General features: G+C 73.7%; 55 protein-coding genes (2 of these 55 cut by a window edge). 40 read left to right on the forward strand and 15 right to left on the reverse strand.

Annotation, left to right across the window (positions count from 1 at the left end; translation table 11 throughout):
* From ABD080_RS09110 to ABD080_RS09195, 18 genes are all read left to right on the forward strand, one after another.
* A protein-coding gene (locus ABD080_RS09110; RefSeq protein ID WP_103384804.1) for a type Z 30S ribosomal protein S14 crosses the window boundary here: on the forward strand, window positions 1-135 show its 3' portion. 51 nt of this gene lie to the left of the window's left edge; only the last 135 of its 186 coding nucleotides appear in the window; its start codon lies off the left edge, out of view; the stop codon is at window positions 133-135.
* 67 nt (window positions 136-202) lie between these two features.
* Complete coding sequence (rpsH, locus tag ABD080_RS09115; RefSeq protein WP_137770132.1) at window positions 203-601, forward strand: 30S ribosomal protein S8; 399 nt, start codon at window positions 203-205, stop codon at window positions 599-601.
* A gap of 19 nt (window positions 602-620) precedes the next feature.
* Window positions 621-1163, forward strand: a complete 543-nt coding sequence (gene rplF, locus ABD080_RS09120) for a 50S ribosomal protein L6 (RefSeq protein ID WP_137770133.1) — start codon at window positions 621-623, stop codon at window positions 1161-1163.
* Between the two features lie 2 nt (window positions 1164-1165).
* A complete protein-coding gene (rplR, locus tag ABD080_RS09125; protein ID WP_137770134.1) occupies window positions 1166-1552 on the forward strand; it encodes a 50S ribosomal protein L18 in 387 nt (128 codons plus the stop codon).
* 37 nt (window positions 1553-1589) lie between these two features.
* Window positions 1590-2273 (forward strand): 30S ribosomal protein S5, encoded by a 684-nt coding sequence (rpsE, locus tag ABD080_RS09130; protein ID WP_137770135.1) that lies wholly within the window; start codon window positions 1590-1592, stop codon window positions 2271-2273.
* Window positions 2270-2452, forward strand: a complete 183-nt coding sequence (gene rpmD / locus ABD080_RS09135; protein WP_343904444.1) for a 50S ribosomal protein L30 — start codon at window positions 2270-2272, stop codon at window positions 2450-2452. The genes rpsE and rpmD overlap by 4 nt, the downstream gene beginning before the upstream one ends.
* A 3-nt stretch (window positions 2453-2455) precedes the next feature.
* On the forward strand, window positions 2456-2914 hold the full coding sequence (gene rplO / locus ABD080_RS09140) for a 50S ribosomal protein L15 (protein WP_137770136.1): 459 nt from the start codon (window positions 2456-2458) through the stop codon (window positions 2912-2914).
* A gap of 166 nt (window positions 2915-3080) precedes the next feature.
* Entirely contained in the window at window positions 3081-4385 is a 1305-nt protein-coding gene (secY, locus tag ABD080_RS09145) for a preprotein translocase subunit SecY (RefSeq protein WP_259362342.1), read from the forward strand.
* Window positions 4382-4996: an adenylate kinase gene (locus ABD080_RS09150; RefSeq protein ID WP_137770138.1), complete on the forward strand. Its 615-nt coding sequence runs from the start codon at window positions 4382-4384 to the stop codon at window positions 4994-4996. Before secY ends, ABD080_RS09150 begins: the two co-directional genes overlap by 4 nt.
* 11 nt (window positions 4997-5007) lie before the next feature.
* Window positions 5008-5844, forward strand: coding sequence for a type I methionyl aminopeptidase (gene map / locus ABD080_RS09155; protein ID WP_343904445.1), 837 nt, complete (start codon window positions 5008-5010; stop codon window positions 5842-5844).
* 351 nt (window positions 5845-6195) lie between these two features.
* Window positions 6196-6417: a translation initiation factor IF-1 gene (gene infA / locus ABD080_RS09160; protein ID WP_010532507.1), complete on the forward strand. Its 222-nt coding sequence runs from the start codon at window positions 6196-6198 to the stop codon at window positions 6415-6417.
* Between the two features lie 21 nt (window positions 6418-6438).
* Window positions 6439-6552 carry a 50S ribosomal protein L36 gene (rpmJ, locus tag ABD080_RS09165; protein ID WP_010532506.1) on the forward strand — a complete coding sequence of 38 codons (114 nt, stop codon included), beginning with the start codon at window positions 6439-6441 and terminating at the stop codon, window positions 6550-6552.
* A 190-nt stretch (window positions 6553-6742) separates the two neighbouring features.
* Window positions 6743-7117, forward strand: a complete 375-nt coding sequence (rpsM, locus tag ABD080_RS09170; RefSeq protein ID WP_137770140.1) for a 30S ribosomal protein S13 — start codon at window positions 6743-6745, stop codon at window positions 7115-7117.
* Between the two features lie 113 nt (window positions 7118-7230).
* Window positions 7231-7635 (forward strand): 30S ribosomal protein S11, encoded by a 405-nt coding sequence (rpsK, locus tag ABD080_RS09175; RefSeq protein WP_137770141.1) that lies wholly within the window; start codon window positions 7231-7233, stop codon window positions 7633-7635.
* A 182-nt stretch (window positions 7636-7817) separates the two neighbouring features.
* Window positions 7818-8813, forward strand: coding sequence for a DNA-directed RNA polymerase subunit alpha (locus ABD080_RS09180; RefSeq protein WP_137770142.1), 996 nt, complete (start codon window positions 7818-7820; stop codon window positions 8811-8813).
* A gap of 29 nt (window positions 8814-8842) precedes the next feature.
* Window positions 8843-9316, forward strand: coding sequence for a 50S ribosomal protein L17 (gene rplQ, locus ABD080_RS09185; RefSeq protein WP_264451238.1), 474 nt, complete (start codon window positions 8843-8845; stop codon window positions 9314-9316).
* Between the two features lie 258 nt (window positions 9317-9574).
* Complete coding sequence (locus tag ABD080_RS09190; protein WP_343904446.1) at window positions 9575-11692, forward strand: S-layer homology domain-containing protein; 2118 nt, start codon at window positions 9575-9577, stop codon at window positions 11690-11692.
* Window positions 11693-11726: 34 nt separating this feature from the next.
* Window positions 11727-14090, forward strand: coding sequence for a polysaccharide pyruvyl transferase family protein (locus ABD080_RS09195; protein ID WP_343904447.1), 2364 nt, complete (start codon window positions 11727-11729; stop codon window positions 14088-14090).
* Window positions 14091-14156: 66 nt separating this feature from the next.
* Here the strand turns inward: ABD080_RS09195 and purL are convergent, their stop codons facing one another.
* From purL to ABD080_RS09210, 3 genes are all read right to left on the reverse strand, one after another.
* Window positions 14157-16484: a phosphoribosylformylglycinamidine synthase subunit PurL gene (purL, locus tag ABD080_RS09200; protein ID WP_343904448.1), complete on the reverse strand. Its 2328-nt coding sequence runs from the start codon at window positions 16482-16484 to the stop codon at window positions 14157-14159.
* A 100-nt stretch (window positions 16485-16584) separates the two neighbouring features.
* On the reverse strand, window positions 16585-18750 hold the full coding sequence (locus tag ABD080_RS09205) for an acyl-CoA dehydrogenase family protein (protein WP_343904449.1): 2166 nt from the start codon (window positions 18748-18750) through the stop codon (window positions 16585-16587).
* Window positions 18747-19373 carry a TetR/AcrR family transcriptional regulator gene (locus ABD080_RS09210; RefSeq protein WP_137770148.1) on the reverse strand — a complete coding sequence of 209 codons (627 nt, stop codon included), beginning with the start codon at window positions 19371-19373 and terminating at the stop codon, window positions 18747-18749. Before ABD080_RS09210 ends, ABD080_RS09205 begins: the two co-directional genes overlap by 4 nt.
* A gap of 170 nt (window positions 19374-19543) precedes the next feature.
* On the opposite strand from ABD080_RS09210, the gene ABD080_RS09215 reads away from it, so the two are divergent.
* From ABD080_RS09215 to ABD080_RS09225, 3 genes are read left to right on the forward strand one after another with little or no spacing between them, the layout of a single operon-like run.
* Window positions 19544-20857, forward strand: a complete 1314-nt coding sequence (locus tag ABD080_RS09215) for an acetyl-CoA C-acetyltransferase (protein WP_137770149.1) — start codon at window positions 19544-19546, stop codon at window positions 20855-20857.
* A 29-nt stretch (window positions 20858-20886) separates the two neighbouring features.
* Window positions 20887-22227 (forward strand): 3-oxoacyl-ACP reductase, encoded by a 1341-nt coding sequence (locus tag ABD080_RS09220; RefSeq protein WP_343904450.1) that lies wholly within the window; start codon window positions 20887-20889, stop codon window positions 22225-22227.
* The gene (locus tag ABD080_RS09225; RefSeq protein WP_343904451.1) at window positions 22224-23138 is read left to right on the forward strand and encodes a MaoC/PaaZ C-terminal domain-containing protein; all 915 of its coding nucleotides are present in this window, start codon (window positions 22224-22226) and stop codon (window positions 23136-23138) included. Before ABD080_RS09220 ends, ABD080_RS09225 begins: the two co-directional genes overlap by 4 nt.
* Before the next feature lie 22 nt (window positions 23139-23160).
* On the opposite strand, the gene ABD080_RS09230 is transcribed toward ABD080_RS09225, so the two are convergent.
* Window positions 23161-24126 (reverse strand): nucleoside hydrolase, encoded by a 966-nt coding sequence (locus ABD080_RS09230; RefSeq protein WP_137770152.1) that lies wholly within the window; start codon window positions 24124-24126, stop codon window positions 23161-23163.
* A gap of 105 nt (window positions 24127-24231) precedes the next feature.
* Window positions 24232-25368: a serine hydrolase domain-containing protein gene (locus ABD080_RS09235; protein ID WP_137770153.1), complete on the reverse strand. Its 1137-nt coding sequence runs from the start codon at window positions 25366-25368 to the stop codon at window positions 24232-24234.
* Window positions 25369-25407: 39 nt separating this feature from the next.
* Between ABD080_RS09235 and ABD080_RS09240 the strand changes: the two genes are divergently transcribed.
* Together ABD080_RS09240 and ABD080_RS09245 are read left to right on the forward strand one after the other, a co-directional pair.
* Window positions 25408-26460, forward strand: coding sequence for a pirin family protein (locus ABD080_RS09240; protein WP_137770154.1), 1053 nt, complete (start codon window positions 25408-25410; stop codon window positions 26458-26460).
* Window positions 26457-27716, forward strand: coding sequence for a class I SAM-dependent methyltransferase (locus ABD080_RS09245; RefSeq protein WP_137770155.1), 1260 nt, complete (start codon window positions 26457-26459; stop codon window positions 27714-27716). The genes ABD080_RS09240 and ABD080_RS09245 overlap by 4 nt, the downstream gene beginning before the upstream one ends.
* A 102-nt stretch (window positions 27717-27818) precedes the next feature.
* Here ABD080_RS09245 and purQ read toward each other — a convergent pair whose 3' ends face one another.
* Both purQ and purS read right to left on the reverse strand, forming a co-directional pair.
* Window positions 27819-28544, reverse strand: a complete 726-nt coding sequence (gene purQ, locus ABD080_RS09250) for a phosphoribosylformylglycinamidine synthase subunit PurQ (protein ID WP_137770156.1) — start codon at window positions 28542-28544, stop codon at window positions 27819-27821.
* Window positions 28544-28795 carry a phosphoribosylformylglycinamidine synthase subunit PurS gene (gene purS, locus ABD080_RS09255; protein WP_137770157.1) on the reverse strand — a complete coding sequence of 84 codons (252 nt, stop codon included), beginning with the start codon at window positions 28793-28795 and terminating at the stop codon, window positions 28544-28546. Before purS ends, purQ begins: the two co-directional genes overlap by 1 nt.
* A 212-nt stretch (window positions 28796-29007) precedes the next feature.
* Between purS and ABD080_RS09260 the strand changes: the two genes are divergently transcribed.
* Complete coding sequence (locus tag ABD080_RS09260; RefSeq protein WP_137770158.1) at window positions 29008-29736, forward strand: MBL fold metallo-hydrolase; 729 nt, start codon at window positions 29008-29010, stop codon at window positions 29734-29736.
* Between the two features lie 28 nt (window positions 29737-29764).
* On the opposite strand, the gene ABD080_RS09265 is transcribed toward ABD080_RS09260, so the two are convergent.
* On the reverse strand, window positions 29765-30670 hold the full coding sequence (locus tag ABD080_RS09265; protein WP_137770159.1) for a phosphoribosylaminoimidazolesuccinocarboxamide synthase: 906 nt from the start codon (window positions 30668-30670) through the stop codon (window positions 29765-29767).
* Window positions 30667-31959, reverse strand: coding sequence for a phosphoribosylamine--glycine ligase (gene purD, locus ABD080_RS09270; protein WP_137770160.1), 1293 nt, complete (start codon window positions 31957-31959; stop codon window positions 30667-30669). Before purD ends, ABD080_RS09265 begins: the two co-directional genes overlap by 4 nt.
* A 114-nt stretch (window positions 31960-32073) precedes the next feature.
* Here purD and truA point away from each other — a divergent pair, with 114 nt between their 5' ends.
* The 4 genes from truA to cynS all read left to right on the forward strand — a co-directional run bounded on the left by truA (window position 32074) and on the right by cynS (window position 34977).
* Window positions 32074-32949, forward strand: coding sequence for a tRNA pseudouridine(38-40) synthase TruA (gene truA, locus ABD080_RS09275; RefSeq protein ID WP_137770161.1), 876 nt, complete (start codon window positions 32074-32076; stop codon window positions 32947-32949).
* Window positions 32950-33262: 313 nt separating this feature from the next.
* Window positions 33263-33706 (forward strand): 50S ribosomal protein L13, encoded by a 444-nt coding sequence (gene rplM, locus ABD080_RS09280; RefSeq protein ID WP_137770162.1) that lies wholly within the window; start codon window positions 33263-33265, stop codon window positions 33704-33706.
* A gap of 49 nt (window positions 33707-33755) precedes the next feature.
* Window positions 33756-34256 carry a 30S ribosomal protein S9 gene (gene rpsI, locus ABD080_RS09285; protein WP_137770163.1) on the forward strand — a complete coding sequence of 167 codons (501 nt, stop codon included), beginning with the start codon at window positions 33756-33758 and terminating at the stop codon, window positions 34254-34256.
* A 226-nt stretch (window positions 34257-34482) separates the two neighbouring features.
* Window positions 34483-34977, forward strand: coding sequence for a cyanase (cynS, locus tag ABD080_RS09290; RefSeq protein ID WP_137770164.1), 495 nt, complete (start codon window positions 34483-34485; stop codon window positions 34975-34977).
* Window positions 34978-34993: 16 nt separating this feature from the next.
* Here the strand turns inward: cynS and ABD080_RS09295 are convergent, their stop codons facing one another.
* Window positions 34994-38347, reverse strand: coding sequence for a DEAD/DEAH box helicase (locus ABD080_RS09295; RefSeq protein WP_343904452.1), 3354 nt, complete (start codon window positions 38345-38347; stop codon window positions 34994-34996).
* Between the two features lie 192 nt (window positions 38348-38539).
* Between ABD080_RS09295 and glmM the strand changes: the two genes are divergently transcribed.
* On the forward strand, window positions 38540-39892 hold the full coding sequence (gene glmM / locus ABD080_RS09300; RefSeq protein ID WP_343904453.1) for a phosphoglucosamine mutase: 1353 nt from the start codon (window positions 38540-38542) through the stop codon (window positions 39890-39892).
* A 41-nt stretch (window positions 39893-39933) separates the two neighbouring features.
* Window positions 39934-40737 (forward strand): hypothetical protein, encoded by an 804-nt coding sequence (locus ABD080_RS09305; RefSeq protein ID WP_343904454.1) that lies wholly within the window; start codon window positions 39934-39936, stop codon window positions 40735-40737.
* Between the two features lie 238 nt (window positions 40738-40975).
* Here ABD080_RS09305 and coaA read toward each other — a convergent pair whose 3' ends face one another.
* The gene (gene coaA / locus ABD080_RS09310) at window positions 40976-41932 is read right to left on the reverse strand and encodes a type I pantothenate kinase (RefSeq protein WP_137770167.1); all 957 of its coding nucleotides are present in this window, start codon (window positions 41930-41932) and stop codon (window positions 40976-40978) included.
* Window positions 41933-42134: 202 nt separating this feature from the next.
* Between coaA and glmS the strand changes: the two genes are divergently transcribed.
* The 7 genes from glmS to ABD080_RS09345 all read left to right on the forward strand — a co-directional run bounded on the left by glmS (window position 42135) and on the right by ABD080_RS09345 (window position 49216).
* A complete protein-coding gene (gene glmS, locus ABD080_RS09315; protein ID WP_137770168.1) occupies window positions 42135-44003 on the forward strand; it encodes a glutamine--fructose-6-phosphate transaminase (isomerizing) in 1869 nt (622 codons plus the stop codon).
* A 162-nt stretch (window positions 44004-44165) separates the two neighbouring features.
* On the forward strand, window positions 44166-44663 hold the full coding sequence (locus tag ABD080_RS09320) for a holo-ACP synthase (protein ID WP_343904455.1): 498 nt from the start codon (window positions 44166-44168) through the stop codon (window positions 44661-44663).
* Window positions 44660-46207 carry an NAD(P)H-hydrate dehydratase gene (locus tag ABD080_RS09325; RefSeq protein ID WP_343904456.1) on the forward strand — a complete coding sequence of 516 codons (1548 nt, stop codon included), beginning with the start codon at window positions 44660-44662 and terminating at the stop codon, window positions 46205-46207. The genes ABD080_RS09320 and ABD080_RS09325 overlap by 4 nt, the downstream gene beginning before the upstream one ends.
* Window positions 46208-46220: 13 nt before the next feature.
* The gene (gene alr, locus ABD080_RS09330; RefSeq protein ID WP_137770171.1) at window positions 46221-47369 is read left to right on the forward strand and encodes an alanine racemase; all 1149 of its coding nucleotides are present in this window, start codon (window positions 46221-46223) and stop codon (window positions 47367-47369) included.
* The gene (gene tsaE, locus ABD080_RS09335) at window positions 47366-47944 is read left to right on the forward strand and encodes a tRNA (adenosine(37)-N6)-threonylcarbamoyltransferase complex ATPase subunit type 1 TsaE (RefSeq protein ID WP_343904457.1); all 579 of its coding nucleotides are present in this window, start codon (window positions 47366-47368) and stop codon (window positions 47942-47944) included. Before alr ends, tsaE begins: the two co-directional genes overlap by 4 nt.
* A complete protein-coding gene (gene tsaB / locus ABD080_RS09340) occupies window positions 47944-48687 on the forward strand; it encodes a tRNA (adenosine(37)-N6)-threonylcarbamoyltransferase complex dimerization subunit type 1 TsaB (protein ID WP_343904458.1) in 744 nt (247 codons plus the stop codon). The genes tsaE and tsaB overlap by 1 nt, the downstream gene beginning before the upstream one ends.
* Window positions 48688-48703: 16 nt before the next feature.
* Window positions 48704-49216: a GNAT family N-acetyltransferase gene (locus ABD080_RS09345; RefSeq protein WP_343904459.1), complete on the forward strand. Its 513-nt coding sequence runs from the start codon at window positions 48704-48706 to the stop codon at window positions 49214-49216.
* A 30-nt stretch (window positions 49217-49246) separates the two neighbouring features.
* Here the strand turns inward: ABD080_RS09345 and ABD080_RS09350 are convergent, their stop codons facing one another.
* Together ABD080_RS09350 and ABD080_RS09355 are read right to left on the reverse strand one after the other, a co-directional pair.
* A complete protein-coding gene (locus ABD080_RS09350) occupies window positions 49247-50959 on the reverse strand; it encodes a hypothetical protein (protein WP_343904460.1) in 1713 nt (570 codons plus the stop codon).
* On the reverse strand, window positions 50944-51792 hold the full coding sequence (locus tag ABD080_RS09355; protein ID WP_343904461.1) for an ABC transporter ATP-binding protein: 849 nt from the start codon (window positions 51790-51792) through the stop codon (window positions 50944-50946). Before ABD080_RS09355 ends, ABD080_RS09350 begins: the two co-directional genes overlap by 16 nt.
* Before the next feature lie 198 nt (window positions 51793-51990).
* Between ABD080_RS09355 and ABD080_RS09360 the strand changes: the two genes are divergently transcribed.
* Window positions 51991-53319 (forward strand): AI-2E family transporter, encoded by a 1329-nt coding sequence (locus ABD080_RS09360; RefSeq protein WP_343904462.1) that lies wholly within the window; start codon window positions 51991-51993, stop codon window positions 53317-53319.
* A 121-nt stretch (window positions 53320-53440) separates the two neighbouring features.
* On the opposite strand, the gene greA is transcribed toward ABD080_RS09360, so the two are convergent.
* Both greA and ABD080_RS09370 read right to left on the reverse strand, forming a co-directional pair.
* Window positions 53441-53929: a transcription elongation factor GreA gene (greA, locus tag ABD080_RS09365; protein ID WP_137770176.1), complete on the reverse strand. Its 489-nt coding sequence runs from the start codon at window positions 53927-53929 to the stop codon at window positions 53441-53443.
* A 243-nt stretch (window positions 53930-54172) separates the two neighbouring features.
* Window positions 54173-54565, reverse strand: a complete 393-nt coding sequence (locus ABD080_RS09370; protein ID WP_137770177.1) for a DUF4307 domain-containing protein — start codon at window positions 54563-54565, stop codon at window positions 54173-54175.
* Window positions 54566-54754: 189 nt separating this feature from the next.
* Here ABD080_RS09370 and mca point away from each other — a divergent pair, with 189 nt between their 5' ends.
* Together mca and ABD080_RS09380 are read left to right on the forward strand one after the other, a co-directional pair.
* Window positions 54755-55660, forward strand: coding sequence for a mycothiol conjugate amidase Mca (gene mca / locus ABD080_RS09375; protein ID WP_137770178.1), 906 nt, complete (start codon window positions 54755-54757; stop codon window positions 55658-55660).
* Window positions 55657-55976, forward strand: the 5' portion of a protein-coding gene (locus tag ABD080_RS09380; protein ID WP_343904463.1) for a hypothetical protein. It continues 40 nt past the right edge of the window; the window shows 320 of its 360 coding nt (coding positions 1-320); it begins with the start codon at window positions 55657-55659; its stop codon lies off the right edge, out of view. Before mca ends, ABD080_RS09380 begins: the two co-directional genes overlap by 4 nt.

The raw sequence follows: 55976 nt of genomic DNA on the forward strand, positions 1-55976 counted from the left end.
GTGCGCGGCTACACCCGGTGCCAGCGCTGCGGCCGCCCCCACTCCGTGTACCGGAAGTTCGGGCTGTGCCGTGTGTGCCTGCGCGAGATGGCTCACCGCGGTGAGCTGCCCGGCGTCACCAAGAGCAGCTGGTAAGGACTATCGCCACAGGTCCCCGTCCCGCGAGGGGTGAGGGAAACCAGGTGAGGAAGAAGCTACAGACATGACCATGACCGACCCGATCGCGGACATGCTCACGCGCATCCGTAACGCCTCCGGCGCTTACCACGAGACCGTGACCATGCCGTCCTCGAAGCTCAAGGTCCGCATCGCGGACATCCTCAAGGCCGAGGGCTACGTCCTCGGCTGGACCGAGGAAGAGGCCGAGGTGGGCAAGACCCTCTCCCTCGAGCTCAAGTACTCCGACAGCCGTGAGCGCGCCATCTCCGGTGTGCGCCGCATCTCGAAGCCCGGCCTTCGTGTGTACGCCAAGTCCACCAACCTGCCCAAGGTCCTCGGCGGACTGGGCGTGGCGATCCTGTCCACGTCCTCCGGCCTCCTGACCGACAAGCAGGCTGCCAAGAAGGGTGTGGGTGGGGAAGTCCTCGCCTACATCTGGTGAGCGGGAGAGGAGCCTTCATATGTCCCGCATCGGACGCCTGCCGGTCACTGTGCCGGCCGCAGTCAGCAACGTTTCCATCGAGGGCGGCACCGTCACGGTGACCGGCCCCAAGGGCGAGCTCACCCACGAGGTGCCCGCCCCCATCACCGTCGCGCGCGCTGAGGACGGCTCGATCGTCGTCAGCCGCCCCGACGACGAGCGCGAGAACCGGGCCCTGCACGGCCTGACCCGCACGCTCATCAACAACATGGTCCTCGGCGTGACCGAGGGCTTCACGAAGAAGCTGGAGATCGTGGGCACGGGTTACCGCGTGACCGCGAAGGGCACGGACCTCGAGTTCGCCCTCGGCTTCTCCCACCCCGTCGTGGTGAAGGCCCCCGAGGGGATCTCCTTCGCCGTGGAGTCGCCGACCAAGTTCGCGGTCAACGGCATCCGCAAGCAGCAGGTGGGCGAGGTCGCCGCGAACATCCGCAAGCTGCGCAAGCCCGAGCCCTACAAGGGCAAGGGTGTGCGCTACGCGGACGAGACCGTGCTCCGCAAGGCCGGAAAGGCTGGTAAGTGATCATGGGGTACGCACTCAAGCACACCAAGGGCAAGGCCGGCTCGAAGCTGCGCTCCCGCGGCCGTCGTCACCTCCGCGTCCGTCGTCGCGTCATCGGCACCGCCCAGCGCCCGCGCCTGGTGGTCACCCGGTCGTCGCGCCACGTGTTCGTCCAGGTCGTCGACGACTCCCTGGGTCGCACCCTGGCCTCGGCCTCGACGATGGAGGCCGACGTCCGCGCCGCCTCCGCCACCAAGTCGGACAAGGCCAAGACCGTCGGCACCCTGGTCGCCGAGCGCGCCAAGGCCGCCGGCATCGAGGCTGTCGTGTTCGATCGCGGCGGCAACAAGTACCACGGTCGTGTGGCCGCCGTCGCTGACGGCGCTCGCGAGGCCGGCCTGGCGCTGTGACCGCCCCCCGGACACAGGACGAGAAGAGGATCTGAACATGGCTGCACAGCAGCGGAACAATGGTCCCGCGGCCACCGGCCGGCGGGGCGAGAACTCCACCAACGACAGCGGCCGCGGCGGCAACGATCGCGGCGGGCGTCGCGGCGAGGGCCGTGGGCGCAACAACCAGGAGGCCGAGAAGTCGGCATTCCTCGAGCGCGTGGTCAGCATCAACCGCGTGTCGAAGGTCGTCAAGGGCGGCCGTCGTTTCTCCTTCACGGCCCTCGTGGTCGTGGGTGACGGCGACGGCACCGTCGGCGTCGGCTACGGCAAGGCCAAGGAGGTGCCCTCGGCGATCTCCAAGGGTGTCGAGGAGGCGAAGAAGAACTTCTTCCGCGTCCCCCGCATCCAGGGCACCGTCGTGCACCCGGTCCAGGGCCACGACGCCGCGGGCACCGTCCTGCTGCGTCCGGCTGCCCCCGGCACCGGTGTGATCGCGGGCGGTCCCGTCCGCGCCGTGCTCGAGTGCGCGGGCGTCCACGACGTCCTCTCGAAGTCGCTCGGCTCGACCAACGCGATCAACATCGTCCGTGCGACGGTGGACGCCCTCCAGCGTCTCGAGGAGCCGGAGGCCGTCGCGGCCCGTCGCGGTCTCCCCGTCGAGGACGTCGCTCCTGCGGCCCTGCTGCGTGCGCAGGCCGAGGGTCGCGCCGCCGCCCGCGCCGAGAAGGTGGGTGCGTGATGCAGCTCAAGGTGACCCAGGTGCGCTCCAACATCGGCGGCACTCAGTCCCAGCGTGCGACCCTGCGCGGCCTCGGCCTCAAGCGCATCGGCCACACGGTGGTGAAGGAGGACCGCCCCGAGATCCGCGGCATGATCCGCGCCGTCACCCACCTGGTGACGGTCGAAGAGGTGGACTGATCCATGATCGACGACAACCAGAACCCCCTGAAGCTCCACGACCTTCGCCCCGCGCCGGGCTCCAAGACCGCGCGCACCCGCGTCGGCCGTGGTGAGGCGAGCAAGGGCAAGACCGCGGGCCGCGGCACCAAGGGCACGAAGGCCCGCTACCAGGTGCCCGTCGGCTTCGAGGGCGGGCAGATGCCGATGCATATGCGCCTCCCGAAGCTCCGCGGCTTCACCAACCCCTTCCGCGTCGAGTTCCAGGTCGTGAACCTGGCGACCCTGCAGGAGCTCTTCCCCGAGGGCGGCTCCGTCACGGTCGAGGACCTCGTCGCCAAGGGCGCCGTGCGCAAGAACCAGCCCGTCAAGGTGCTGGGCACGGGCGAGGTGAGCGTCAAGCTCGACGTGACCGCGCAGAAGTTCTCCGCCTCGGCGGAGCAGAAGATCACCGCGGCGGGTGGGACCGTCACCACCGCGTGACCTCTTTTGACGGGGCACCGCGGCGCAGAATACTCTGTGCCGCGGTGCCCCGTCGTCGTGCATCAGCACCTACGGGACCGGTCCGACGACCGTGCCGCCATGGCGGCCACGGGCTCCGCCGGCAGGACCGGCGGTCTCCGTCCCCGGACCTCCAGGAGGAATTTTCGTGAACGCGATCGTGCGTGTGCTGCGCACACCGGAGCTGAGGGCGAAGATCCTCTTCACCCTGGGCCTGCTCGCCGTCTACCGGCTCGGCGTCTTCATCCCCACCCCGGGCTTCGACTACACCAACGTCATGGTGTGCTCCGACCAGGCCTCCGCCGCCCAGGGCGGCAGCGTCCTCGGGATGGTCAGCCTGTTCTCCGGCGGGGCCCTCCTGCAGCTGTCGATCTTCTCCCTCGGCGTGATGCCCTACATCACCGCGTCGATCATCATCCAGCTGCTGCGCGTGGTCATCCCGCGCTTCGAGGCCCTCCACAAGGAGGGCCAGTCCGGCACCGCCAAGCTCACCCAGTACACGCGCTATCTGACGATCGGCCTCGCCGTCCTCCAGGCGACCACGATCATCACCCTCGTGCGCTCGGGCAACTTCTTCACCGGCTGCAACCTCACCCTGATCCCGGACGAGTCGATCGTGACCCTCGTGCTCATGGTCCTCACCATGACCGTCGGCACCGTCCTCATCATGTGGATGGGCGAGATGATCACCGAGCGCGGCATCGGCAACGGCATGTCCCTGCTGATCTTCACCTCGATCGCGGCCTCCTTCCCGGCGGCGCTCGGCCAGATCTGGCAGCTCCAGGGCTGGATGACCTTCGCCCTCGTCATCGTCATCGCCCTCGTGGTCATGCTCGGCGTGGTGTTCGTGGAGCAGTCCCAGCGGCGGATCCCCGTGCAGTACGCGAAGCGGATGGTGGGCCGGCGGATGTACGGCGGCACCTCCACGTACATCCCGATCAAGGTCAACCAGGCCGGCGTGATCCCCGTGATCTTCGCGAGCTCGATCCTGGCCCTGCCGCAGATGGCCGCCTCGTTCGGCGACCCGAGCGCCGGGTGGGTGCAGTGGATCAACACGCACCTCGTCATGGGCTTCACGTTCTCGTGGATCTACGCCGCGGTGTACGTCGCACTGATCGTCTTCTTCGCCTTCTTCTACGTCTCCATCACGTTCAACGCGGAGGAGATCGCGGACAACATGAAGAAGTACGGCGGCTTCGTGCCCAACGTGCGCGCGGGCCGACCCACGGAGAAGTACCTGACCTACGTCATCAACCGCATCCAGACGCCCGGCGCGATCTACCTCGCGGTGATCTCCCTGATCCCGCTGTTCGCGCTCGTGTACCTGGGCGCCTCGCAGAACTTCCCGCTGGGCGGGGCGTCGCTGCTCATCATCATCGGCGTCGGTCTCGACACCGTGAAGCAGATCAGCGCCAAGCTCCAGCAGCACCACTACGAAGGGATCCTCCGGTGACCGACACCTCCACGAGCACCTCCGCGAGCGACACCGCGCCGACCGCCCGCCGCCTGCTGATCGTCGGCCCTCCCGGCGCCGGCAAGGGCACCCAGGCCGCGCGCCTGGCCGAGGGGCTCGGGATCCCCGCGATCTCGACCGGCGACATCTTCCGGGCGAACGTCTCGCAGTCCACGGAGCTCGGCGTCCTCGCGAAGTCCTACATGGACAAGGGCGAGTACGTACCGGACTCGGTCACCAACGACATGGTCCGCGACCGCCTCGCGCAGGACGACGCCCGCGAGGGCTTCCTGCTCGACGGCTACCCGCGCACCCTCGCGCAGGTCGAGGCGCTCGACGGCATGCTCGCCGAGCTCGGCACCGCGCTGGATCGCGTGCTGCTGCTCGAGGCGGACGACGACACCGTCGTCGAGCGCCTCATCGCTCGTGGCCAGGAGTCCGGCCGCAGCGACGACACCGAGGAGACCATCCGCCACCGCCTCCACGTGTACGCCGAGCAGACCACTCCGCTGGTCGAGGTGTACGAGGGCCGAGGCGTGCTGCGCCGCGTCGACGGCATGGCCTCGATCGACGAGGTCTCCGCGGCGCTGACCGCCGCGCTGCAGGGCTGAGCGGGCGCGCCGTGGGGATCGTCCGGGAGAAGGTCGAGCTCAAGACCGCCGAGCAGATCGCGATCATGCGCCGCAGCGGACTGCTGCTCTCGCGCGTGCACGACATGCTCGCCCGCGAGCTGCGCCCCGGGATCACCACCGCACAGCTGGACGCCCTCGCCGAGGAGATGATCCGCGACGAAGGCGCCCTGCCGAACTTCAAGGGGTACCAGGGCTTCCCCGCCTCCCTCTGCATCAGCGTCAACGAGGTCGTCGTGCACGGCATCCCCGGTGAGCTCGTGATCGAGGAGGGGGACGTCGTCTCCATCGACGGCGGCTGCATCGTCGAGGGCTGGCACTCCGACGCGGCGCGCACCCACATCGTCGGCGCCCCGCGGCGTGCGGCGGACGAGGAGCTCGTGCGCATCACCGACGCCGCGCTGTGGGAGGGCATCGCCGCCCTCGCCTCGGCCCGCCGCGTCGGTGAGGTCGGCGCCGCGATCGAGGACCTCGTGGCGATGGAGGCGGGGGAGACCCTCTCCCACCTCGAGGGCTTCGGCGGCCACGGCATCGGCACCGCGATGCACCAGCCGCCGGACGTCATGAACTACCGCACCCGCTCGCGGGGCGCGAAGGTCGTCCCCGGTCTGTGCCTCGCGATCGAGCCGATGCTCATCCAGGGCTCGGGGGAGTGGGAGATGGACGAGGACGACTGGACGGTGCGCGCCACCGGCGGCGGCCGGGCCGCCCATGCCGAGCACTCCGTCGCCGTCACCGAGCAGGGACTGATCGTCCTCACCGAGGCCGACGGCGGCGCCGCCCGCCTCGCCGCCGCGGGCATCACGGCCGCACCGGATCCCGCGGCCTGACGCCTCGCCCCGGCGCGTCGCACGACGTCCCGGGAGCCCTCCGGGCGCCGGCCCGTCCGGTCACGTGACGGGGGTCATCGGCACATTCCCTCGCGGGTCCCGCGGATGCCGTGTACGCTGGTCGATCGGGTGTGCTCCGCGCGTGAGCGCCGTGCCCTGCCCCGATCCGGATGCGATTCCCGGTCGGAGCCGAGCCGGTCCGCGGGCCCGTCAGCCGCCGTCCCAGGACGGTCGGCCCGGGTGCTGAGCAGCCTGCGTCGTCCACCGTACCGCCGTCAGGCGGCAGGGGACGGCGGACACCGAATGCGGAACTCAGCCACCGGGCGACCGGGGGTGAGAGATTGGGGAGGCATGGCCAAGAAGGACGGCGTGATCGAGGTCGAGGGCACGGTCACGGAGGCGCTCGCGAACGCGCGCTTCCGCGTCGAGCTCGACAACGGGCACAAGGTGCTCGCGCACATCTCCGGGAAGATGCGCCAGCACTACATCCGCATCCTTCCCGAGGACCGCGTGGTCGTCGAGCTGAGCCCCTACGACCTCGACCGGGGCCGCATCGTCTACCGCTACAAGTGATCGTCCTGGGAGAAGGAAGACATGAAGGTCAAGCCGAGCGTCAAGCCGATCTGTGACAACTGCAAGGTGATTCGTCGCCACTCGCGCGTCATGGTGATCTGCTCGAACCCGCGTCACAAGCAGCGCCAGGGCTGATCCCGGGGCCTCCGGGCCCCGCAGCCACGGTCCTGCCGTGACCCCGCCGCCATCGAGCGGCACACACAAATGAAGAGTCGACATCACCGGCCTCGGCCGGTCACCCGCAGTCGGAGGCTGCGGCGCCACGGGAGCAGCCCGTCGGCGAGATGTCGGATCAGGCCTCCGGAGGAACAAGGAGAAACTGCACATGGCACGTCTGGTGGGAGTCGACCTTCCGCGCGAGAAGCGCCTCGAGGTCGCCCTGACGTACATCTTCGGCGTGGGGCGCACCCGTGCGCTCGAGACCCTCGCCGCCACCGGGGTCTCCGGTGACACGCGAGTGCGCGATCTGAGCGACGACGAGCTCGTCAAGCTGCGCGACCACATCGAGGCGAACTACCGGGTCGAGGGTGACCTCCGCCGCGAGGTCGCCGCCGACATCCGCCGCAAGGTGGAGATCGGGAGCTACGAGGGCCTGCGTCACCGCCGCGGCCTTCCGGTGCGCGGTCAGCGCACCAAGACCAACGCCCGTACCCGCAAGGGCCCCAAGCGCACCGTCGCGGGCAAGAAGAAGGCCCGCTGACCCACGGCACCGCCGTGGTGATGCCGGTGCCCGCGCTCCGGCGCAGCCCCGCACACACTTCGCGCCGCTGAGGGATCCGGCGCACCCGATACCCACCAGAGGAGTTCCGCCGCATGGCAACCAAGACCCGCCAGGCCGCCGCGCGCAAGCCGCGCCGCAAGGACAAGAAGAACGTCGTCAACGGCCAGGCCCACATCAAGAGCACCTTCAACAACACCATCGTGTCGATCACCGACCCGACCGGTGCTGTGATCTCCTGGGCCTCCGCCGGCCAGGTCGGCTTCAAGGGCTCGCGCAAGTCCACCCCCTACGCCGCGCAGATGGCCGCCGAGGCCGCCGCGCGCCGCGCCCAGGAGCACGGCCTGAAGAAGGTCGACGTCTTCGTGAAGGGCCCGGGCTCCGGCCGCGAGACCGCGATCCGCTCGCTCACCGCGACCGGCCTCGAGGTCGGCTCGATCCAGGACGTCACCCCGCAGGCGCACAACGGCACCCGTCCGGCGAAGCGTCGCCGCGTCTGAGCCTCGTCGGCCGTGAGCCGTGATCCCGCGGAGCATCCGTGCTCCCGGTTCGCGGCCTGCGGCCGGCACCGGTGCGTCCGGGCGTCCGCCCACCTCCGCCGCACCTGTTGGACCACCACCCTTCTCAGACCATCGCCCCCTTCTGAGCGTCATATGGCGGACGCTCACGGAAAGGACCCACAGTGCTCATTGCACAGCGCCCCACGCTGACCGAAGAGGTCGTGTCGGAGTACCGCTCCCGGTTCGTCATCGAGCCGCTCGAGCCGGGCTTCGGCTATACGCTCGGCAACTCGCTGCGCCGCACCCTGCTCTCCTCGATCCCCGGTGCCGCGGTCACCTCGATCCGCATCGACGGCGTGCTGCACGAGTTCAGCACCATCGCCGGTGTGCGCGAGGACGTCACCGAGATCATCCTCAACATCAAGAACCTCGTCGTCTCCTCGGAGAACGACGAGCCCGTCGTGATGTACCTCCGCAAGGAGGAGGAGGGCCCGGTGACCGCGGCCGACATCACCCCGCCCGCCGGCGTGGAGATCCACAACCCCGACCTCCACATCGCGACCCTCAGCCAGAAGGGCCGTCTCGAGGTCGAGCTGATCGTCGAGCGCGGCCGTGGCTACGTCTCCGCCGCTCAGAACAAGTCCCTCGACGGGGAGATCGGCCGTGTGCCGGTCGACTCGATCTACTCGCCCGTCCTGAAGGTGACCTACAAGGTCGAGGCCACCCGTGTCGAGCAGCGCACCGACTTCGACAAGCTCATCGTCGACGTCGAGACGAAGCCCGCCATCTCCCCGCGCGACGCCGTCGCCTCCGCCGGCAAGACCCTGGTCGAGCTGTTCGGTCTGGCGCACGAGCTGAACCAGGAGGCCGAGGGCATCGACATCGGCCCGTCCCCGACGGACCAGGCCCTGGCCGCCGATCTGGCGCTGCCGATCAACGACCTCAACCTCACCGTGCGGTCGTACAACTGCCTCATGCGCGAGGGTGTGCACACCGTCGGCGAGCTCACCGCTCGCAGCGAGGCGGACCTGCTCGACATCCGCAACTTCGGGCAGAAGTCCATCGACGAGGTCAAGGCGAAGCTCGCCGACCTCGGTCTGTCGCTGAAGGATTCCCCGGCCGGGTTCGACCCGTCCGCCCTGGACTCCTACTCCGACGACTTCGGCGACCAGTACTGACCTTCATCTGAACCTCTAGGAGAACGACCATGCCTGCTCCCACCAAGGGCGCGCGCCTCGGAGGGTCCCCCGCGCACGAGCGGATGATCCTCGCCAACCTCGCCACCGAGCTGTTCCGGCACAAGGCGATCACGACGACCGAGTCCCGTGCGAAGCGCCTGCGCCCGTACGCCGAGCGTCTCGTCACCCACGCCAAGAAGGGCGATCTCGCCTCCCGTCGTCGAGTGATGCGCACCATCCGCGACAAGGGCGTCGTCTACTCGCTCTTCGAGGAGATCGCCCCGACGTTCACCGAGCGTCCCGGCGGCTACACCCGCATCACCAAGATCGGTCCGCGCAAGGGCGACAACGCCCCCATGGCGGTCATCGAGCTGGTGCAGGAGGAGTACTCCCCGAAGCAGGCCGTGGTGAAGGAGGCCGAGGGCGCCGCGAAGGCGAACGCCACCGAGGCCCCCGCCGCCGCGACCGAGGAGACCACCCCGGAGGCGACCGAGGAGGCCTGAGCCCCCTCGCGCCACGCGCAGAGGCCCCGTCGAGCATCGCTCGGCGGGGCCTCTCGCCGTCCGGAGACCTGGGGACGGTCGGGCGCCGGGAGCTGATCGGGCGCCGCGAGTGATCCTGGGAGGCAGGTCGCGGTCGGGCAACGATCCGCTCCCGATGGCACGTGTCCAGCGATTCGGCGACGGGACCGGCCTACGGTGTGGGGGAGGGCCTCGGCCGGCTCTCCGTGTCCCGTCCCCCCTCCTGCATCGGAGCAGCGCATGCTCGAGCCGACCCGCCACCACGACGCCCCCGCCCCGCACGATCCGCCCCGTGACCGGCGGACGGGACCGAGTCGGCGCCGCCTGCTCGCCCTCACCGCCCTCGGGCTCCCCGCGACCGGCGCCGCCCTCGCCGTGGGGACCACCGCCCCTCCCGCCCATGCGGACCCGGCCGTGACCGGCGGCGAGACCCGGATCGTCGATGTGCCCCTCGCGGGCACCGACCCGGTCGACGTGGGCGGTGCGAGCGCCGGGGCGTCGGACGCGGGAGGCGCCGACGCCGCGGGGGTGCCCGCCCGTGACCTGCCCGAGCACACCGCGACGATGGTCGGTGTGCGCTGGGAGGAGGGACGAGAGGCGCCGGCCGTGACGGTGCGCGGCCGTCTCGCGGGCGGCGGCTGGACGGACTGGCACGCGCTGGACCCCGCGACCGATCCGAGCACCGGCGACGAGGTCCCCGCCACCGAGGCCGGCTGGCTCGGGCCCGTGACCGGCGTGCAGATCTGCGCCGAGCGGGACGGCGAGGACGTCGCGGACGAGCTCACCGCCCACCTGCTGACCACCTCCCCGCTCGAGGCGGACGCCGAGGTCGGCAGCGACAGCGGCCCCTCGGCGAGCCTGGGCCTCGAGGACCGGCCCATGCTGCGCGCCGCGGCGGTGACGAACCCGGCGACGCCGCCGATGCCCGGGGCGCCGGCGTTCGTCTCCCGCGCCGCCTGGGGAGCGGACGAGTCTCTCGTGCGCTCCACGAGCGCCGCCGATCGTCTGAAGGCCGTCGTCGTCCACCACACGGCCGGGTCCAACGCCTATTCCGCCCAGGACTCCCCCCAGCTGATCCGGGGGATCCTGAGCTATCACACGCGCACCCTGGGCTGGGCGGACCTCGGCTACAACATGCTCGTGGACAAGTACGGGCAGGTGTTCGAGGGGCGGGGCGGCGGCCTGCACCGCAACATCGTCGGCGCGCACGCCCGCGGCTACAACACGGGCTCCTTCGGCATCTCGCTGCTCGGCGACTACGACGTCGCCTCCGTCCCCTCCGCGGCGCAGGACGCGATCACCCGCCTCGTCGGCTGGAAGCTGCTGAGCACCTTCACCACCTCGACCCATGCGACCGGGACCTGGGACGTCACCACTCCGGACACGAACTACCCGATCGGCACCCACGAGCTGAAGGTCGTCATGGGGCACCGGGACGTCAACGCCACCGAGTGCCCCGGCAGGAACCTCTACGGGAAGCTCGAGAGCATCCGCGACGCGGCGCAGCGGAGGATCGACGGCGGCTGGCGCAAGCATCTCGGCGCCTTCTCCCGGGCCGGCGGTGGGGAGGCGCTCGGCACCGTCGTCCGGAGCGCCCACATCGCCGGGGACCTCGAGGCGACCGTCCTCACCTCCGGGCTCGTGCTCAGCGGTCGCGGAGCGGCGACCGCGACGGGCTGGCGCAGCGAGGTCTCCCGCCAGTGGAGCGCTTCCTGGGGACGACCGCTCGGGAACCCCCGCCGCGAGGGAGGCCGGACCCTGCAGGGCTTCGCGGCGGGACAGGCCGTGGGCAGCGGCGAGGAGGCCGTGTTCCTGAAGAACCGGTTCCGCGACGTCACCGGGCAGCACATGTACTTCCCGGAGATCGACGCCCTCGCCGCACGCGGCATCACCACCGGCTGGCCCGACGGCACCTACCGCCCGCTCGCGGACATCCACCGCGACGCGATGGTCGTCTTCGTGCACCGGGCGCTCGGCGCGCCCGCCTCGACCCCGCCCGCGCGGTCGCCCTTCCGGGACATGAGCTCCTCCACGATGTACTACGAGGAGATCTGCTGGGCTCATGCGCAGGGCATCGTCGAGGGCTGGCCGGACGGCACCTTCCGGCCCACGGCATCCGTGCAGCGGGGAGCCGTCGCCGCCTTCCTGTACCGTGCTTCGGGGAGTCCCTCCACGGGGACGACCAGCGGGTTCCGCGACGTGCCGGCGAACCACCAGTTCGCCCGGGAGATCACGTGGCTCGCCTCGACGAAGATCACCACCGGCTGGAGCGACGGGACCTTCCGTCCCACGCTGCCCATCGCCCGCGACGCGATGGCGGCGTTCATGATCCGCTGGATGGACCATCGCGGGCTGTGACCACCAGGCACGCCCGCCGGAAGGAGCACCCCGCGTGAAGGTCGCCCTGCTGTGCGATGTGGACCAGACCGTCTACCACGTGGGGGACGAGGCGATCGCGAGCGCATCGGCCCGGCGCCTACGCGAGCGGGGGCACGAGGTGCTGCGCATCAGCCGCCTCGAGAAGTTCGGCCCGGCGGGGGAGCGGCCCGACCCGTCGTTCCCCGCGCTCGTCTTCCCCTGGGAGCTCGAGCGCCGCGCCGCCTACCTGGGGGAGATCCGGCGGGTCCTCGACGGTGACGTGGGCGCCCTGCCGCGCGGCGACAAGCTCCACGCCTTCGTGGACCGCCTGCGGGAGGCGGACGCCCTCGTGATCGGCGGCGGCGGTGCGCTCACCTCCCGCTACGGCTGGCTGCTCGATGAGCGCCTCGCGACCGCCCTGGTGGCCCGCTCGCTCGGCCTGCCGGTCGTGCTGAGCGGCCAGAGCCTAGGCCCCGAGCTCACCCCGCAGGACCGTGACCGCATCCGGGAGCTGCTGGACCTGTGCACGCTCGTGGGGCTGCGGGACGCGCACAGCGTGCGCCTCGCACGGCAGATCGCCCCGGAGCACCCGGCGATCCTCCACACCCTCGACGACGCGATCGGGCTCGTCCCCGTCAACGGCTCCGATCCCGACGGCCCCGCCGGTCCCGCCGGCTCCGTCGGCCCCGCGGGCACGGAGGGCTCCGCCCCCGGTGACGGGACCGGCGCCCTCTCCGTGACGCTCGGGGCCGACGGCGATCCCTTCCCGCGGGAGGACTACGTGCGGGTGCTCGCCGCCGTGGTCGACGGCCTCGCCGCGCGCACCTGCGCCGACGTCGAGCTGCTGCCCCACATGGCCGATCCCGACACCGGCGGCGCCGACCTCGCGATCCACGAGGAGCTCGCCGCCCTGCTCACCGTCCCCGCCCGCGTGCTGCCGATCGAGACGGACACGGCGGCCGTCGCCCGCACGCAGCGGGCCGCCTGGGTGGTCTCCACGCGCTTCCACCCCGTGGTGCTCGGCGCCCTCGGGGGAGCGGGGGTCCTCGCCCTGCCGCTGAACCGCTACGGCGCCTCCCGCATGGACGGGGCGCTCGCGAACATGGGCGTGGGCGGCGGGACGGTGCCGCTCGCGGCGCTCTGGGACCCTGCCGCGCGCGCCCCCTCCGCCCTGGTCGAGCCGGTGCTCGACGCCCTCGTGGCCGGCCGCGAGGCCGAGCGTGAGCGGCTCGAGGCGGCCCGCGGGCCCGTCCTCGCCGCCGCCGAGGAGTGGTGGGACCGGATCGACGCCGTGCTGCGCGGTGCCGACGACGCCGCCGGGCTCCCGGACCCGCGCGGCGCGGGCCTGCCGCGGGAGGCCCGCTGGCCCGCGGAGCTCGAGGCCTCCCTCGCCCCGTTCGTGCCCCCGCTGCACCGGGGTCGTCCCCGAGCCGTGCCGCCCGAGGTCTCGATCGTCATGCGCACGCAGCGGCGCCCGCTGATGCTCGACCGCGCCGTGCAGGACGTGCTCGGCCAGAGCCGGCAGGACTGGGAGCTGCTGGTCGTGGACGACGCCGGCGACGCCGCCGCGGTGGATGCCGTCCTCGACCGCCACCGCGAGGAGGCCGCCGGTCGCCTCGCCGTCGTGCACCGCACCGCCTCCGAGGGCATGGAGGCCGCGAGCAACGCCGGGCTCACCGCGACCTCCGCCCCGCTGATCGCCGTCCACGACGACGACGACACCTGGCACCCGACCTTCCTCCAGGAGGCCGCCGCGCACCTCGCGGAGCACCCCGCGCGGGACGCGGTGGTGGTGCGCACGCTCGTCGTCCACGAGCACGAGACGGAGGACGGTTTCGTGGAGGACGGCGTGCACGTCTCCTGGCCGGAGGTGACCGGGGTGCGCCTCGTGGACTACCTCGAGATCAACCGCCACACGCCGATCGCCATGCTGCACCGCCGCGCGATCCACGAGGCCGTGGGGCTCTTCGACGAGTCGCTGCCCGTGGTGGGGGACTACGCCTTCCACCTCGCGCTGCTCGAGCGCGCGGAGGTCGGCTTCCTCGAGCGGCCGCTCGCGCACTGGCGGCAGCGGCCCCGGGCCACGGGGTCGGGCGGCAACTCGATCACGACCCGCCGGGACGAGCACGTCGCCTTCGACGCGGTGCTGCGCGAGCGGCACCTGCGCTCGTGGACGCGGGACCACGGCCTGGGCCTGCCGCTCTACCTCACGCACAGCACGGGCACGATGCTGCAGCGCAGCGAGGACCGCCTCGTCGAGGAGCTGCACTCGCTGCACGAGGAGCTCCGGGCCACGCGTGAGGAGCTCGCCGAGGTGCGCGAGAAGGTCGCGCGGCTGGACGCCCTGAGCCTCGGGGCGCGCGCGGTGCGACGGCTGCGGGGGCGGCGCGAGCGCTGAGCAGCGCGTCGGGCCCCGCCCGGGAGGGCTCCTCCCGGGCAGGGCCCGTCGTCGTGGGCGGGGCGCTCAGCCGAAGTGGCGGGGCAGCGTGCCCTCGCGCAGCTCCCGCAGCTCGGCCGCCTCGAAGGAGCCGACGCCCTCGAGCTCGAGGGCGGTGCCGCCGGTGGTGCCGAGGCGCAGCACGGGCACACCGTGCTCCGCGGCGAGGCCGGTCAGCTCCTGCTCGCGCGCCGCGGGGACGGCGACGATCGCACGGGCCTGCGACTCGGAGAACAGTGCGGAGAACAGGTCCACGCCGTCCCGCTCGAGCAGCGCGGCGGGATCGACCTGCACGCCCGTGCCGAAGCGCGTCACGGACTCCACGAGCGCCTGCGCGAGGCCGCCCTCGGAGAGGTCGTGCGCCGCGGTGGCGAGCGAGGCGTCCCGCGCGGCGATGAGCACGCGGCCCAGCGCGCGCTCCGCCTCGAGGTCCACCTGCGGGGGCAGACCGCCGAGGTGGTCGTGGGCGACCTGCGCCCAGGCCGAGCCGGAGAGCTCCTCGCGGGTGGTGCCGAGCAGCAGCAAGGCGAGGCCGTCCTCGTGCCAGCCCGAGGGGGTGCGGCGGGTGACGTCGTCGAGCACGCCGAGCACGCCGACGACCGGGGTCGGGTGGATCGCGGAGTCGAGTCGCCCGGGCTCTCCGGTGGAGTTGTAGAGGGAGACGTTGCCGCCGGTGACGGGGACGCCGAGCGTCTCGCAGGCCTCGGCGAGCCCGCCGATCGCCTCGACGAGCTGCCACATGGGGCCCGGGTCCTCCGGGGAGCCGAAGTTCAGGCAGTCGGTGACGGCGAGCGGGCGCGCGCCCACGGTGGCCACGTTCCGGTAGGCCTCCGCGAGGGCGAGCTGGGCGCCGGTGCGGGGGTCGAGCTTCGTGTAGCGGCCGTTCGCGTCGGTCGCGATGGCGACGCCGCGGTGCGTGGTCTCGTCCACGCGGAGCACGCCGGCGTCGTCCGGCATGGCGAGTGCGGTCTGGCCGCCCACGTAGCGGTCGTACTGATCGGTGACCCAGGCGGCGGAGGCGAGATTCGGGGAGGCCACGAGCTCGCGCAGGGTCGCGGCGAGCTGCTCGGCGCCCTCGGGACGGGGGAGGTCCTCGGCCCGGTCGGCCTGGAGGGCGTCCTGCCAGTCGGGGCGCGCGTAGGGGCGGTCGTAGGTGGGGCCGCCGTGGGCGACCGTCACCGGGTCCACGTCGACGATGCGCCGGCCGTGGTGGTCGATCGTGAGGCGGCCGTCGCCGGTCACCTCGCCGATCACGGCGGTCTCGACGTCCCACTTCGCGGTGATCGCGAGGAAGCGCTCGAGGTTCTCCGGCGTCACCACCGCCATCATGCGCTCCTGCGACTCGCTCATGAGGATCTCGCCCGCGGTGAGGGTCGGGTCGCGCAGCAGCACGGTCTCGAGGTCCACGTGCATGCCGGAGCCGCCGTTGGAGGCGAGCTCGCTCGTGGCGCAGGAGATGCCCGCGGCGCCGAGGTCCTGGATGCCCTCGACCACGCCGCCGTGGAAGAGCTCGAGGCAGCACTCGATGAGCACCTTCTCCATGAAGGGGTCGCCCACCTGGACGCTCGGGCGCTTGACGGGGCCTCCCTCGTCGAAGGTCTCCGAGGCGAGGATCGAGGCGCCGCCGATGCCGTCGCCGCCGGTGCGCGCCCCGAAGAGCACGACCTTGTTCCCGGTGCCGGTCGCGGAGGCGAGGTGGATGTCCTCGTGGCGCATGACGCCCACTGCGAGCGCGTTGACGAGCGGGTTGGTCTGGTAGGCCGCGTCGAAGACGGTCTCGCCGCCGATGTTCGGCAGGCCCAGGGAGTTGCCGTAGCCGCCCACGCCGGAGACGACGCCGTGCACCACGCGTGCGGTGTCCGGGTGGTCGATCGCGCCGAAGCGCAGCTGGTCCATGACGGCGACGGGGCGCGCGCCCATGGCGATGATGTCGCGGACGATGCCGCCCACGCCGGTCGCGGCGCCCTGATGGGGCTCGACGTAGGAGGGGTGGTTGTGGGACTCGACCTTGAAGGTCACCGCCCAGCCGTCGCCGATGTCGACGACGCCGGCGTTCTCGCCGATGCCCACCAGGAGGTGCTCGCGCATCTCCTCCGTGATGTGGTCGCCGAAGGTCTTGAGGTGGATCTTGGAGGACTTGTAGGAGCAGTGCTCGGACCACATGACGGAGTACATGGCGAGCTCGGCGTTGGTGGGGCGGCGGCCCAGGATCTCGCGGATCGAGGCGTACTCGTCCTCCTTGAGGCCGAGCTCGGCGAAGGGCTGGGCCTGCTCCGGGGTGCCCGCGGCGTCCTCGACGGTGTCGATCTCGGTGCCGGGCTGCGGGGCCGACGGGGTGGGGGCGGAGGCGGTCATGCGCGGTCGGATCCGTTTCGTGGCGGCGACAGAGGGGGCGGGCCGGTCGTGACCGGCCCGCCCCATCCTACGTCGGCGCCCGCTCCCGGGGCCGGGTCGCTCAGCGCCGGGCGCCGCGGGCGGATGCGCCCGCCCCGCGGGCCGCCTTCTGGCGGCGACGCTCCTGGTCACGCAGGACCTTCTCGCTCACGGGGGCGTCCGCGCTGGCCCGCTGTGCACGGAAGTACGCGGCGGCCTCGTCCTGCCGCTCCTTCTCCCCGCCGAGGGCGATCGGGGCCCGGACGTGGCCGGGGCGCACGTCGAAGGCGGCGACCAGGTCGAGCACGTGCGGGCGCAGTCGCCACAGCAGCCGGCGCTGGTCCGCGGCGATCTGCCGGCCGCGCTGGGTGGAGATGAGGCCGTTGAGCAGGAACCAGGCGAGATCGTCCCCGATGACGGTGAGCCCGAAGAGGTCGCGGACCTCGGTGAGCACGGCGCGGGAGCCCTCGCTGTCGATCGCCTCGATCCCGTCGGTGAAGGCGCGCCAGCGTACGAGGTCCGCATGGGCACGGGCCGCGTCGAGCATCTCGACCTGGTGCTTGTTGACGTGCGCGGCGGCGTCCTCGGGGGACATCCTGCCCGCGGGCCGCAGCGCGAGCGCGACCTCCTCGACCTTGATCCGGGCGCGGCCGGCGAGCATCTCCTCCTGGAAGTCCGCCTGGCGCATCGAGTCGAAGGCGCGGCGCGGGTTGCCGCGGTCGCCGATGCCCTGGGCGAGCTCGGTCCAGGGGGTGTGGCGGCGGGCGAGGGTCTCCGCGCGCTGGGCGATGAAGCGGCCGATCCCCGCGCGGTCCACGCTCTTGAGCTCGGAGGTGTAGTCCGCGAGCAGGCGCTTGGCGACGAGCTGCAGGAGGATCGTGTTGTCTCCCTCGAAGGTCGCGTAGACGTCGAGGTCCTGGTGCAGGCCCACGAGCTGGTTCTCGCCCATGAAACCGGCGCCGCCGCAGGCCTCGCGGCACTCCTGGAGGGTGTCCAGGGCGAGCCGGGTCGAGGTCGGCTTGAGCGCGGCGGCGAGGGTCTCGAGGTCCTCGCGGGCCTCGGGGGTGTCGCCGCGGCCGGAGAAGACGTCGTCGAAGGCCTGCAGCAGCTGCTCGTGCGCGAAGGCGCCCGCGTAGGTCGCGGCGAGCTTGGGCAGCAGGCGGTGCAGGTGCGCCTGGTAGTCCAGCAGGACCGTCTCGCGGGACGGGTCCGCGGCGGAGAACTGCCGGCGCTGGGAGGCGTAGGTGAGCGCGATCGTGAGGGCGAGCTGGCTCGCGCGGTTGGAGGCGCCGTCGAGGGAGACGCGGCCCTGCACGAGGGTGCCGATCATCGTGAAGAAGCGGCGCCCGGGGGAGTCGATGGGGGAGGAGTAGACGCCGTCCGCGTCGACGTCGCCGTAGCGGTTCAGCAGGTTCGTGCGCGGCACGCGGACGTGGTCGAAGGCGAGACGGCCGTTGTCGATGCCGTTCAGGCCGCCCTTCTCGCCGTCGTCCTCGCTCGAGACACCCGGCAGGAGGTTCCCCTCGGCGTCGCGCACGGGCACGTAGAAGCAGTGGACGCCGTGGTCGACGCCGCGCGTGACGAGACGCGCGAAGACGGTCGCGGCGCGCGCGTGGACGGCGGCGTTGCCGAGATAGTCCTTCCAGGCGGCGCGGAACGGCGTGTGGATGACCCACTCGTCGGTCTCGGGGTCGTAGGTCGCGGTGGTCGCGAGGGACTGGACGTCGGAGCCGTGGCCGATCTCGGTCATGGCGAAGGCGCCGGGGGTCTCGAGGCTCATCGCGCCGGGGATCCAGGCGCGGTGGTGCTCCTCGGTGCCGAGCTGGAGGATCGCGGAGGTGAACAGGCCCCACTGCACGCCGGACTTGATCTGGAGGGACGGGTCCGCGACGACGAGCTCCTCGAAGGCGGCGACGTTGGCGCCGTTGTCGTTGGGGCCGCCGAGGGACTCGGGGAGCATCGGGCGGGCGACGCCCTCGTCGGCGAGGGTCTGCAGCTGGGCGAAGACCCGCTCGCGGTGCTCGGCGACGGTCGCGTCGACGGGGCGGTGCAGCTCGGGTCGGGCGGCGCGCTCGCGGGCCTCCCGGCGGACCTCCGCCCAGCGCCCCAGGAGCGCCGCGGAGACGGCCTCGACGTCGAGGCGGGGGCCGCCGGCGGGCGGGACGGGCAGCGGACCGGTGGGGGTCGCGGTGCGCGCGTGCGCGGTGGATGAGGTGACGGTCTCGGGGGTCGTGTCGGTGGTGTTCACGGGTGCAGTCCCTTCATGAGCCAGCTGGTGAGGTGGGTGACGACGTCGTCGGCGTCGAGCGGTGGGGGTGTGGTCGGGTCGGAGGCGTGGGTCTCCTGCTGCGTCATCCAGGCGTCGACCGCTCCCTCGACGAAGCCCACCGCCCCGTGGGCCCACATCTGCGGGGCGGGCACGGAGTCGGGGAGGAACGTGGCGATGAGGCGGGAGACGCTGTCCAGGAAGTGGTTCAGTCCGTCGCTGGGCCGGATGATGAAGCGGTACACGCCGGGGGAGCGCTCGGCGGTCTCGACGTAGGCGCGGATCATGGCGTGGATCCGCTCCGGTGCGCCGGGGGTCGCGCCGTCCGCCTCGAGGTCCTGCAGCTCCTGGAGGAGGCGGCGGTGCATCGTGGCGAGGATGGAGCGGCCGAGCTCCTGCTGGAGCTGCGCCTTGTCCGAGAAGTACCGGTAGACGATCGACTTGGAGGTCCCGGAGGCCGCGGCGATGTCCTCCATCGTCACGTCGGGGCCGCGGTCGTGGATGAGGTGGCGGGCCACGTCGAGCAGCTCGGCCCGCCGCTGCTCGCGGTGCTGGGCCCAGCGGGCCGAGCGGCCGTCGAGGGGGGCTTGCGTCGTCGCATTCACGGTACGTAGGGTATCAAGTACCGTCGGTTCTATGTAAAGGGTCACGGGCGATCGATCGCCACGGATCCTCTGCCGACACCGGCGCCGCCCACGACCGCCGGACTCCCGCCACCCGCGGGAGCCCGGCGACGACGGACCGACCCCGACCCGCGACCACAACGAGGTGCACCGTGAACTCCAGCCCCCGCGACGCCCTGATCCTCGGCGGCAACCGCCTCCCCTTCGCCCGCGCGAACGGCCCCTACGCCGGGATCTCGAACCAGGACCTGCTCACCGCCGCGCTCGACGGCCTCATCGCCCGCTACGGCCTCCAGGGCGCGCGCCTCGGCGAGGTCGCCGGCGGCGCCGTGCTCAAGCTCGCCGGGGACCTCAACCTCACCCGCGAGAGCGCGCTGGGCACCCCGCTGGACCCCCGCACCCCTGCGATCGATCTCTCCAAGGCCTGCGCGACCGGCCTCGAGGCCGTCGTCCACGTCTCCAACCGGATCCGCCTGGGCCAGATCGACTCCGCGATCGCCGCGGGCGTCGACTCCACCTCCGACGCCCCGATCGAGGTCTCCGCCCGCCTGCGCCGCATCCTCCACCGCGCGAGCGCCGCCCGCAGCACCGCCGACCGCCTCAAGGCCCTCGCCGCGATCCGCCCCGCGGACCTCGCCCCCGTGCCCCCGCGCAACGGCGAGCCCCGCACCGGGCTCTCGATGGGCGAGCACATGGCCCTCACCGCCGCGCAGTGGGGCATCACCCGCGAGGCGCAGGACGAGCTCGCGCTCGCCTCGCACCAGCACCTCGCCGCCTCCTACGACGCCGGCTTCCACGACGACCTCGTCACCGGCTACCGCGGCCTCTCCCGCGACCAGAACCTGCGCGCGGACTCGACCCTCGAGAAGCTCGCCGGCCTCAAGCCCGTCTTCGGCGTGAAGAGCCCCCAGGTCGCCGAGCCCACGATGACCGCCGGCAACTCGACCCCGCTCACCGACGGCGCCTCCGCGGTGCTGCTGGGCAGCGCCGAGTTCGCCGCCGAGCGCGGCCTCACCCCGCTCGCCCGCGTGATCGACGCCCGCTCCGCCGCGGTCGACTTCGTGCACGGCGACGAGGGTCTCCTCATGGCCCCCGCCTACGCCGTCCCCGAGCTGCTCGACGCGAACGGCCTGACCCTCCAGGACCTCGACGTCTACGAGATCCACGAGGCCTTCGCGGCGACCGTGCTCGCGACCCTCAAGGCCTGGGAGTCCGAGGAGTTCTGCCGCGAGCGCCTGGGCCGCGACGGCGCGCTCGGCGCGATCGACCGCACGAAGCTCAACCCGCTGGGCTCCTCGCTCGCCGCCGGGCACCCCTTCGCGGCGACCGGCGGCCGCATCATCGCGAGCCTCGCCAAGCACCTCCACGCCCGCCACGTCGAGACCGGGACCGTGCAGCGCGGCCTCGTGTCGATCTGCGCGGCCGCCGGCCAGGGCACCGTGGCCCTCATCGAGTCCGTCGCCTGAGCGCGACGGGAAGGAGAACCGAGGTCACCATGACCGACGCCTACACCCGCTTCGTCCGCTCCGCGCCGGGAAGGACCATCGCCAAGCAGCTGGGGCTCCCGCGCCCCTCCCGCCTGCTGCGCCGCGAGGACCGCCCCGAGCCCGTGCTCGGCCCCGTCGTCGTGCTCGGCCGCTCGGCCGGGGCCGACGCCATCACCTCCCTGCTGCTCGCCGAGGGCGTCGACGTCCGCCGCCGCTTCGACGAGCTGCGCACCGTCGGCTCCGTGGTCGCCGTCCTCGACGAGGTCGCCGCCCCCGCGGAGCTGGGCGAGATCCTGCTCCCGCTCGCCGGGGCCATGCGCTCCCTCGCACCCGGCGCGCGCGTCGTCTCCCTCTCCCGTCCCGCGACGGGGGAGGACCCCGCCCGGGACGCCGCCCGCGGCGGCGTCGAGGGCTGGCTGCGCTCCCTCGCCCACGAGATGCGCGGCGGCGGCACGGCGAACGGCGTGCAGGTCGCCGACGGCGTGCCCCTGGACGCCCCGAGCGTGCTGGGCGCCCTGCGTTTCCTGCTCTCCGCCCGCAGCGCCTACGTCGACGGCCAGATCCTCACCGTGGACGGCGCCGAGGGCTCCGCCCCGGCGGACCGCTCGCGCCCCTTCGCCGAGCGCACCGTGCTCGTCACCGGCGCCGCTCGCGGCATCGGCGCGGCGATCGCGCGGACCCTCGCCGCCGACGGCGCCCGTCTCGTGCTCCTGGACGTGCCCGGCGCGGGCACCGAGCTCGCGCGCCTCGCGAACGAGCTGCGGGCCGTGCCCGTGCAGCTCGACGTGACCTCCGCGGGCGCCGGCGAGCGGCTCGTCGCCCAGCTGCGCGAGCGGGGACTCGTGCTCGACGGCGTGGTCCTCAACGCCGGCATCACCCGCGACAAGATGTTCGCGAACATGACGCCGGACCGCTGGGACAGCGTGCTCGCGGTGAACATCACGAGCCAGATCACGCTCATGGAGGCGCTGATCGCGGCCGGGGACGCGCTCGGCCCGCAGCCCCGCGTCGTGTCCCTCGCCTCGACGAGCGGCATCGCCGGCAACGCCGGGCAGACCAACTACGCGACCTCGAAGGCCGGCGTCATGGCCTTCGTCGCCGCGCTCGCCGAGCGGCTCCGGGAGCTCGGCGGGACGGCGAACGCGGTCGCGCCCGGCTTCATCGAGACCGAGATGACCGCCCGGATGCCCCCGCTGAACCGCGAGCTCGCGCGGCGCGTGAGCTCGCTGCGCCAGGGCGGGCTCCCCGTGGACGTCGCCGAGGCGATCGCCTTCCTCGCCTCCGACGAGGCCGGCGGCATCCACGGCCAGACGCTGCGCGTGTGCGGCCAGAACATCGTGGGGCGGTGAGACCCGTGATCGCCGAGACGATCAAGGACCTCCGGGACGTCCCGTCCTTCCCCGCGGTGTACGCGGCGGCGCTCACGCCGTCCCGCGCGCGCCGCTCCCGCCGCGGGACTCCCCGGCTGCCCGCGCTCGCCTACCGCGTGCGCGGGGTGCGGATCGACGCGGAGCGGGCCCGGGACGTGGACCACCTGCTGGGCGGCGCCGCGACGGACCTCGTCCACCCCGCGGTGCTGCACATCCTCGCCTTCCCCGTCTCGCTCGCGCTCATGGCGCGGGACGAGTTCCCCTTCCCGCTGCTGGGCGTGGTGCACCTGCGCAACCAGCTGCTCCAGCACCGCAGCGTGCACGTGGGGGAGACGGTCGACGTCGAGTGCCGGGTGCGGGACCTGCGCCCGCACCGCAAGGGCTGGACCTTCGAGGCGGTCGCGACGGTGCTGGACCAGGACGGCGCGATCATCGCGACGGACGTCTCCACCTACCTCGCCAAGGGCGACAGCCCCGCCGCGGAGGGCACGGGGGCGGATTCCCCCTCGCGGCGCCGCGAGTTCGTCGCGCCCCGCCCCACCGGCCGCTGGTCCCTCGGAGCGGACACCGGCCGCCGCTACGCCGCGGTCTCCGGGGACGCGAACCCCATCCACATGAGCGGCCTGACCGCCCGCGCCTTCGGGTTCCCGAAGGCGATCGCGCACGGCATGTACACCGCCGCGCGGGCGCTCACCGAGGCCCGGCCGGACCTCTCGCGGCCGCTGCGCTGGGACGTCGAGTTCGACGCCCCCGTCACGTTGCCCGGCACGGTGCTCGTCTCCTACGAGGACCGGGCCGACGGCTCGACCACCTGCGTGGGCTGGCGACCCGGGCGGGACGGGAAGCCCGACCGCCGCTGCTTCGAGGTCGCGGTGACGCCGCTCGGCTGAGTCCGGGTCGGCTGAGGGCGGGTCAGTCGCGGGAGAGGCCCTCGCGGAGCGTCGAGAGCAGATGCTCCACGAAGGCCTCCGCCTGCACCTCGCGCAGCACGTCGACGTTCGGCTCGCGGCCCCAGCGGCCCAGCACGTCGCCGACCGTCTGCCCGCGGGTGAGCGTCCCCGCGAGCTCGACGTCCACGGCGAGCGGGGAGGTCGAGGCGAAGCCGCCGGTCACGGCGTGGATCGCGACGATCGGGTCGTGCACGTGGGCCATCCAGCCGAAGCCGTCGGACTCGTGGAAGGCGAAGTAGAAGCGCAGGGCGTCCGCGATGATCTGCGCGACCGGGTGCCCCGTGCCGCTCGCGATCGCCTCGACCGCCTCGAGGGTCGCGGGCTCGAAGCGCACCGCCTCGGTCGCCTCGAGGGAGCCGAGCACCGGTCGCCGCGGGACGCCGGAGAAGGCGGCGAGCACGCGCTGCGCGGCCTCCGGGTCCACGGCCACGTTCCACTCGCTCGTGGGTCCCGTGTTCCCGCGGTGATGAATCGCCCCGCCCATGATGTGCAGGCGTCGCAGCAGCCGCGGCAGCTCCGGCTCGATCTCGAGCGCGAGGGCGAGGTTCGTGTGCGGGCCCAGCACGAGGCCCTCGAGCTCGCCGGGACGCTCCCGGGCGAGGTCCACCCACAGCTGCGCGCCCGCGCGGGGATCCTCCTCCCGCTCCGGCTCCGGCAGCACCGCATGGCCGAGGCCCGTCGGCCCGTGGGTGTCCTCCGCGTACATGGGCGGCTCCACGAGCGGGGCCCCCGCCCCACGCGAGACGGGAACCTCGAGCCCCAGCAGGCCCGTGAGCACGAGGTTGTTGCGGTGCACGGCCTCCACGGGCACGTTGCCGCCGGTCGAGACGATCCCGGCCACCTCCACGTCCTCCCGGCAGGCGAGGTAGGTCAGGGCGATCGCGTCGTCGATGCCGGTGTCGCAGTCGACCAGGAGGGGGAGCGTCATGGCGGGAGCCTACGGGCTGCGGCATGATCGCCCCATGGCCCATCCGCGGAAGGTCGAGGACGACGACCCCGTGCGCGGCGCCCGACCGGCTCGACTCAGCTCGACTCAGCTCTTCTGGAATGCCTCGAGCAGCGAGCCGATCCGCTCACCCATCTCGAGCTGGGTGAGCAGCAGGCCCACGGAGCCGTCGGGGTCCACGAAGACGTCCGTGCCGTAGCCGCCGGACCATCCCCAGCGGCCCCGGTGCGCACCGGCGGTCACCGTGCACACCCCCATGCCCCAGCCGGTCGTCTCCCAGAACCCGGGGAAGAAGCCGTCCGGGTCCTTCGCCGCGGCGGGTACCTGGTCGCTCGTCATGAGCGCGAGGTGCGCGGGCGTGAGCAGGGCACCGTCCCGGAGCGCGGTGAGGAAGCGCAGGTAGTCCGCCGCGGTCGAGACGAGCTCCTCGTGGCTCACGTCGTGCGGGGCGGGACCGGTGAGCGGGCCGCCCCCGGCCGGCTCGCGCTCCACGAGCGCGCTGTCCTCCTCACCGAGGGCGGGCGGCAGGCGGTGCTCCTGCCCGGCGGGGACGCGGTGCGCGGTGTCGACCATGCCGAGCGGGTCGAGCAGGTCCGTGCGCAGGTGCTCCCCGGTGCTCGTCCCGGTCACGCGGGAGATCAGCACCCCGAGCAGGGAGAAGGAGTGGTGGTAGCGCCAGCGCGCACCGGGCTGCCCGACGAGCGGCAGCGCGGCGAGGGCGCCGACGAAGACGTCCGCGTCCATCGGCCAGGGCAGCGCGCCCGCCTCGAGGCCCGCCTCCCGCATCGCGTCCTGCAGCGGGGACGGCGTGAGCGCCATGCCGTAGCCCGAGGTGCAGGTCAGCAGGTGGCGCAGGGTGAGCGGGGCGTCGGTCGCGACCGTGTCCGTCAGCGGGGCGTCGGGGCGGCGCAGCACCCGCGGCGCCGCGAGCTCCGGCATCCAGGGCGCGACCGGGGAGTCCAGCGCCAGCGCGCCGTGCTCCACGAGGCGCAGCGCGGCGACCGCGAGGATCGCCTTGGACATGGACTGGATGCGCACGATCTCGTCGCCGCGCCACGGGGTCCCGTCGGCCCCGCGTATCCCGTGGACGCCGACGGGCACCGGTCGCGGATCGCGGCCGCGGGCGACGATGCCACCCGGCACCACACCGCGCCGCACGGCGTCCTCGAGCACGGACTCGGCGGAGCGGGAGGAGCCGGGGGACGGGGCCGCGGGGGTCGGCATGCCGCCAGCCTACGCAGGCGCGCCCGTAGACTCGCGGGCATGAGCGCGTTCGAGGACTTCCTGCTGCTTGCGCCGCGCGAGGTCCCGCTGGGAGGCCCGCGAGCGATGACCGTGCACCGCACCCTCCCGGCCCGCGCCACCTCCCTCATCGGCGCCTGGTGCTTCGTGGACCACTTCGGCCCCGACGACGTCGAGGCCTCCGGCGGGATGCGCGTGCCCCGCCACCCGCACACCGGGCTCGCGACCGTCTCCTGGCTGTTCGACGGCGCGATCGTGCACCGCGACGCCCTCGGCAGCCACGCCCTCGTGCGCCCCGGCGACCTGGACCTCATGGTCGCGGGTGCCGGCATCACCCACTCGGAGTTCTCGAGCCCGGACACGACCGTGCTGCACGGCGTCCAGCTCTGGTACGCGCTGCCCGACGCCCGCCGCTTCCGCGAGCGCGAGTTCCTCGTCGCCACCCCCGCGGAGCAGGCGGGCGGCCCCGCCCGGATGCGGGTGGGCCTCGGCGCCCTCACCCTCCGCGCGGGCGGCGCCGTGCTCGCCGACGCGAGCCCCGTCACGACCGACACCGCCCTCCTCCTCGCCCAGATCGACCTCGCCGCCGGGACGAGCGCGAGCATGGACCTCGACCCGTCCCACGAGCACGGACTGCTCGTGGACCGCGGCACGGCCCGCCTCGAGGCGGGAGAGCGATCCACGACCGCGGCCCCGCGGGAGCTGAACGTCCTGCCCGACGGCGCCTCCTCCCTCACCCTCACCGCCACGGAGGGCGAGGACCTGCGGGTCCTGCTGCTCGGCGGGGAGCCGCTCGGCGAGGAGATCCTCATGTGGTGGAACTTCGTGGGCCGCACCCACGAGGAGATCGCCGCCTTCCGCGCCCGCTACCAGGTCGAGATCGGCGTCGAGGACGGACCCGACGGCACCGCCGTGGACCCGCTGACCCGCGAGCGCGCCGGCCTCGCCGCCGACGCCGAGCAGTTCGGCCCCTTCGCCCCGCACACCCCGGCGGCCCTGCCCGCCCCCGCCCTTCCCCACGGACGGCTGCGCACCCGCGGCCGCGTGGGCCACCCCGAGGAGCACCCCGCATGACCACCAGCACGCCGCACGACCCGGCGCCCGCCCCCGACCAGACGGACCGCGCGATCATCGCCGCCGCCGAGGAGGAGGGCATCGGCTGCCCCTGCGACGTCCTCGTCCTGGACGACGCGACCGGCGCGCTCACCGCCTTCGCCCTCACGACCATGGCCGAGCACGAGGACGGCCGCGTGATCACCCGCGCCTCCTCCCGCGCCCTCACCACGTCGCTCGCCGCACGCTTCGCCGATGCGCTCGCGAGCGGCCGCCTGGTCCTCGCCACGGCCGGCGAGGAGGGCGCCGAGCCCGCCCCGCTCGCCGAGGCCGCCGCCGCGGGGGAGGGATGCCTGACGGTGCTCGCGCGCCTGCCCAAGTCGCTCCGCGCCCTCGAGGACACCGCCCTCGCGCTCGCCGGCGCCCGCTCCGGGGACGGCGCGCGGGAGCACACGCTCGTCGCCGGCGGCCGCGTCAAGCACATGACCCGCAGCCAGAACGAGGTGCTCGCCCGTGCCTTCACCGAGGTGCGGGGCGGCCGCGGGGTCGGCAAGTCCCGCGCGCTGATCGCGAGCGGGGTCCGGGAGGACGCCCCGGCGCCGCGGGCCCAGGAGGGCGGCGCCGAGGTCGCCGTGCTCGGGGAGCGGCGCGCCCTCGCGCTGCGCGCGCACGGCGGGGTGTTCGGCGGCGCCGCGGCGGACGCCGGCAGCCTGCTCCTGCTGGGCGCCCTCGACGAGCACCTCCGCCGGGGCACGGAGGGGATCCGCTCCGCGATCGACCTCGGCAGCGGCAACGGGCTGCTCACCGCGTACCTCGCCGCGGCGCTGCCCGGGGCGCGGGTGCGCGGCAGCGACGACGACGCGGACGCCGTGCTCTCCACCCGCGCGACCCTCGCCGCGAACGGCCTGGACCGCGACGGGGTCGACGTCGTCTGGGAGGACGCCCTCGAGCGCACCCGCGAGGAGGCCGAGGCAGCGGCGGAGCTCGACGACCTCCTCGGGGACGAGGACGGGCCGGGCGCCGCCGCGCCGGGCGGCGTGGGCGGCGTGGATCTCGTGGTGCTGAACCCGCCCTTCCACGACGGCACCGCGGTCGACGCGACGCTCGTGCAGGACCTGCTCGACGCCGCCGCGAGGGTGCTGCGCCCCGGTGGGGAGCTGTGGCTCGTCCACAACTCCTCCCTGCGCTACCGCGCGGAGCTCGCGCGACGGATCGGCGCGGTGCGCGAGCGCGCCCGGGACCGTCGCTTCACGGTGCTGAGCGCCCGCCGCCGCTGAGCGGCCCGACGGGCCCCGGGTCGACCAGCCCGGGAACGCGAGAGGCGCGCCCCGACCCGGAGGTCGGAGCGCGCCTCTCGGCGGCAGGAGCCGTGCGGCCCGTCAGGCCACCAGGCTGCGCAGCACCGAGGTGAACAGGCCCAGCCCGTCGGTCCCGGTGCGGGTGCCCTCGCCCGGCTGGTCCGGGCCGAAGCCCGCCTCGACCGCGTGCTCGGGGTGCGGCATGAGCCCCACGACGTTGCCCGCCTCGTTGGTGATGCCGGCGATGTCGTGGCGCGAGCCGTTGGGGTTCGCCTCGAAGCCCGCCGGGCCGTGGGTCGCGCCCGCGACGTAGCGGAACACGACGCGGCCCTCGTCCTCGAGCTGCGCGAGGGTGCGGTCGTCGGCCACGTACTGGCCGTCCTGGTTCTTCAGCGGCACGCGGATGACCTGGCCCTCCGCGTACTCCGTGGTCCACGCGGTGCGGTTGTTCTCGATCCGCAGGGGCTGGTCGCGGCACAGGAACGAGCGGTGCGCGTTCTTGATCATCGCGCCGGGCAGCAGGTGGGTCTCGCAGAGGATCTGGAAGCCGTTGCAGATGCCGAGCACGGGCAGCCCGCCCTTCGCGGCGTCCACGAGCTTGCCCATCACCGGGGCGAAGCCGCTGATCGCGCCCGCGCGGAGGTAGTCGCCGTAGGAGAAGCCGCCCGGCAGCACGACCGCGTCGACGGCCTGGAGGTCGTCGTCGCCGTGCCACAGGGAGACGGGCTCGCCGCCCGCGAGGCGCACGGCCCGCAGGGCGTCCCGGTCGTCGAGGGTGCCCGGGAAGGTCACCACGCCGATGCGCATCAGGCGTCCTCGACCTCGAGGGCGACGACGTCCTCGATCACCGGGTTGGACAGCAGCGTCGAGGCGGCCTCGCGGAGGGTCGCGAGGACCTCCTCGGTCGCCTCGCCCTCCACCTCGAGCTCGAACCGCTTGCCCTGGCGCACGGAGGCGATCCCCTCGAAGCCGAGGCGGGGCAGGGCGGCGGCGACGGCCTTCCCCTGCGGGTCGAGGATCTCCGGCTTCGGCATGACGTGGACCACGACGCGTGGCATGGGCGTTCTCCTGGGGGACGGCGCTGGGTGGGCGAGGGCCCGGGGCGGCCCCGGAGGGAGCGGCCGCGAGCGTCTGCAGGGCCCATCGTATCGACTGCGGGGCCCGCGGTGCCCGGGCGCCCGCCGCCGGGCATCCGCCGCCCCGCCGCGGGTCCCGGGCGGGCGGCGTACCGTGCTGTGCGTCAGCGCCCGCCCCGCCAGGAGGTCCCGCCATGCGCATCCGCCATCTCGTCCACTCGTGCCTGCTCGTCGAGCTCGGGGGCCGCCGCGTCCTCGTGGACCCGGGCGCCTTCAGCGCCGAGGCCGTGCGCGCGCTCGGCCCCGAGGTCCTCTCCGCGATCGACGTCGTCGCGATCACCCACCAGCACACCGATCACGTCTCCCGCGCGCTGCTCGCCGAGGTGCTCGCCGCGAGCCCCGACGCCGTGGTCGTCGCGGAGCCGGAGACCGCGACGCTGCTCGAGCAGGCGGACGCGGGGCCGATGGGGGAGGGGCCCGCCGTGCCGCGGGGGCGCACCCTCTCGCTCGCCGCGGGGGCCGCGCACGTGTTCCCGGCCGCGGCCGGGGAGCCGAAGCTGCGGATCGAGGCGGTGGGCGGCCGGCACGCGATCATCCACCCGGACATCCCGCGCGTGGGCAACTGCGGCCTGGTGCTGCGTGCCGGTGAGGGGCCCCGCCTGGGGATCACGGGCGACTCCCTCGAACCGGTCCCCGAGTTCCACGGCATCGACGTGCTCGCCTTCGCCGTCGTCGCCCCCTGGTCGAAGATGAGCGAGACGATCGAGTTCCTCCGCGAGGTGCGTCCCGTGCTCGCCCTGCCCGTCCACGAGGCGGTCGCGAGCGAGCTGGGTCGCCCGATCTTCCTGCGGCAGTCCGCCGCCCTCGCCCCCGCCGGCACCGAGGTGCGCGACTGGGGCGTGGACGGCGAGGTCGAGCTCTGAGCGCAGCCCGGGGCGGGTCCCGCCCGGCTCAGAAGCTCGTGCCGGTGAGCCGCTCGTAGGCCTCGACGTAACGCGCGCGGGTCTGCTCGACGACCTCCGCCGGGAGCTCCGGCGGCGGCGTCGAGGAGCCCTTGTGCCAGCCGGAGGCGCGGGAGGTGAGCCAGTCGCGCACGTACTGCTTGTCCAGGCTCGGCTGCGCGGCGCCCTCGCGGTAGGACTCCGCGGACCAGAACCGCGAGGAGTCCGGGGTGAGCACCTCGTCGCCGAGGGTCAGGGCGCCGTCGGTGCGGGAGCGGCCGAACTCGAGCTTCGTGTCCGCGAGCAGGATGCCGCGCTCCGCGGCGAGCGAGCGGGCCCGCTCGTAGACCGCGAGGGTCAGGCTGCCGAGCTCCGCGACGAGCTCCTCGCCGAGGCGGTCGCCCGCCTCCGCGACGGTGATGTTCTCGTCGTGCTCGCCGGGGCCCGCCTTCGTGGACGGCGTGAAGATCGCCGGGTCCAGGCGGGAGGCCTCGCGCAGGCCCGCGGGCAGCACGTGCCCGCCCACGGAGCCGCCCGCGCGGTAGTCGGCGAGGCCGGAGCCCGTGAGATAGCCGCGGGCGATGCACTCCAGCGGCACCATGTCCAGGCCCCGGCAGCGCAGCGCGCGCCCGGCGACCTGCTCCGGGACGTCGGTCGCGGAGAGCACGTGGTGGGGGAGGAGATCGGCGAGCTGCTCGAACCAGAACAGGCTGATCCCGGTGAGCAGGCGGCCCTTGTCCGGGATCCCCGGCTGCAGGGAGTGGTCGTAGGCGCTGATCCGGTCCGTGGCGAGGACGAGCACCTCCTGGGCGGTGCTCACGTCCTCCCCGGCGGGCACGTACAGCTCGCGCACCTTGCCGGTGACGGCGTGGTCCCAGCCCTCGAGCTCGGGCGCCTCGATCAGCGCGGTGCTCATGCGCGGCCCCCGCTCCGGGACTCGGACCCGGCGGCCTCGGCGGCGATGTCGGTGCGGTGGTGGGAGCCCTCGAGGCCGATCGCGTCGACCCCGGCGAGGGCGGCGGCGCGGGCGGCCGAGAGGTTCCGGCCGCGGCCCACGACGCACAGCACCCGGCCGCCGGCGCTCACGAGGTCCCCGTCGGCGTCGAGGGCGGTCCCGGAGTGGATCACGTGGGCCCCGGTGGCCTCGGCCTGCTCGATCCCGGTGACCACGTCACCGGTGCGGTTCTTCCGCGGGTAGCCGGCGGAGGCGATCACCACGGTCACCGCGGCATCGTCGCTCCAGGTGAGCTCGCCGGCGGTGGTGAGGTCACCCCGGGCGGCGGCGAGCAGCAGCGGTCCGAGCGGCGAGGTGAGCCGCTCGAGGACCACCTGGGTCTCCGGGTCGCCGAAGCGGGCGTTGAACTCGACCACGCGCACGCCGCGGGCGGTGAGCGCGAGGCCGCAGTAGAGCACGCCCACGAAGGGGATGCCGCGTGCGGCGAGCTCGTCGATCGTGGGCTGGGCGACCTTCTCGACGATCTCCTCGACGAGACCGGCGGGGGCCCAGGGGAGCGGGGAGTAGGCGCCCATGCCGCCGGTGTTGGGGCCCTCGTCGCCGTCGAGCGCGCGCTTGAAGTCCTGGGCGGGGGCGAGCGGGACGACGCGGGTGCCGTCGCTCACGCAGAACAGGGAGACCTCGGGGCCGTCGAGGTACTCCTCGACGACGACGGAGCCGCCGGCGCCGATCACGGCGCGGCCGTGGGCGATCGCGTGCTCGATGTCCGGGGTGACGACGACGCCCTTGCCGGCGGCGAGGCCGTCGGCCTTCACGACGAAGGGCACGTCCCGCAGCGGGTTCACGCGGTCCAGCGCGGGGAGCACCTCGTCCCCCGTGGTCGCGGTGACCGCCATGGCCGTGGGGACGCGCGCGGCGTCCATGATCTCCTTCGCCCAGGTCTTGGAGCCCTCGAGCCGTGCGGCCTCCTGGGAGGGGCCGAAGACCGTCAGGCCCGCCGCGCGGAGCCTGTCGGCGGCGCCCGCGACGAGCGGGGCCTCGGGGCCGACGACGACGAGGTCGGGGGAGACTTCCTGCGCGAGCGCCACCTGGCCGTCGAGGTCGTCGACGGAGACGTCGTGGCAGGTCGCGAGCGCGGCGATCCCGGGATTGCCGGGGGCGGCGTGGAGCTCGGGGGCGGGGGAATCGGCGGCGAGGCGGCGCACGATCGCGTGCTCGCGACCACCGGAGCCGATGACGAGGATCTTCACGCGGGCCAGCGTACCGACGGCCGTCCACCTCCCGCGGAGGTGCCCGCACTGCGGAGGGCGCGGCCCGGGGCGGGCACGAGGAGGGGCGGACCGCTCGCCGCTACGATCGCCCGTATGCCGGAGCCCGACCCCACCCGCCGCCTGCGGCTCGACCTCTCCTACGACGGCAGCGACTTCCACGGCTGGGCCGTCCAGCCGGGCCTGCGCACCGTGCAGGGGGAGCTCGAGGCCGCGCTCGCCCAGGTGACGCGCACCCCGGTCGCCGTCACCGTCGCCGGTCGCACCGACACCGGCGTCCACGCCCGAGGGCAGGTGTGCCACCTCGACCTCGGTGAGCAGGTCCTCGCGGGGCTGCCGGGCCGCTCCGACCGGGACCCCGCCGCGGCCCTCGTGACCCGGCTCGCGGGCGTCCTGCCGGCGGACGTCGTCGTCCACACCGCACGGGTCGTCCCGGACGCGTTCGACGCCCGCTTCGGCGCGCTGCGCCGCACCTACCGCTACCGGATCTCCGACTCCCCGTCCGTGCACGACCCGCTGCGCCGGGACGTGCTGCGCCACCGTCGGCCCCTCGACGTGGAGGCCATGGACCGGGCGAGCGAGGTGCTGCTCGGCGAGCACGACTTCCTCTCCTTCTGCCGGCCCCGCGAGGGGGCGAGCACCACGCGCACCCTCGAGCTGCTGCGCTGGGAGCGCCCGGGCCCCGGCTTCGCCGATGCGGGGCTCGTCGTCGCGACCGTGCGGGCCGACGCCTTCTGCCACCACATGGTCCGCTCGCTCGTGGGGACACTGCTGCCCGTGGGGGAGGGCCGCCAGGGGGAGGGCTGGCCCGCGGCGGTGCTCGCCGCCCGCACCCGCGAGGCCGGCCGGCGCGGCGAGGCGGGCGCCGCGAGCCTGTGCCCGCCCCAGGGCCTCACCCTCGAGGACATCGAGTACCCGCCGGACGACGGCCTCGCCGAGCAGGCGCGACGGGCGCGGACCCTCCGGGGCTGAGCCCCGGGCGCGGCGGACGTGGGCGAAGCCACTCCCCGAGGGGCGCTCCCCGCGTTGACCCCCCTGCTCGCCCGCGACTATCCTGGGGCGTCGTCGTGCCTTGATGTGCGCTCTGCTCCGCTGCCGAAACCTGCTTTCCGGCGCGAGGAGGGGTCTCACCCGCATCCAGGACCGTCGCCGCATCGTGGGCGGAACGGGACGGGCTCGACGAGAAGGCCATGCTTTTTTCGAAGGAAGCGTGTCCACGGTCCATCGAAACGTGCCCCGCGAGCAACGAGCTCGACGGGCACTCCGACGAGAGAAGAAGGCACGAGTGCGTACGTTCACCCCGAAGCCCGACGATGTCGAGCGTTCCTGGTACGTCATCGACGCAACGGATGTCGTCCTCGGCCGGCTCGCTTCCCAGGCTGCTCAGCTGCTGCGGGGCAAGCACAAGCCGGTCTTCGCACCCCACGTGGATGCAGGCGACTTCGTGATCATCATCAACGCCGAGAAGGTCGCCCTGACCGGGAACAAGCGTGAGGCCAAGCTGGCCTACCGCCACTCCGGCTACCCGGGCGGCCTCCGGAGCACCCCCTACTCCGAGCTCCTCGAGACGCATCCGGAGCGCGCGGTGGAGAAGGCCATCAAGGGCATGCTCCCCAAGAACAAGCTGGCCGACCAGCAGCTCAAGAAGCTGAAGGTCTACGCGGGCGGCGAGCACCCGCACGCGGCCCAGCAGCCCGTCCCCTTCACCATCGACCAGGTGGCGCAGTAAGCGGCCCCCGCCGCTGCCGCTCACTGCACGGAAAACATCTAGGAGAACCGTGACCGAGACCACCCACGAGGACCTCGAGACCGTCACTGACGAGTCGGCTCCCTCGACCTTCACCACCGAGTCCACCGGCGAGGAGGCCGTCGGCTCCGGCCAGTCGGCCATCGCGCCCGGGTACGGCACCGGCCGCCGCAAGGAGGCCATCGCCCGCGTCCGTCTGATCCCCGGCTCCGGCCAGTGGACCGTCAACGGCCGCACGCTCGAGGACTACTTCCCGAACAAGGTGCACCAGCAGGAGGTCAACGACCCCTTCAAGGTGCTCGATCTGCAGGGCCGCTTCGACGTCGTCGCCCGCATCTCCGGCGGTGGCCCCTCGGGCCAGGCCGGTGCGCTGCGCCTCGGCGTCTCCCGCGCGCTCAACGAGATCGATCAGGACGCCAACCGCGCGACCCTGAAGAAGGCCGGCTTCCTGACGCGCGACGCGCGCGTCATCGAGCGCAAGAAGGCCGGCCTCAAGAAGGCCCGCAAGGCCTCGCAGTTCTCGAAGCGCTGATCCCCGGATCGCCGCCTCGAGCGCTCGAGCGCTCGGCTGCGAAGGGCCCCGCCACCTCCGGGTGGCGGGGCCCTTCCGCGTCCCCGGGGCCGCGCGGGGCGCCGTCGGCCCCGGGATGAGACCGGACCGAGACCTCCGTGCACGCAGGGCGGACCGCAGTCCCCGGCGCCGACGGCGGCGCGCATCCTGGCCGCTCGATCACTGTCGGAGACGAGAGGACCCACCGATGACCACCTCGGGGACGCCCAGCAACGCAGCACCGGAGCCCGTCGGCAAGAGCCGGGCGGGGGAGCTGATCGACGAGCGGCGCCGCGAACGCGGGATCACCTGGGCCGAGCTCGCCGAGCGCACGGGACGGCCGGCCGTCTGGCTCACCGCAGCCGTGCTCGGCGCGCACCCCGTGCCGTCGCAGGAGGCCGAGGTGCTGCGAGAGGCCCTGGGCCTGGAGCCGGCGCTCGTCGCCGCCCTGCGTCGCCAGCCCACCCGCATCGCCGATCACGCTGCGCTCAGCGACCCGACGATCTACCGGTTCCAGGAGCTGATCCAGGTGTACGGACCGGCCCTGAAGGCGCTGATCCACGAGGAGTTCGGCGACGGGATCATGAGCGCCATCAACTGCTCGATCGACCTGCGCCGGGGCGAGCACCCAGGTGGGGACCGCGTCGTGCTCACCATCGACGGGAAGTTCCTGTCCTACGACTGGGTCTCCTCGGAGGCCTGAGCGGGGCCGCCCCGGCTCAGGCGAGCAGCTCGCGGATGTCGTCCGCGCTGATGCCGCGGGCGAAGGCGCCGCCGCCCTCCGTGAGCGCCTCGAACAGCTCCGCCTTGCGCTGCTGCAGGGCGAGCACCTTCTCCTCGATCGTGTCCTCCGCGACCATGCGGTACACCATGACGGTGCGGTCCTGGCCGATGCGGTGGGCGCGGTCCACGGCCTGGTTCTCCGCGGCCGGGTTCCACCACGGGTCCAGCAGGAACACGTAGTCCGCCTCCGTGAGGGTCAGGCCGAAGCCGCCCGCCTTGAGGGAGATGAGGAAGACCGGCGCGTCCCCCTCGCGGAACGTGGTGACCACGGCGTCGCGGTCCTTCGTGGAGCCGTCGAGGTAGGCGTAGCGGATGCCGCGCATGTCCAGCTCGTCGGCCACGTGCCGCAGGTGCGAGGTGAACTGGCTGAACAGCAGCACCCGATGCCCGTCGACCACCTCGTCGAGGCGGTCGAACAGCGCCTCGAGCTTCGAGCTGGCGACGTCGCCGTGCGCCTCCGCGTCGACGATCGACGGGTCCAGCGCCATCATCCGCAGCAGGGTGAGGGAGCGGAAGACGATGAAGCGGTTGCGGTCGAGGTCCTCCTCGATGAGCCCGAGGACCTTCTTGCGCTCCCGCTGCAGGATCGAGTCGTACAGGGCGCGGTGCTGCTCGGAGAGCGTCACCGTGAGCACCTGCTCGTGCTTGGGCGGGAGGTCCTTCGCGACGAGCTCCTTGGTGCGGCGCAGCAGGAAGGGCCGCACGCGGGAGCGCAGCTCCTCCATCCGCTCCGGGTGCTCCCCGGACTCGATCGGCGCGGTGTAGCGCTGGCGGAAGGCGATCGCGGAGGGGAACAGTCCCGGGGTGGCGAGCGCGAGGATCGACCAGAGGTCCTCGAGGGTGTTCTCCATCGGGGTGCCCGTGATCGCGAGCCGGAAGGAGGCGCGGATCTCCGCGGCGACCTGGTGGGAGCGGGAGCGGCGGTTCTTCACGAACTGCGCCTCGTCGAGCACGAGCGCCTGGAAGTCCAGCGCCGTGAACTCCTCGGCGTCGATCCGGAGCACCGTGTAGCTGGTGACGACGAGGTCCGCGCCGAGGATCTCACGGGAGACGTCGGTGCCGCGGGCGCGGGCCGTGCGGTCCACGACGACGACCTTGAGCGAGGGCGTGAAGCGCTCCGCCTCCGCGCGCCACACGCCGAGCACGGAGGACGGCGCGACGACGAGGAAGGGCGGGGCGGTCGGATCCTTCGCCCGGGCGTGGGCGAGCAGGGCGAGGGTCTGGACCGTCTTGCCGAGGCCCATGTCGTCCGCGAGCACGCCGCCCAGGCCGTGTTCGAGCAGGAAGGCGAGCCAGGCGAAGCCCTCCTCCTGGTAGGGGCGCAGGGTCGCCGTGAGGGCGGCGGGCAGCGGCGGGGCGGTGATCTCCGTGAGGCGCGCGAGGGCGCCCACGCTGCGCTCCCACTCGGCGCTCGCCCGGGCCTCCTCGGCGATCGCGGTGATGTCCTCCCACATGTCCACCTGGTAGCGGCTGATCTGCTGCTGGTGGGGGTTCCACTCGGCGAGCGCCTCGCCCTCGCCGATCAGCTCGCGGAGCCGGTCGAAGACGGGGTTGTCGAGGGAGAAGTAGGTGCGGTCCGGGAGCATGAGCCGGCCCTGGCCGGTCGCGAGGGCCGTGAACAGGGTGGGGAAGGGGATCGTGCGGCCGTCGACCGTGATCTCGAAGCCCAGGTCGAACCAGTCGTTCTTGCCGGGGGTGGGCCACTGGTTCACGCGCACCTGCGGGGAGCCGTCGAGCTCGCGGTAGGCGTGGCGGGTGCCGACGATCCGCGCCTCGACGTGGTCGAGGGCGCCGAGCGCGTCGAGGACGTGCTCGGTGAAGGCGGCCGTGTCCGGACCGGAGAGGTGCTCGGTCGCGTCGCGCCCGGCCTGCGCCCACAGGGAGCGGGCCGCCTCGAGCACCGCGTCCTCGTGCTCCACGTCGCGGCGCACGCCCTGGCGGCGGTCGATGGGGAGGGTGCGCGAGGGGTCGTGGTACTGCCAGGACCAGCTGAGGTCCAGGCGGTCGCCCTCGGCGTAGGCGGCGGCGAGGCGCAGCGTCGCAGGGCGCACCGCGGGCATCTCGACGCTGCCGTCGGAGCTGGTCACGGCCGTCGTGGCGCGCAGGTGCGGGTAGGCGACCTCGAGGAACTCCTCGCGCTCGGCGGGTGGCACCTCGAGCGGAGAGGTGCGCTGGAAGAGGCGCTGCATGGCGGTGGGGATCGGGCTGCCGGCGGGGGCGATCCGGGCCGGGAGGCGCACGCCGTCGCCCTTCGGCGCGGGCTCGGCGCGCTCGGGGTCCAGGTCGATGATGCCGGCGCTGCCGAGCGGGCGGGCGTGCGGGGCGGGCACGTCGTCGATCGTGACGAGCGGTTGGACGACGAGCGGTGCGTCCTCGCCGGTGCTGCGCAGGTCCACCGTGACCGCGGCGGAGCCGGCGAGCGAGAGGCCCGTGAGCGCGCTGCCGGGGAGGAAGGCGACGCCGACGTCGCGCGCGTGGGCGAGGGCCTGCCACAGCAGCGGCGAGCCGATCTGGTTGATCCACAGCTGCTCGATCGCGCCCACCGCGTAGGAGCGCTCGGCGGAGGCCGCCGCGAAGATCCGGGTGAGCGCCTCCGCATGGGCGGGGTCGTAGGCGGTCGAGTGCACGCGGTACTCGAAGGTGCGCCAGGAGATGCCGCCCTTGATCCAGCTGCCCTTCCGGCCCATGATCAGCGGGCGCATGCTGAGGGAGAGCGGCGAGCCGGACGCGAGGTGCTCCGCGGTGACGTCCTCCCGGCCGATCCGCGCGCCGCGGCCCTGCAGCGGCGCGGCCGCGAGGTCGAAGCGCAGGGCGAGCGGCTGCGGCGTCGTCTCCTCGGCGGCCTCCTCGCCGAGCAGGGGGCGCAGCACGGAGCGCCACTCCGACGGCGGGTGCTCGCGATCCTGCTCCTCGGCGCGCGCGTCGAGCGCGTACAGGGTCGCCGCGACGTGCTTGCAGTCGCGGGAGACGGGGCACGTGCAGCGGGAGCCGGTGGGCCGCCAGATGCCGCCCGCCGTGGGGCGCCAGAAGCGGCGGGAGACGGCGTCCTCCTCGTACTCGCGCAGCTCGACGACGACCCGGTAGCGGTCGCTCATCCCCTCGACCTCCGCCTCGGCGCGGCCCGCAGCGCGATCCCAGTCCAGGGAGATCACCCGCTTCTGTCGCGAGTACTCGAGGCCGCGGCCGGCGGCGGCGTCGCCCACCGCCTGGCTGATCGCGAGCGGCGGCACGTGCGGCAGCGGCGCGGCGGCGGAGGGCGGGGTGGAGGCGGAGGAGGCCGACGAAGGCATAGGGGACAGCGTATCGAGCGCGGAGCCCTCACGGCGCATCCGGGGGAGGGCTCACGGCGGGCCGACGGGGGCGGCGTGAGCACGACCACGCGAGGCGCGCCCGGGGCGCCGGGGGAGCCCCGGGCGCTACAGTCGGTGCCGTTCCGCCCGCGCAGGCCGCGCAGGGCCCCGCATCTCGGAAGGACCCTCCTCATGGCTCGACTCTTCGGCACCGACGGCGTGCGCGGACGCGCGAACGACGACATCACCGCGGAGCTCGCGGTCGAGCTGTCGGTGGGCGCCGCCCACGTGCTGGGGACCTTCGGCGCCTTCGAGGCGGACGGGAGGAAGCCCGTTGCGATCGTCGGCCGGGACACCCGCCCCTCGGGCGACTTCCTCGCCGCCGCGGTGAGCGCGGGCCTCGCCTCCGCAGGGGTCGACGTGCTCGACGCGGGCATCATCGCGACCCCGGGCCTCGCCTTCCTCGTGCAGTCCACCGGTGCGGACCTCGGCGTCATGATCTCCGCCTCCCACAACCCGGCCCCGGACAACGGCATCAAGTTCTTCGCCCGCGGCGGCGTGAAGCTGCCCGACGAGGTCGAGGACGCGATCGAGGCGCGGCTCGGCGAGGAGTGGGAGCGCCCGCAGGGCACCGCCGTCGGCACCATCCGCCCCTTCGAGAACGCCGTCGAGCAGTACGTCGAGCATCTCGTCTCGACCCTCGACCGCCCGCTCACGGGCCTCACCGTGGTCGCCGACTGCGCGAACGGCGCGGCCTCGGTCTCCGGGCCGGAGGCGCTGCGCCGCACCGGCGCGACCGTCCACGTGATCGGCGACCGCTCCGACGGCGGCCTCATCAACGACGGCGTGGGCTCCACGCACCTCGGCCCGCTGCAGGCCGCGGTGCTCGAGCACGGCGCGGACCTCGGCGTGGCCTTCGACGGCGACGCGGACCGCTGCCTCGCGGTCGCGGCCGACGGCGAGCCGGTCGACGGCGACCAGATCATGGCGATCCTCGCCCTGGACCTCAAGGAGCGCGGCAAGCTCCACGACGACACCCTCGTCGTCACCGTCATGAGCAACCTCGGCCTCAAGCTCGCCATGAAGGAGCAGGGCATCACCCTCGCCCAGACCGGCGTGGGGGACCGCTACGTGCTCGAGGAGATGAACCTCGGCGGGTACTCCGTGGGCGGCGAGCAGTCCGGCCACGTGATCCTCGCCGAGCACGCCACCACCGGCGACGGCGAGCTCACCGCCCTCCACCTGCTGCAGCGCATCGCCGCGACCGGCACCTCCGCCCGCGAGCTCGCGGGCGTCATGTCCCGCCTCCCGCAGGCGCTCATCAACGTCAAGGGCGTCGACAAGGCCCGCGCGACGATCGACCACGAGGTGCGCGACGCGGTCGCCGCGGCGGAGGCGGAGCTCGGCGAGAGCGGCCGCGTGCTGCTGCGCCCCTCGGGCACCGAGCCCGTCGTCCGTGTCATGGTCGAGGCCCCCACCGACGAGACCGCGACCGCCGTCGCCGAGCGCCTCGCCGCCGTCGTCCAGGAGCGCCTCGCGCTCTGAGCGCGGGGCACCGACGGCGCGGCTGATCTGAAGGTCACGGGATGACGGAGCGGACGCCGCGCGCCGTCGCGGTGAGCACGTGGTGGCAGCCGTGGCCTGTGCTCTCCATGGCCGGATCCACACCCTTGCGGCCCGGCGCGGCAATGCTCGCGCTCGAGGTCGGTGGGGAGGCCGGCGGGGAGTTCGCCCTGCGGCTGCGATATCGGATCGCCGACGACGGCCGCTCCCTGCGCACCTGGCCCGACGATCCCCCGTCCTCGGATGCCCGGGTGCCGTCCGTGCTGCTCGGGCAGGACTCGACGACGTCGGAGCTCGACGTCTGGTTCGAGCGCAAGGACCTCGACGACGAGGACCTGCCCCTCGCCCACTCGGCCCTGGCGCCGTCCGCGCCCGCGCAGTGGCACCTCGACCCGCCACCGGGCCCGGAGGGGGCGATCATCGGCGGTCTCGCCGAGCTGCTGCGCCGGTCGATCGAGAGCGAACCTGCGCCGCTCGCCGAGGACGCCGAGGTGCTGCTCCTCCCCGGGATCCTGGACGACGGCGCGCCCGCGGATCTCGCCCAGCCCTCCTGGCACGCCCGGCGCGGCGGAGCGCTGCTGCGCCTGCTCGAGCGTCCTCCGCTGCGTCGCGAGGAGGACGACGGGATCAGGGCCCGCTGGGGAGAGGTGCACGACGCCTCCCACCCGTATGCCGCGCACGGGACCGTCGTCTGGTGGCCCGGCACCGTCCGCTGGTGGGGCGGTGGGATGGTCCCCGGCGTCGACGAGCCGCTCGCCCTGAGCTCGCTGCGTCCTGCGGAGCGGCTGCTGGCAGACCGGCTCGAACAGGACCCGGCCTTCGACTGAACCGGGGCCGGGCTTTCCCACGAGCCCGGCGCTCCCGCGAGCCCAGCGCTCCCTGTGCGGCGTTCCCGCGAGCCCGGCGCTCGCGCGCAATTGCCGAAGGTCCGATTCTGTTCCAGATCGATGGTGGATCTGGAAGGGAATCGGACCATCCCCGTTCTGCGCGGGTGCGTGGGTGCGTGGGTGCGTGGGTGTGGGCGGGCGCGGGGACGGGTGGGGGCGCGAGTGCTGGTGCGGGCGCTCAGACCTTGCGCAGGAGCACGTTCTGCACGCGGTGCTGGGCGTCCTTGCGCAGCACGAGGTCGGCGCGGCCGCGGGTGGGCAGCACGTTCTCGGAGAGGTTCGGCCCGTTGATCGTGTGCCAGATCCGCAGCGCCGTCTCGACCGCCTCCTCGTCCGTGAGCTCCGCGTAGCGACGGAAGTACGAGCGCGGGTCGGAGAAGGCGGTGCGGCGCAGGGCGAGGAAGCGGTCCACGTACCAGCGCTGCACGTCCTCGCCGCGGGCGTCGACGTAGACGGAGTAGTCGAAGAAGTCGGAGACGGCCATGCCGAGCCGGCCGTCGCGCCGCGGCCGCGCGGGCTGGAGCACGTTCAGGCCCTCGAGGATGAGCACGTCGGGGCTCTCCACGACGACGCGCTCGTCGGGCACGATGTCGTAGACGAGGTGCGAGTACACGGGCGCCTCGACGCGCTCGACCCCGGCCTTGACGTCCGCGACGAAGCGCAGCAGCCGGCGCCGGTCGTAGCTCTCGGGGAAGCCCTTGCGGTGCATGATCCCGCGGGCCTCGAGCTCCGCGTTGGGGAGCAGGAAGCCGTCGGTCGTCACGAGCTGCACGCGGGGAGTGTCCGGCCAACGGGCCATGAGCTCGCGCAGCAGGCGGGCCGTCGTCGACTTGCCGACCGCGACCGAGCCGGCGACGCCGATGACGTACGGGGTGCGCACCTGCTGCTCGCCGAGGAAGTCCCCGCGCGAGCGGCGCAGGCGCTGCGCCTGGGCGACCTGGATGTTCAGCAGGCGGGAGATCGGCCGGTACACGGCGTCGACCTCGCTCAGGTCGATCATGTCGCCGAGGCCGCGGAGGTTGTCGACGTCCCGCGCGTCCAGGGGGAGCGGGGTCTGCCGGGAGAGCCTCGCCCAGTCCTCGCGGGGGATCTCGAGGAAGGGGGTGACGGCACTCGACGCGGCGGCGGGTCTCATGGGGCGATTCTTCCAGCCGCCCGCCCGTGCCCCCGTCACTCCCGCGCCGGTGAGACCCACGCCGCACCCCTGCGCGATCGTGCACGGGCGTGCGCACCGCCCGTCACGACCGGTCACGAGGAGGGTGAAGCGTGAGCGAACACTCGTGACCTGCGGCGATCCGGTGGGGTCCGGGGCCTCCCGGGGCGCTACGTTCGTCCCCATGTGTGGAATCGTCGGTTACGTGGGCCAGCGCCCCGCCTCCCCCTCCTCCCGTCCCGTCGACGTGGCCCTCCAGGGCCTCGCCCGTCTCGAGTACCGCGGATACGACTCCGCGGGCGTCGCCGTCCTCGACGGCTCCGAGGTGCGCGTCGCGAAGGCCAAGGGCAAGCTGAAGAACCTCCGCGGGGTGCTCGAGGGACAGGACGTCCCGACCTCCGCGGTCGCGATCGGCCACACCCGCTGGGCCACCCACGGCGCGCCGACCGACGAGAACGCCCACCCCCACCTGGGCGGCAAGGACGACGAGCTCGCCCTCGTCCACAACGGCATCATCGAGAACTTCGCCGCCCTCCGCACCTCCCTCGAGGCCGACGGCTACACCTTCCGCTCCGAGACTGACTCCGAGGCCGCCGCGCATCTCGTGGCCCGCGAGATGCAGCGCACCGGCGACCTCACCCTCGCCCTGCGCGCCGCCGCGGTCCAGCTCGAGGGCGCCTTCACCCTCCTCGCCATCCACCGCGACCAGCCGGACCGCGTCGTCGCCGCCCGCCGCAACTCCCCGCTCGTCGTGGGCCTCGGCGAGGGCGAGAACTACCTCGGCTCCGACGTCGCCGCCTTCGTGGACAACACCCGCGAGGCGCTCGAGATCGGTCAGGACCAGGTCGTCACCGTCACCGCGGACGACGTCGCCGTCACCGACTTCGAGGGCACCGAGGTCACCGAGAAGAAGCAGTACACGATCGCCTGGGACGTCGCCGCCGCACAGAAGGGCGGCTACGACTCCTTCATGGCCAAGGAGATCCACGAGCAGGCGACCGCCGTCGCGGACACCCTCCGCGGCCGCATCGACAGCGGCGCCCTCCACCTCGACGAGATGAGCATCGACGAGTCGGTGCTGCGCAGCATCGACAAGATCATCGTCGTCGCGTGCGGCACCGCCGCGAACGCCGGCAACGTCGCGAAGTACGCGATCGAGCACTGGTGCCGCATCCCCACCGAGGTCGAGCTCGCCCACGAGTTCCGCTACCGCGACCCGATCGTCACCGAGAAGACCCTCGTCGTCGCGATCTCCCAGTCCGGCGAGACTATGGACACCCTCATGGCCATGCGTCACGCGCAGGAGCAGGGCGCGAAGGTCGTCGCGATCTGCAACACCTACGGCTCGACGATCCCGCGCGAGGCCGACGCCGCCCTGTACCTCCACGTGGGCCCCGAGATCGCGGTCGCCTCGACGAAGGCGTACCTCGGCCAGATCACCGCCTGCTACCTCCTGGGCCTGTACCTCGCCCAGGTGCGCGGGAACCTCTTCCCCGACGAGATCGCGGCCCTCATGGAGGACCTCGAGCAGCTCCCCGCGCACGTGCAGACCGTGCTCGACGGAGCGGGCGCCGTCGAGGAGCTCGCGCGGTCGATGAAGGACACCACGAGCGTGCTGTTCCTGGGCCGCCACGTCGGCTACCCGACGGCGCTCGAGGGGGCGCTCAAGCTCAAGGAGATCGCCTACATCCACGCGGAGGGCTTCGCCGCCGGCGAGCTCAAGCACGGGCCGATCGCCCTGGTCGACGAGGGGCAGCCGGTCTTCGTCATCGTGCCGTCCCCGCGCGGTCGCGACTCCCTGCACTCGAAGGTCGTCTCGAACATCCAGGAGGTGCGCGCCCGCGGCGCCCGCACCCTGGTGATCGCGGAGGAGGGCGACGAGGACGTGCTCCCGTACTCGGACGTGGTGCTGCGCGTCCCGGCGACCCGCACGCTCTTCGCCCCGCTGCTCACGGTGATCCCGCTGCAGATCTTCTCGTGCGCCCTCGCCGCCGCGAAGGGCCTGGACGTCGACCAGCCGCGCAACCTCGCGAAGTCGGTGACGGTCGAGTGACCCGCTGACGACGGGGCGCGCCGCTGAGGGCGGCGCACCCGTCAGCGCCTCCGCGGCGCGCCCGACGGCCGGTCCGTCACCCCTCCCGGGGTGGTGGGCCGGCCGTCCTGCTGCGGGCCGGCGGGCCTGCACGGGCGGGGGAGCGGGTGTGATACTGCGAGGGTGAGCACCTCTTCCGAGCCCGGGGGCACCGCCTCCGGCCGCACCGCCACCGGCACCGCCGACGCGTCGATCGCCGAGGGCCGCGCATTCCCGCCCCGCGAGGACGGCCGGATCGTCGGCGTCGGCATCGACGTCGCCCAGATCTCGCGGCTCGAGGGCCTGCTCGAGCGCACCCCCGCCCTCGGCGAGCGGCTCTTCGCCCCCGAGGAGCGCGAGCTCTCCCTCGCCTCCCGCGCGGCCCGGGTGGCGGCGAAGGAGGCCGTCGGCAAGGCCCTCGGCCATCCCGGCGACTTCTCCTGGCAGGACGTCACCGTCCAGCGCACCGCCGTGCGCCGCCCCTATCTCGTGCTGCGCGGCGCGACCCTCGCCGCGGCGGAGGAGCTCGGGGTGACGCACCTGCACCTGTCCCTCTCGCACGACGGCGACATCGCCACCGCGATCGTCGTCGCCGAGCGTGCCGAGCCGTCCCCGACTGCGAACACCGAGGTCCCGCGATGATCATCGGCTACTCCGCCGCCGCCGTCCGCTCCGCCGAGCGTCCCCTCCTGGACGCGGGCGAGCCGCTCATGCAGCGCGCCGCCGCCGCGATCGACGCCCACGTCGCCGCGCTGCTCGAACCGCGCGGCCCGCTGCGCGACCGGCACGTGCTCGTGCTCGCCGGCTCCGGCGCGAACGGCGGGGACGGCCTCCACGCGGCCGCCCTGCTGCGCGGCCGCGGCGTGCAGGCCCGGGCGCTCACGACCGGCACGAGCCTGCACGAGGGCGGGGCGCAGGCGCTGCGGGAGGCCGGCGGGCGGATCGACCGCCTCGACGAGCTGACCGAGCGGGACCTCGACGACCTCCTCGACGAGATGGACCTCGTGCTCGACGCGATCGTCGGCATCGGCGGCCGGCCCGAGGTGCCCGCCCCGATCGCCCCGCTGCTGGACGCCGTGCGCCGCCATTCCCTGCCCGTGATCGCCGTGGACCAGCCGAGCTTCCTCGACGCGTCCACCGGCGAGGCGGCCCCCGAGGCGCTCGCCGCCCGCGCCACCCTCACCTTCGGCGCGGTGAAGGCGGGCCTCCTCCTCCCCGGCGGCAGCGCGCTCGCCGGGACCGTGCATCCCGTGGACCTGGGCCTGGACCCGCACCTGCCCAGCTCCGGTCCCGGCCTCGTGGTCCAGCGGCTCACCGACGCCGACGTGCGCACCCTGTTCCCGCGCCCGGGGGCGGAGTCCACGAAGTACCGCCGCGGGGTCGTCGCCCTCGCCGCCGGCAGCCCCGACTATCCCGGCGCGGCCGTGCTCTCCGTCTCCGGCGCCGCCCGCGCGGGCGCCGGCATGGTGCGCCTGCTCGCCCCGGGGAGCGTGCGCGAACTCGTGCTGCACCGCCGGCCGGAGGTCGTGGGCCACGAGAGCCCCACGCCGCCCGCGCATGAGACCGGTCACGCCCGGCCCGTCATCGATCTCGAGGCGGCGGGCCGCACCCACGCGCTCGTCGTCGGCCCCGGTCTCTCCCCGGAGGACCCCCGCGCCCGGGCCGGCGTGGCCCTGCTGCGACGCGGCGCCCACGGCCCGGGCCGCGGCGTGATCGACGCCGGCGCGCTCGGCGCGATCGGCCCCGAGGACAGGTTCGGATCGGAGATCGTGCTGACCCCGCACCGCGGCGAGGCGGACCGTCTCGCGGAGCGCCTCGAGATCGACCCCGAGCAGAGCGCCCCGGCGCTGGCCAGCGCACTCGCCCGCACCACGGGCGCGACGGTGCTCCTCAAGGGCGCCGTCACCGTCGTCGCCCCGGGCCGCACGGGCGGGCCGCTGCTCGCCCAGGACGACGCCACCTCGCAGCTCGCGACGGCCGGCACCGGGGACGTGCTCGCGGGGATCCTCGGCACCCTCCTCGCGGCCGGTCTCCCCGGCCCCGAGGCCGCCGCCCTCGCCGCCCTGCTGCACGGCCGCGCGGGCCGGCTCGCGTCCCGCGACGGCCTCGTCCCCCTCGTCGCCCTGGACGTCGCCGACCACCTCCCGGCCGCTCTCGCCGCTATCCTGGCGGACGCCCTGCCCTGAGCGAAGGAGCACCATGACCATCCCGATCCCCGCGGAGGACCCGCGGCACGTGCCGAACCGTGCCGTCGTGGACCCCTCGGCCATCACCGAGAACACCCGCGCCATCGCGGGCACCCTCGCCGGGCACACCGCCCTGATGGCCGTCGTGAAGGCGGACGGCTACGGGCACGGCATGCTCACCGCCGCCCGCGCGGCCCTCGAGGGCGGCGCGACCTGGCTCGGCGTGGCCCACCCCGCGAGCGCCCTCGCCCTCTCGCGCGCGGGCCTCGACGTCAACATCCTCACCTGGCTCTACGAGCCGGAGACCGCGAAGGCCGTGCTGCCGGAGGCCCTGCGCGCCGGCGTCAACGTCTCCGTCGGCTCCTTCGAGATGGTCTCGCTGCTCTCCGAGGCCGCCCGGCAGGCCGACCGCCGCGCCCGCCTCCACCTCAAGATCGACACCGGCATGGGCCGCAACGGCGTGCTCCCGCAGGACGTGCGCCGCATCGCCGCCGCGATCCAGGAGGACGACTACCTCCGCATCGGCGCCGCCTGGACCCACCTGACCAGCGCCGACGACCCGGCGGACCCGGCGACCGACGCGCAGGTCGAGATCTTCGACGCCGCCTGCGCGGACCTCGCCGAGGAGATGGGCCCCGTCCCGCTGCAGCACCTCGCGAACTCCGCGGCGACGCTCACCCGCCCCGACCTGCACCGGGACATCGTGCGCCCCGGGCTCGCGCTCTACGGCTACGCCCCGGTGCCGACGGACCTCGAGCTGCGCCCCGCCATGAGCCTCACGAGCCGCCTCGCCCTGGTGAAGGAGGTGCCGGAGGGGCAGAGCGTCGGCTACGGCCGCACCTACGCCACCTCCCGCGCGACCCGGCTGGGCCTCGTCCCGATCGGCTACGCGGACGGCCTGCACCGCGCGGCGAGCGGACGCGCCGAGGTGCTCGTGCGCACCGCCGAGGGTGACGTCCGCGCCCCGCAGGTGGGCCGCATCAGCATGGACCAGATCGTCGTGGACCTCGGCCCGGACTCCGCCGCCCGTGCGGGGGACGAGGTCGTCCTGTTCGGCGCCGGCGCCCCCTCCGCGGAGGACTGGGCGCGCGCCGCCGGCACCATCCCCTACGAGGTGCTCACCTCCGTCTCCGGCCGCGTGGCCCGCGAGGTCCTCCCGTGACCACGCTCTGCGTCGCGACGGACCGCGCGGAGGGGACCCGCACCCTCGCCCGCGCCCTCGCAGGCGTCCTCCGCGCCGGTGACCTGCTCGTGCTCGACGGCCCCCTCGGCGCCGGGAAGACCACCTTCACCCAGGGCCTCGGGGCGGGGCTCGATGTGCGCGGTCCCGTCGCCTCGCCGACCTTCGTCATCGAGCGGGTCCATCCCGCGCTGAGCGGCGGCCCGGACCTCGTCCACGTCGACGCCTACCGGCTGGGCGCGGGGGAGGACCTCGACGACCTCGACCTCGAGGCGGACCTCGACCGCGCCGTTACCGTCATCGAATGGGGCCGCGGCCGCGTGGAGCACCTCGTGGAGTCGTGGCTGCTCGTGGAGCTCGAGCGGCCGGAGATCTGGGACGGCGACCCGGAGGACCCGGAGGAGCCGCGCACGATCCGCCTGACCCCGCAGGGCCCGCGCTGGGTCGCGACGGCCAGCGGCGACCTCGCCGAGACCCTGCGCTCCGCGGGGCTCTCCGTCACCACCACCACTGCCCCGACCGCCGCGATCGCGGCGGAGGACGAGGAGTCACGCTGATGCTGCTCGGGATCGACACCTCCGGCGCCGTGAGCGTCGCCGCCGCCCGCGGCATCCTCGGCGACGGCCCCCTCGAGGTCCTCGCCGTCGCCGGGGACGACCGCGCCCGCCATCACGACGAGGTGCTGCTGGGCCTCGTCGACGAGGTGCTCACCGCGGCCGGTGCCACCCGCTCCGAGGTCACGGGCGTCGTCGCCGGTCGCGGCCCCGGCCCCTTCACCGGGCTGCGGGTGGGGCTCGTCGTCGCGCGCACGATCGCGGCGGTGCTCGACGTGCCGCTCGTGGGCGTCTGCTCCCTCGACGCGCTCGCGCACGAGGCGCTCGCCGAGGCCGACACCGCGGCCGGTTCCGACGAGCCCGCCGTCGGCCCCGAGGCCGGGACCGCTGCACCGCTCACGGTCGCGGTCGCCCTCGACGCCCGGCGCCGCGAGGTCTACCACGCCCGCTACCGCCGCACGGAGGACGGGGACCTGGTGCGCGAGCACGGGCCCGCCGTCGGCGCCCCGGCGGACGTCGCCGCCGAGCTCACGGCCTGCGACCTGCTCGTGGGCTCCGGAGCCGCCCTGTACCCCGAGCTGCTGCCCGCGACCTCGTCGCTCGCGCACGCGGACGCCGGGCACCTGCTCGAGGTCGCCTCGCAGCTGGTCGCCCGCGGCGAGGACCTCACCGACACGGCCCCGCTGTACCTGCGCGAGCCCGACGCCGCGAAGCCCACCGCGCGCAAGAGCGCGCTGGGCCGCTGAGGCCCGGCCCGAGGCCATGCCGCCGATCAGCGCCGTGACCGTGGGCGGTCCCGCCCCGGAGCCCGGGACGCCCTGGGCCCTGCGCCGTGCCCGACCCGAGGACCTGGGCCCGATCGCCGAGGCGGAGCTCGCGCTCTTCCCCGGCGAGGCCTGGAGCCCCGCCCAGCTCGCCGAGGAGATCGCCCACCCCTCCCGGGACTACGTGGTCGCCGCCGAGGGCGAGGACGCCGCCGGCCCGCTGCTCGGCTACGCCGGGATCATGGTCGCCGGCGACGTGGCGGACCTGCACACGATCGGCACCCTGCGGCCGGGGGTCGGGATCGGCCGGGCGCTGCTGCGCTGGTGCGAGGAGGTCGCCGTGGTGCGCCGTGCGGAGCGCATGCTGCTCGAGGTGCGGGAGGACAACGACCGGGCCCGCACGTTCTACACGCGGGCCGGGTACGTGGAGATCGGTCGTCGCCCCGGCTACTACCGGCTCCCGGACCGCACCGTCGACGCCCTCGTCATGGAGCGCCGCCTGCGGGCCTGACAGCCCGCCGGCGGGCCCGGCCGCCGCCGATCAGACGAAGGCGCGGACCTTCTGGAACAGCTCGGGGTAGGACCGCTCGAGCCGGGCGGCGCCCAGACGCAGCCCCACGACCAGCACGACCGCGCCGATCAGGACGGCCACGAGCCCGGCGAGCAGCTCGATGAGCGGGCCGCCGCCCAGCAGACCCCAGATCGCGAGGCCGATCGCCGGGATCTGCGGCACGCCCACCGCGGCCGAGGTGATCGCCATCGAGAGCATGGCGTTCGCGCTCGAGGCGGACTTGTCCTTCATCGGGTTCGTGCCCGGAGGGGACGTGGGGTACGGCAGCAGCGTGCCCGCCAGGACCGAGGCGCCCCAGCCGGAGAGCACGAGCCCGAGCATGCCGAGCAGGATCACGGGCAGGTGCGCGGCCATGCCGAGCACGACGGAGACGGCGGCGGAGAGCACGAGCACGATCGGGAGCACGATGACCGCGGCGGCGACGACCCGGCCCAGCAGGTTCGCTCGGGCCGGCGCCCCGGCGGTGATGTTCACCCATCCGGCGGGGCCGTCGAAGCCGATCTCGTTGGAGATCGCGATGCCCGTGAGACCGCCCATCGCGACGACCATGATCATCATGAACGAGCGCGACTCCGGCAGCACGAACCCCATCGCCCCGAAGAACACGAACATCACCGGGTAGATGCTGATCGCCGCGAGGTAGCGGGTGTCCCGTCGCCAGTAGCGCAGGCTGCGACCGATCACCGCGCCGAGCGCCGTGCTGGGCGCCCAGCGGGGGACGAGGGCGGAGACCTTCGCCGTGCCGGAGGAGGCGTCCCCCGTGAGCGCGGAGGTCATCGCCGCGTCGAGGGAGCGTCGCCACCAGCGCCACACGAGCCAGATCGAGGCGGCCGTGACCGCGGCCCGCCCGAGGGCCACGAGGACCGCGCCCTCGGCGAGGTCCATGGGCACCGCGAAGGGGGCGCCGATCGGCGTCCAGGCGAGGACGTCCACGGCGACGAGGAAGGTGGGCAGCAGCTGGTCGAGGTCGAGAGAGCCGAGCGACTGCATGCCCACGGAGAAGGCGTAGACGACCGCGAGGAACACGACCATCGCGAGAATCCCGCCGAGCTCACGGCCGCTGCGGGAGCTCGCCCGACCGGCCTGGTGGGCGAACACGGCGCGCGGCAGCAGCAGGCACAGCACCACCCCGGCGAGGTTCGCAGGGACCAGGGCGATCAGCGCGAGCACCGTCCACAGCGGACCGGGGCCCAGGAGCAGCAGCCAGATCGCCTCGAAGACGGTCGCGACGGCGACGGCGGCGAGCGTGAACAGGCTCGGCAGGCTGAGCGCCGCGGCGGCGAAGAGGCCCGGCTGCAGCTCCCGGGCGCGCCGGGGGAGGAGGGCGAAGGCGCGGGCGTCGAGCGTGTCGTCGACCCCGAAGGCGAGGAGCGGCACCAGCAGCCAGAGGAGCACGGCGGCGACGCCGAGGGTGCGCAAGATCAGCGGGAAGGTCTCGCCCCCGCCGCTCCACAGTGTCGTCCCGAGGAAGGCGAAGGTGAGGCCCACAAGGCCGCCGAGCGCGTAGAGCGAGCCGATCACGGTGCCGACGATCTTGCCGACGTTCTTGCGGTAGGACCGCTTCCAGAGCGTCCACTTCAGGCCCATCAGCAGGCGGATCACCGCACGCGTCGGGATCTCGCCGTGGCCCGCGTGCTGCGCGGAGGCGACGGCGGTCTGCTCGCTGCTCAGGACTCCAGCCACGACAGGCTCCCCTCCGCGACGCGTGCGCCGCCCACGAGATCGATGAAGCGCTGCACGAGGGTCCCCTCGCCGCGCACCTCGGCGAGCGTGCCGTCGGCCTTGAGCTCGCCGCCCGCGATGATCGCGACGTGGCTGCACAGGCCCTCGACGAGCTCCATGACGTGGCTCGAGAGCACGACCGTGCCGCCGCCGTCCACGTAGGCGGTGAGGATGGTGCGGATGACCTGCGCGGAGACCGGGTCGACGGCCTCGAGCGGCTCATCGAGCACGAGCAGCCGCGGCGCGTGGATGAGGGCGGAGGCCAGCAGGATCTTCTTGGTCATGCCGGCGGAGTAGTCGACGACGAGCTTGCCGTCCTCGCCCGCGAGGTCGAGCGCCTCGAGGAGGGAGGCGCTGCGCTCCTCGACGGTCGCGGCGTCCATGCCGCGCAGCAGGCCCACGTAGGTGAGGAGCTCGCGGCCGGTGAGCCGGTCGAAAGTGCGCAGGCCGTCGGCGAGCACGCCGAGGCGTGCCTTCGCGCGGGCGGGCTGCTGCCACATGTCCTCGCCGAGCACGACCGCGCTGCCGGCGTCGGGCCGCAGCAGACCGGTCGCCATCGACAGCGTCGTCGTCTTCCCGGCGCCGTTGGGGCCGACGATCCCGTAGAACGAGCCGCGGGGCACGTCGAGGGAGAGCCCGTGGACGACCTCGCGGTCGTCGAATGACTTCCGCAGGCCGCGGATCGAGAGCGCGGCGGAGGAGTCGGGGGCGGCGGCGGCGTCGAGCGGCGCGGCGGCGCCGAGCTCCTCGGGCGCGACGGGGCGGGGGGCGGGGGAGGCGTCGGGCGTCGACATGCGCCCCACGCTAGTGACCCGCGCCCCTGCGGGACCCCGCCACGGGGCGCGAGGGGGTGCGACCTTCGTCGAGGACCTCCGGCCGGCGGCGCCCCGTCGGGCCGGGCCGCGTGTACCGGCTGGTCGTCGGCAGGTGCGGCCGCGAGCGGGGCCGCTAGAGTGTGCCCCGTGAGCCGATCGGCTCCGGAAGGAGAAGCGATGCCCAAGCTGCGTCCCGCCCCCCAGGGCCCCGCCCTCGCCCAGGAGGTCGCGGAGATCCCGATCGGCGTCCGCCGCCTCGGTGCCTGGTCCTGGAGGCTGCTCGTCATCGTCGCCGCCGCGGCCCTGCTGCTCTGGGGCATCAGCAAGATCTCCACGCTCGTGATCCCGGTGCTGCTGGCCGTGCTGCTCGCCGCGATGCTCTCGCCGATCGTCAAGCTGCTCACGAAGTACACCTTCCTGGGCCGCGGCGCCGCGAGCGCCGTCGCGATGCTGGGCCTGCTCATCGTCATCGCCGGCATGTTCACCCTCGCCGGCCGCCAGCTCATCGCCCAGTGGTCGGACATCCAGGACAAGGCGATCAGCGGTTTCCAGTCCCTCACGACCTGGGCGACCGGCACCTTCCAGATCGACGACACGATGATCAGCTCGGCGATCGACGAGGGCCTCACCCAGCTCCAGCAGAACGCCGACGCCCTGCTGAACTCGGCGCTGAGCACCGCGGCGGTCCTCGGCAACGTCGTCACCGGCATCGTCGTGTGCCTGTTCAGCCTCTTCTTCATGCTCTCGGGCGGCGCCGGGATCTGGCGCTGGGTGATCGGGCTGCTGCCCCCGCAGGCCCGCGTCCCCACGCACGAGTCGGTGCGCCGCGGCTGGAAGGCCCTCTCGGCGTACGTGCGCACGCAGATCCTCGTGGCGGCCGTGGACGCGACCGGCATCGCGATCGGCATGCTGGCCCTGGGCCTCGGCGTGTACGCCGTGCCGATCTGGCTGCTCGTCTTCCTGTTCTCGTTCATCCCGCTCGTGGGCGCGATCCTCTCCGGCGCGATCGCGGTGCTGCTGGTGCTCGTGCTGAACGGCTGGGTGGGCGCGATCATCATGCTCGTCGTGGTGCTCGGCGTGCAGCAGCTCGAGGGCAACGTGCTCCAGCCCTTCCTCATGGGCAAGGCCGTCGAGCTCCACCCGCTCGCGGTGTTCCTCGGCGTGGCCGCGGGCGCGATGGTCGCCGGCATCCCCGGTGCGCTCTTCGCGATCCCGATCATCGCCTTCGTCAACGCGACGATGCTCTACCTGGTGGGTCGTGACCCGAGCCCCGAGCTGGGCACGGACCCCACGCTGAGGACCTTCCTCGCCTCGCTGGGCCGCGGCGCCCGCGGCTCCGACGCCGAGGAGGAGGCGAGCGAGCACGAGGTCGAGGGGGAGAAGACCGAGGAGCCGGACGAGGACGCGCCGGCGACGGCCCCCGAGGGCGATGCGGAGGACACCCCCGTGACGGCCCCCGAGAAGGCGCCCGGGAGGGCTCCGGGGACGACGACCACCGAGGGCTGATCCCCTCCGCGGCCGTCCCCGGTCCTCCGGGACCCGGACACGACGAAGCCCCCACCGGCACGGCCGGCGGGGGCTTCGCTCTCCGCTGTCCCGCGCGGACCCCGGCGCGGGAGGCCTGCGGTCAGGCCTTGTAGGGCGTGGCCCCGGTGATCTCGATCGGCAGCGACTTGCCGTTGGGGGCGGTGTAGTCGATCGTCTGGCCGACGCTGGCGCCGTGGATCGCCGCGCCGAGCGGGGAGTCCGAGGAGAAGACCTCGAGGTCGGTGCCCTCGGCGATCTCGCGGTTGCCGAGCAGGAAGGTGCGCTCGGAGCCGGCCATCGTGATGGTGACGACCATGCCGGGCTCGACGACGCCGTCGTCCTCCGGGGCCTCGCCGACCACGGCGTTCTTCAGCAGGTGCTTGAGGTCCGTGATGCGGGCCTCGTTCATGCCCTGCTCCTCGCGGGCCGCGTGGTAGCCGCCGTTCTCCTTGAGGTCGCCCTCGTCGCGGGCCGCGGCGATGCGCTCGGCGATCTCGGTGCGGCGCGGGCCCTCGAGCTCCGCGAGCTCGTTGGCGAGGCGGTCGTAGGCATCCTGGGTGAGCCAGGCGCCATTCGGCTGGCTGCTCATGGGTTCACTCCTGTCGTTCTGTGGGGTCGGGAGGGCCTGAGAGCCCTCCGACACGAATCACGGGGCACATGACATCCATGCGCCCCGTGTGCGGGTGATGACGTCCGGCGTGGAGCCGGTATCCGGAGAACTCTACACCGGGGGTGCGCGGTGGCCCCAGCATCCACGCAGGTGCCGACCGCGTGTTCGGCGGCCCGTCGGCGCCCGCGGGAGCGCCTCCGACGGCCCCGGGACCGCCGCGGCTCAGACCGGCGAGCAGTCGAGGATCTCGGCGGAGACCGCCTCGCCCTGGGTCGAGATCGTCACCGTGTGCGCGGTGCGGCGCTCGGTCTGCGCGGGGATCGGGACCTCGACGAAGCCCACCTGGGCGCGGCCGTCGTTCATCGCCTGGATCGTGCAGGTGGCGGCGTCGCCCGGATCCATCGTCACGGTGAAGTCCACGCGGATCGCGTGCTCGCCGACGTGGTCGTAGGAGACGAGCTCGGAGCGCACGGGCTGGTCCGCGAAGCGCAGCCCGACGAGCACGAGCACGACGAGCGCGACGGCCGCTCCGAGCACCAGGAGGAGGCGGGCGGTGCGTCGGGGGACGAGGGGCCCGCCGTAGCGGGCCGTGTCCCGGGCGGGGGAGTCGCTCATGGCGGGAGTCTCCCAGATGCACCTGGGACACGGCCCTCGGGGCGACCGCGGACGGCTGTGGCGGGAGCGACATCACGGAGCGACGGTCCAGGTGGGGTGGCGTAGTCTCGTGCGGTGCCGGACAGCGCTCCCGCGAGCGCCGCCCGCCCCGTCCCGGCGGCCTCCCGCCGCATCCTCCCGAGGAGAACCGTGAGCGTCCTGCGTCCCGCCCCTGACGAGCCCCTGCGCCTGGTGGCCGTCCATGCGCACCCCGACGACGAGTCGAGCAAGGGTGCCGGCACGATGGCCCGCTACGTGCGCGAGGGCGTCGAGGTCACCGTCGTCACCTGCACCGGCGGCGAGCGCGGAGACATCCTGAACCCCCACCTGCAGGGCGACGAGGAGATCGCGCGGAACCTGCCGGCCGTGCGCCGCGCGGAGATGGCCCGCGCGCAGGAGATCCTCGGCATCGCCCACGAGTGGCTCGGCTACGTCGACTCCGGCCTGCCCGAGGGTGATCCGCTGCCGGACCTGCCCGAGGGCAGCTTCGCGACCCTGGACCCGGCGGAGGCCGCGCGCCCGCTCGTCGAGGCGCTGCGCCGCCTGCGCCCGCACGTGCTCGTCACCTACGACGAGAACGGCGGATACCCGCACCCCGACCACATCCAGACCAACCGCGTGAGCATGGAGGCGTTCCGCCTCGCCGCGGATCCGGCGTACGCCCCGGAGCTCGGGGAGCCGTGGGAGGTCGCGAAGGTCTACTACACGAACGTCTTCCACCGCCAGAAGCTCGCGGTCGTCGCGCGCCACCTCCGCACGCACCAGATGCCCAACGAGGAGCTCGAGCTCATGCTCCAGCACTTCGACGAGAGCCGTGACCGCCTGCTCACCACACGCATCGACGTGAAGGACTACCTCGACGTGCGGGACGAGGCGCTGCGCGCCCATGCCACCCAGGTGGACCCCGAGGGGCCGTTCTTCCGGATCTCGCACGACGTGGAGCGCGAGGTGTGGGGCACGGAGGACTTCGAGCTGCACATCTCCCGGATCGGCGTGCAGCTGCCGGAGGACGATCTCTTCGCCGGCCTCCGCCCCGAGCAGGAGGAGGGCCGATGAGCCCCGTCGAGATCTCCCGTGCCGTGCTGCTGGCGGCGCCGTCCGACGGCGGCGACATGACCCCCAGCTCGATCACCCCGGGGACCCCGGGCTTCATCGCGATCTTCCTGGTGGGGATCGTGATCCTGCTGCTGGTGGTCGACATGAACCGGCGCGTGCGCCGCGTCCAGGCGACCGCGAAGGTCGAGGCGCGCCATGCCGCGGAGCAGGAGGCCGCGGAGCAGGAGGCCTCCGGGGCCGGTGCTGCCGAAGGTGAGTCGTCCACGACCGACGCCGACGGCGAGCCCCGTGACGGCGGCTCCGGGCCGGATGCCAC

Origin of the sequence: Brachybacterium rhamnosum (assembly GCF_039526185.1) — a bacterium.
Lineage (GTDB): Bacteria > Actinomycetota > Actinomycetes > Actinomycetales > Dermabacteraceae > Brachybacterium > Brachybacterium rhamnosum.

Coding starts and splice junctions, on each gene's coding strand:
- purS (WP_137770157.1), bottom strand. CDS start 28,795: ATGCCACGCGTCGTGGTCCACGTCATGCCGAAGCCGGAGATCCTCGAC.
- ABD080_RS09240 (WP_137770154.1), top strand. CDS start 25,408: ATGAGCGCGTTCGAGGACTTCCTGCTGCTTGCGCCGCGCGAGGTCCCG.
- ABD080_RS09305 (WP_343904454.1), top strand. CDS start 39,934: ATGACGGAGCGGACGCCGCGCGCCGTCGCGGTGAGCACGTGGTGGCAG.
- truA (WP_137770161.1), top strand. CDS start 32,074: ATGCCGGAGCCCGACCCCACCCGCCGCCTGCGGCTCGACCTCTCCTAC.
- rpsE (WP_137770135.1), top strand. CDS start 1,590: ATGGCTGCACAGCAGCGGAACAATGGTCCCGCGGCCACCGGCCGGCGG.
- ABD080_RS09295 (WP_343904452.1), bottom strand. CDS start 38,347: ATGCCTTCGTCGGCCTCCTCCGCCTCCACCCCGCCCTCCGCCGCCGCG.
- coaA (WP_137770167.1), bottom strand. CDS start 41,932: ATGAGACCCGCCGCCGCGTCGAGTGCCGTCACCCCCTTCCTCGAGATC.
- purQ (WP_137770156.1), bottom strand. CDS start 28,544: ATGCGCATCGGCGTGGTGACCTTCCCGGGCACCCTCGACGACCGGGAC.
- rpsK (WP_137770141.1), top strand. CDS start 7,231: ATGGCAACCAAGACCCGCCAGGCCGCCGCGCGCAAGCCGCGCCGCAAG.
- ABD080_RS09260 (WP_137770158.1), top strand. CDS start 29,008: ATGCGCATCCGCCATCTCGTCCACTCGTGCCTGCTCGTCGAGCTCGGG.
- ABD080_RS09345 (WP_343904459.1), top strand. CDS start 48,704: ATGCCGCCGATCAGCGCCGTGACCGTGGGCGGTCCCGCCCCGGAGCCC.
- infA (WP_010532507.1), top strand. CDS start 6,196: ATGGCCAAGAAGGACGGCGTGATCGAGGTCGAGGGCACGGTCACGGAG.
- ABD080_RS09360 (WP_343904462.1), top strand. CDS start 51,991: ATGCCCAAGCTGCGTCCCGCCCCCCAGGGCCCCGCCCTCGCCCAGGAG.
- ABD080_RS09370 (WP_137770177.1), bottom strand. CDS start 54,565: ATGAGCGACTCCCCCGCCCGGGACACGGCCCGCTACGGCGGGCCCCTC.
- purL (WP_343904448.1), bottom strand. CDS start 16,484: ATGACCGCCTCCGCCCCCACCCCGTCGGCCCCGCAGCCCGGCACCGAG.
- rpsM (WP_137770140.1), top strand. CDS start 6,743: ATGGCACGTCTGGTGGGAGTCGACCTTCCGCGCGAGAAGCGCCTCGAG.
- ABD080_RS09325 (WP_343904456.1), top strand. CDS start 44,660: ATGATCATCGGCTACTCCGCCGCCGCCGTCCGCTCCGCCGAGCGTCCC.
- ABD080_RS09230 (WP_137770152.1), bottom strand. CDS start 24,126: ATGACGCTCCCCCTCCTGGTCGACTGCGACACCGGCATCGACGACGCG.
- rpmJ (WP_010532506.1), top strand. CDS start 6,439: ATGAAGGTCAAGCCGAGCGTCAAGCCGATCTGTGACAACTGCAAGGTG.
- ABD080_RS09235 (WP_137770153.1), bottom strand. CDS start 25,368: ATGCCGACCCCCGCGGCCCCGTCCCCCGGCTCCTCCCGCTCCGCCGAG.
- rplQ (WP_264451238.1), top strand. CDS start 8,843: ATGCCTGCTCCCACCAAGGGCGCGCGCCTCGGAGGGTCCCCCGCGCAC.
- greA (WP_137770176.1), bottom strand. CDS start 53,929: ATGAGCAGCCAGCCGAATGGCGCCTGGCTCACCCAGGATGCCTACGAC.
- rplF (WP_137770133.1), top strand. CDS start 621: ATGTCCCGCATCGGACGCCTGCCGGTCACTGTGCCGGCCGCAGTCAGC.
- rplR (WP_137770134.1), top strand. CDS start 1,166: ATGGGGTACGCACTCAAGCACACCAAGGGCAAGGCCGGCTCGAAGCTG.
- glmM (WP_343904453.1), top strand. CDS start 38,540: ATGGCTCGACTCTTCGGCACCGACGGCGTGCGCGGACGCGCGAACGAC.
- ABD080_RS09245 (WP_137770155.1), top strand. CDS start 26,457: ATGACCACCAGCACGCCGCACGACCCGGCGCCCGCCCCCGACCAGACG.
- alr (WP_137770171.1), top strand. CDS start 46,221: ATGACCATCCCGATCCCCGCGGAGGACCCGCGGCACGTGCCGAACCGT.
- cynS (WP_137770164.1), top strand. CDS start 34,483: ATGACCACCTCGGGGACGCCCAGCAACGCAGCACCGGAGCCCGTCGGC.
- ABD080_RS09190 (WP_343904446.1), top strand. CDS start 9,575: ATGCTCGAGCCGACCCGCCACCACGACGCCCCCGCCCCGCACGATCCG.
- ABD080_RS09220 (WP_343904450.1), top strand. CDS start 20,887: ATGACCGACGCCTACACCCGCTTCGTCCGCTCCGCGCCGGGAAGGACC.
- tsaB (WP_343904458.1), top strand. CDS start 47,944: ATGCTGCTCGGGATCGACACCTCCGGCGCCGTGAGCGTCGCCGCCGCC.
- ABD080_RS09355 (WP_343904461.1), bottom strand. CDS start 51,792: ATGTCGACGCCCGACGCCTCCCCCGCCCCCCGCCCCGTCGCGCCCGAG.
- rplO (WP_137770136.1), top strand. CDS start 2,456: ATGATCGACGACAACCAGAACCCCCTGAAGCTCCACGACCTTCGCCCC.
- glmS (WP_137770168.1), top strand. CDS start 42,135: ATGTGTGGAATCGTCGGTTACGTGGGCCAGCGCCCCGCCTCCCCCTCC.
- rpsH (WP_137770132.1), top strand. CDS start 203: ATGACCATGACCGACCCGATCGCGGACATGCTCACGCGCATCCGTAAC.
- ABD080_RS09265 (WP_137770159.1), bottom strand. CDS start 30,670: ATGAGCACCGCGCTGATCGAGGCGCCCGAGCTCGAGGGCTGGGACCAC.